34 protein-coding genes, 1 pseudogene and 1 riboswitch are annotated in these 47,470 nt (G+C 72.9%); of the genes and pseudogenes, 22 read left to right on the forward strand and 13 right to left on the reverse strand.

The genetic code is table 11. The features are described 5' to 3' along the window. Nucleotides 1–2,734, reverse strand: a pseudogene (locus Ari01nite_RS13065) (hypothetical protein); the annotation flags it as partial. Nucleotides 2,735–2,920: 186 nt separating this feature from the next. On the opposite strand from Ari01nite_RS13065, the gene Ari01nite_RS13070 reads away from it, so the two are divergent. Next, nucleotides 2,921–3,442 carry a hypothetical protein gene (locus Ari01nite_RS13070; protein WP_203781469.1) on the forward strand — a complete coding sequence of 174 codons (522 nt, stop codon included), beginning with the start codon at nt 2,921–2,923 and terminating at the stop codon, nt 3,440–3,442. Nucleotides 3,443–3,619: 177 nt separating this feature from the next. Further along, nucleotides 3,620–5,101 (forward strand): glutamate-cysteine ligase family protein, encoded by a 1,482-nt coding sequence (locus Ari01nite_RS13075; protein ID WP_203781470.1) that lies wholly within the window; start codon nt 3,620–3,622, stop codon nt 5,099–5,101. A 13-nt stretch (nt 5,102–5,114) separates the two neighbouring features. Here Ari01nite_RS13075 and Ari01nite_RS13080 read toward each other — a convergent pair whose 3' ends face one another. Beyond that, nucleotides 5,115–5,810, reverse strand: a complete 696-nt coding sequence (locus tag Ari01nite_RS13080; protein ID WP_203781471.1) for a response regulator — start codon at nt 5,808–5,810, stop codon at nt 5,115–5,117. After that, entirely contained in the window at nt 5,807–6,583 is a 777-nt protein-coding gene (locus Ari01nite_RS13085; protein WP_438872167.1) for a sensor histidine kinase, read from the reverse strand. Before Ari01nite_RS13085 ends, Ari01nite_RS13080 begins: the two co-directional genes overlap by 4 nt. Before the next feature lie 167 nt (nt 6,584–6,750). Here Ari01nite_RS13085 and Ari01nite_RS13090 point away from each other — a divergent pair, with 167 nt between their 5' ends. The 10 genes from Ari01nite_RS13090 to Ari01nite_RS13135 all read left to right on the forward strand — a co-directional run bounded on the left by Ari01nite_RS13090 (nt 6,751) and on the right by Ari01nite_RS13135 (nt 18,804). Continuing rightward, on the forward strand, nt 6,751–7,452 hold the full coding sequence (locus Ari01nite_RS13090) for an ABC transporter ATP-binding protein (protein WP_438872166.1): 702 nt from the start codon (nt 6,751–6,753) through the stop codon (nt 7,450–7,452). Beyond that, nucleotides 7,449–9,770 carry an ABC transporter permease gene (locus Ari01nite_RS13095; protein ID WP_239162714.1) on the forward strand — a complete coding sequence of 774 codons (2,322 nt, stop codon included), beginning with the start codon at nt 7,449–7,451 and terminating at the stop codon, nt 9,768–9,770. The genes Ari01nite_RS13090 and Ari01nite_RS13095 overlap by 4 nt, the downstream gene beginning before the upstream one ends. A 52-nt stretch (nt 9,771–9,822) precedes the next feature. Then, nucleotides 9,823–10,320, forward strand: coding sequence for a SigE family RNA polymerase sigma factor (locus Ari01nite_RS13100; RefSeq protein ID WP_203781473.1), 498 nt, complete (start codon nt 9,823–9,825; stop codon nt 10,318–10,320). Then, on the forward strand, nt 10,317–11,549 hold the full coding sequence (locus Ari01nite_RS13105) for a hypothetical protein (protein WP_203781474.1): 1,233 nt from the start codon (nt 10,317–10,319) through the stop codon (nt 11,547–11,549). The genes Ari01nite_RS13100 and Ari01nite_RS13105 overlap by 4 nt, the downstream gene beginning before the upstream one ends. A gap of 93 nt (nt 11,550–11,642) precedes the next feature. After that, nucleotides 11,643–12,002 (forward strand): VOC family protein, encoded by a 360-nt coding sequence (locus Ari01nite_RS13110; RefSeq protein ID WP_203781475.1) that lies wholly within the window; start codon nt 11,643–11,645, stop codon nt 12,000–12,002. A gap of 10 nt (nt 12,003–12,012) precedes the next feature. Beyond that, the gene (locus Ari01nite_RS13115) at nt 12,013–13,608 is read left to right on the forward strand and encodes a gluconokinase (protein WP_203781476.1); all 1,596 of its coding nucleotides are present in this window, start codon (nt 12,013–12,015) and stop codon (nt 13,606–13,608) included. Beyond that, nucleotides 13,600–13,772: riboswitch (cobalamin riboswitch) on the forward strand. (Overlaps the previous gene by 9 nt.) A 35-nt stretch (nt 13,773–13,807) precedes the next feature. Then, nucleotides 13,808–15,952 (forward strand): VWA domain-containing protein, encoded by a 2,145-nt coding sequence (locus Ari01nite_RS13120; protein WP_203781477.1) that lies wholly within the window; start codon nt 13,808–13,810, stop codon nt 15,950–15,952. Continuing rightward, entirely contained in the window at nt 15,952–16,539 is a 588-nt protein-coding gene (cobO, locus tag Ari01nite_RS13125) for a cob(I)yrinic acid a,c-diamide adenosyltransferase (RefSeq protein WP_203781478.1), read from the forward strand. Before Ari01nite_RS13120 ends, cobO begins: the two co-directional genes overlap by 1 nt. Continuing rightward, nucleotides 16,533–17,897, forward strand: coding sequence for a cobyrinic acid a,c-diamide synthase CobB (locus tag Ari01nite_RS13130; protein ID WP_203781479.1), 1,365 nt, complete (start codon nt 16,533–16,535; stop codon nt 17,895–17,897). Before cobO ends, Ari01nite_RS13130 begins: the two co-directional genes overlap by 7 nt. Nucleotides 17,898–18,294: 397 nt before the next feature. Next, a complete protein-coding gene (locus Ari01nite_RS13135) occupies nt 18,295–18,804 on the forward strand; it encodes a cobalamin biosynthesis protein (protein WP_203781480.1) in 510 nt (169 codons plus the stop codon). 134 nt (nt 18,805–18,938) lie between these two features. Here the strand turns inward: Ari01nite_RS13135 and Ari01nite_RS13140 are convergent, their stop codons facing one another. From Ari01nite_RS13140 to Ari01nite_RS13155, 4 genes are all read right to left on the reverse strand, one after another. Beyond that, a complete protein-coding gene (locus Ari01nite_RS13140) occupies nt 18,939–24,203 on the reverse strand; it encodes a diguanylate cyclase (protein WP_203781481.1) in 5,265 nt (1,754 codons plus the stop codon). A gap of 135 nt (nt 24,204–24,338) precedes the next feature. Next, nucleotides 24,339–24,848 carry an SRPBCC family protein gene (locus Ari01nite_RS13145; RefSeq protein ID WP_203781482.1) on the reverse strand — a complete coding sequence of 170 codons (510 nt, stop codon included), beginning with the start codon at nt 24,846–24,848 and terminating at the stop codon, nt 24,339–24,341. A 1-nt stretch (nt 24,849) separates the two neighbouring features. Then, the gene (locus tag Ari01nite_RS13150; RefSeq protein ID WP_203781483.1) at nt 24,850–25,155 is read right to left on the reverse strand and encodes an ArsR/SmtB family transcription factor; all 306 of its coding nucleotides are present in this window, start codon (nt 25,153–25,155) and stop codon (nt 24,850–24,852) included. A 110-nt stretch (nt 25,156–25,265) separates the two neighbouring features. Continuing rightward, a complete protein-coding gene (locus Ari01nite_RS13155) occupies nt 25,266–26,549 on the reverse strand; it encodes a citrate synthase (protein ID WP_203781484.1) in 1,284 nt (427 codons plus the stop codon). A gap of 164 nt (nt 26,550–26,713) precedes the next feature. Between Ari01nite_RS13155 and Ari01nite_RS13160 the strand changes: the two genes are divergently transcribed. The 7 genes from Ari01nite_RS13160 (at nt 26,714) to Ari01nite_RS13190 (ending at nt 34,658) form a co-directional block, all read left to right on the forward strand. Beyond that, nucleotides 26,714–27,574, forward strand: coding sequence for a universal stress protein (locus Ari01nite_RS13160; RefSeq protein WP_203781485.1), 861 nt, complete (start codon nt 26,714–26,716; stop codon nt 27,572–27,574). A gap of 32 nt (nt 27,575–27,606) precedes the next feature. Then, nucleotides 27,607–29,832, forward strand: coding sequence for a putative bifunctional diguanylate cyclase/phosphodiesterase (locus Ari01nite_RS13165; RefSeq protein ID WP_203781486.1), 2,226 nt, complete (start codon nt 27,607–27,609; stop codon nt 29,830–29,832). 188 nt (nt 29,833–30,020) lie between these two features. Next, the gene (locus Ari01nite_RS13170; RefSeq protein ID WP_203781487.1) at nt 30,021–30,803 is read left to right on the forward strand and encodes an exodeoxyribonuclease III; all 783 of its coding nucleotides are present in this window, start codon (nt 30,021–30,023) and stop codon (nt 30,801–30,803) included. Between the two features lie 89 nt (nt 30,804–30,892). Further along, on the forward strand, nt 30,893–32,590 hold the full coding sequence (locus Ari01nite_RS13175; protein WP_203781488.1) for a PP2C family protein-serine/threonine phosphatase: 1,698 nt from the start codon (nt 30,893–30,895) through the stop codon (nt 32,588–32,590). Then, nucleotides 32,587–33,624: a cobalamin B12-binding domain-containing protein gene (locus Ari01nite_RS13180; RefSeq protein ID WP_203781489.1), complete on the forward strand. Its 1,038-nt coding sequence runs from the start codon at nt 32,587–32,589 to the stop codon at nt 33,622–33,624. Before Ari01nite_RS13175 ends, Ari01nite_RS13180 begins: the two co-directional genes overlap by 4 nt. A gap of 272 nt (nt 33,625–33,896) precedes the next feature. After that, nucleotides 33,897–34,139 (forward strand): hypothetical protein, encoded by a 243-nt coding sequence (locus Ari01nite_RS13185; protein WP_203781490.1) that lies wholly within the window; start codon nt 33,897–33,899, stop codon nt 34,137–34,139. A 114-nt stretch (nt 34,140–34,253) separates the two neighbouring features. Continuing rightward, nucleotides 34,254–34,658 carry a hypothetical protein gene (locus Ari01nite_RS13190; RefSeq protein ID WP_239162715.1) on the forward strand — a complete coding sequence of 135 codons (405 nt, stop codon included), beginning with the start codon at nt 34,254–34,256 and terminating at the stop codon, nt 34,656–34,658. A 560-nt stretch (nt 34,659–35,218) separates the two neighbouring features. On the opposite strand, the gene Ari01nite_RS13195 is transcribed toward Ari01nite_RS13190, so the two are convergent. The 4 genes from Ari01nite_RS13195 to Ari01nite_RS13210 form a co-directional block, all read right to left on the reverse strand. Next, nucleotides 35,219–36,004 (reverse strand): LamG-like jellyroll fold domain-containing protein, encoded by a 786-nt coding sequence (locus Ari01nite_RS13195; protein ID WP_203781491.1) that lies wholly within the window; start codon nt 36,002–36,004, stop codon nt 35,219–35,221. Nucleotides 36,005–36,060: 56 nt separating this feature from the next. Beyond that, nucleotides 36,061–36,450, reverse strand: a complete 390-nt coding sequence (locus Ari01nite_RS13200; RefSeq protein WP_203781492.1) for a DUF6401 family natural product biosynthesis protein — start codon at nt 36,448–36,450, stop codon at nt 36,061–36,063. A 75-nt stretch (nt 36,451–36,525) separates the two neighbouring features. After that, a complete protein-coding gene (hrpA, locus tag Ari01nite_RS13205) occupies nt 36,526–40,440 on the reverse strand; it encodes an ATP-dependent RNA helicase HrpA (protein ID WP_203781493.1) in 3,915 nt (1,304 codons plus the stop codon). Between the two features lie 42 nt (nt 40,441–40,482). Continuing rightward, entirely contained in the window at nt 40,483–41,292 is an 810-nt protein-coding gene (locus Ari01nite_RS13210) for an aldo/keto reductase (protein WP_239162716.1), read from the reverse strand. 53 nt (nt 41,293–41,345) lie between these two features. Here Ari01nite_RS13210 and Ari01nite_RS13215 point away from each other — a divergent pair, with 53 nt between their 5' ends. Continuing rightward, nucleotides 41,346–41,735, forward strand: coding sequence for a response regulator (locus tag Ari01nite_RS13215; RefSeq protein ID WP_203781494.1), 390 nt, complete (start codon nt 41,346–41,348; stop codon nt 41,733–41,735). Here the strand turns inward: Ari01nite_RS13215 and Ari01nite_RS13220 are convergent. Together Ari01nite_RS13220 and gsmA are read right to left on the reverse strand one after the other, a co-directional pair. Further along, nucleotides 41,644–43,974, reverse strand: a complete 2,331-nt coding sequence (locus tag Ari01nite_RS13220) for an ATP-binding protein (protein WP_239162717.1) — start codon at nt 43,972–43,974, stop codon at nt 41,644–41,646. The two genes, Ari01nite_RS13215 and Ari01nite_RS13220, sit on opposite strands and share 92 nt — an antisense overlap. 58 nt (nt 43,975–44,032) lie before the next feature. Beyond that, nucleotides 44,033–45,166: a sporangiospore maturation cell wall hydrolase GsmA gene (gene gsmA, locus Ari01nite_RS13225; RefSeq protein WP_239162718.1), complete on the reverse strand. Its 1,134-nt coding sequence runs from the start codon at nt 45,164–45,166 to the stop codon at nt 44,033–44,035. 213 nt (nt 45,167–45,379) lie between these two features. Here gsmA and Ari01nite_RS13230 point away from each other — a divergent pair, with 213 nt between their 5' ends. Continuing rightward, nucleotides 45,380–46,333, forward strand: coding sequence for a phosphatase PAP2 family protein (locus tag Ari01nite_RS13230; protein ID WP_203781495.1), 954 nt, complete (start codon nt 45,380–45,382; stop codon nt 46,331–46,333). Between the two features lie 365 nt (nt 46,334–46,698). Beyond that, nucleotides 46,699–47,184, forward strand: a complete 486-nt coding sequence (locus tag Ari01nite_RS13235) for a YflT domain-containing protein (RefSeq protein WP_203781502.1) — start codon at nt 46,699–46,701, stop codon at nt 47,182–47,184. Nucleotides 47,185–47,470 lie beyond the last annotated feature (286 nt).

Below are 47,470 nucleotides of genomic sequence, written 5' to 3' on the forward strand. Positions count from 1 at the left end.
TCAGTCCGCTCGGCTGGCCCGGACCGGCTGGGGGCTGGCCGAGGCCGCTCGGCTGGCCGGGAGCGGCCGGGGTCTGGCCGAGGCCGCTCGGCATTCCCTGGCCTGCGGGCTGTTGGCCGAGGCCGCTCGGCATGCCGGCGCCGGCGGGTGGCCGGTCGAGGCCACTCGATGAGCCCGGGCCGGCCGGGGTCTGGCCCCAGTCGCTCGACGCGCCGCCCGGGCCCGCCGGAGTCTGACCCGAACCACTCGACGCGCCCGGAGCCGCCGAGGCCTGGCCCAGGCCGCTCGGCATCCCCTGACCGGTCGGCTGCTGGCCCAGACCGCTCGGCATGCCCGGGCCGGCGGGTGGCTGGGTCATGCCGCTGGGTGCGCCCGGGCCGGCCGGTGGCTGGCCGGGCGCGGGGAGCTGACCCGGGCCGGTCGGCGGCTGTCCTAGGCCGCTCGGCTTCGGGCCGGGGCCGGTCGAGGGCTGGCCGGGGGCGCCCGGTGCGGGCTGCTCGGTGGGCTGGTGCAGCTGGGGTGGGCGGGACGGGCCGCCGGGCATCGAGACGTTCAGGGGCGGCAGCGGGGAACCGCCGGCGACCGGCGGCTGGGCAGGCGTGGGGGGCGGGGTGGGGCGGGCTTCGGCGGCGGGGCCGGGCACCGCGGCGGGGGAACCGGTGGGCGGTACCGGAGACACCCCCGGGCCGGTGTGCGGCCGGGGCGGCGGCGGGCCGGGGCGCGCCGAGGGGCGGAAGTTGGGGGCGTCGAGCGGGCGGTTCTGCTGGCGGACCAGGGGGGCCGGCGGGATGGTCGGCAGCGGCTCGACTTCCGGCATGACCGCGCCCGGTGGGCGGGCCGGGCTCACCGGCGGCCGGGCCGGGCTGACCTGGGCGGCGGGCGGCGGTGGCGGCGAGGTCCAACCGCCGGGTGCCGTGGGGGCGGGGGCGACCGGCGGCTCGGGTGTGGCGAAACCATGGGGCGCGGGGCCGGCCGGCGGCTGAGGGGTGGCGAAACCATGCGGCTCCGGGCTCGCCGGCTGGGGTGCGGCGAAACCAGGGCCGCTCGGCGTCTGCGGCGCGGCGAAGCCGTGGGGCGCCGGGCCGCTCGACGGCTGGGGCTGGGCGAAGCCGTGGGGCGCCGGGCCGCTCGACGGCTGGGGCTGGGCGAAGCCGTGGGAGGCGGGGGCACTCGGCGGCTGGGGCTGGGCGAAGCCGTGGGAGGCGGGGCCGGCCGGCGGTGTGACGAGGCCGGGTGGCTCCGAGCCGGCCGGTTGGGGTGTGGCGGGGCCGTGGGAGGCGGGGCGGGCCGGCGGCTGGGGCGTGCCGAAGGCGCGGGCCTCGGGCGGCAGGGGGGCGTCGACGGGGCGGGTCAGCTGTTCCGGGGCGGGCGGCAGCGGGAAGGCGGCCGACGACTGGCCGAGCCCGCGGTGCGGTTCCGGCGTGAGGTTCGACGGGGCCGCGGTGCGGTCGAACAGCGGACCCGGCGCCGGTCCACCCACCTCCGGCCCGAACGACGGCCCGGACGACGGCCCGGACGACGGCCCGGACGACGGCCCGGACGACGGCCCGAACGACGGCCCTGCCGGCGCCTGGCCGAAGGCCGGACCCACCCGGTCCTGGCCGAAGGCCGGCAAGTCAGCGCCGGAGCCGATACCCGGCGCACCAGGCGCCCGTCCGAACGCCGGACCGTCCGGGTCCGGACCGAACCTCGGCGCACCAGGCTCCGGACCGGACCCCGGCGCACCCGCCATCTGGCCGAACTCCGGCGCACCCGCCACCCGGCCGAACTCCGGCGCACCCGCCACCCGGCCGAACTCCGGCGCACCCGCCACCTGGCCGAACTCCGGCGCACCCGGCGCCTGGCCGAACGACAGGCCGCTCCGCTCCAGGGATGGCCCACCCGGCTCCAGCCCGAACGACGGCCGCCCCGGCGCCTGCCCGAACGGCTGTTCCTCCGGCTGCGGCCCGAACGACAGCCCGCCCGGCTCCCCGTAGGACGCTCCGTCCGGCGCCGGTCCGAACGACAGCGCGTCCACCGGCTCCTCAACGGACGGTCGGCCCGGCGCCTGCCCGAACAGCAGCCGGTCCGGGGGCTGGCCGAACGAGGACCGGCCCGGGGGCTGGCCGAAGGGGGATTCGCCGGGCTCCGGGGCGAAGCTGGAGGCGGCCGCGGACCGGTCGAACAGCGAACCCGGCGCCTCGTCACCGAAGGACGAACCACCCGGCATCTGGCCGAACGACAGGGATCCGCCGAGTTCCCGACCGGACGGTGGGGTGTCGAAGGACAAGCCGGAGGGGGGCGCCTCCTGCCGGCGGGCGTGGGGTTCGAGGCCGGACGGATCCAGGCCGGCAGCCCTCAGCGGGGGGCGGTCGTAGAGCGGCTCGTCGAACGACACCTCGACGTTAGCGGTGCCGAAAGCGGTGCCGGCCGACGGACCGTTCCAGGACGGCTGCGAGTCGCGCGGTGGCTCAACGGTGGGTGCCGCGCCGAAGGGGAAGGCCAGCGGTGACGCGTACCCGGTCGGAATGCCCTGCCGTGCGGCCGTGACCAGACCCGAAGCCTCGGCCAGGCCGGCGGCCGCAACCACCTCGGCGGCCGCCAGCCCGGCCGCGCAGGGCAGATGCTCGGAGCAGACCGGGCAGATGGTCATCCCGTCGCGGGGGCCGCCGCCGCCGGCGTGCGCCTCGAGCATCTCCCGGGCGGTACGCGCGAGGATGCTGTCCGGGTTCACGAAGGCCTCTGTCGGTGCCACTGCTGTTCCCCCATCCCGGGCGCCACGGTTCCGAGTCAAGTTCACCTTCCCGCGTGGCGATTCGCGCGGTTTTTCGGCATTTCTGGTGCTGAAAGAGGAAGGTGAGGCGGAGCGCGCGAAATTCACTCACGGTACGCAAAGTGTTGCTCTCCGTACGATAGGAAGACATCCAGGAGGTGATCCCCCATGGACGACGTCGAGCTGTACCGCGAGCAGATCCTCCGGCATGTCAGCCCCGTCATCACCGGCCGTTTCGCCGGCTTCCAGACCTCGTACACCCGAGAGGTGAAGGTCGGGCAGCCGCTGTTGGTCGTCGTCTTCCTCACCGCCGGCATCGCGCAGCTGCTCGCCTCGCTGATCCGGATGAACCCGGCCCGCCGCAAGTTCAAGGAGCTCAAGAAGGGGCCGGAATTCCTGGTGACCCCGCTGCGGGTCCGGGACGACCTGGGGCAGACGTACGAGGTGGAGATGCACGGCCACCTGCCGCAGTCCGCCCTGCACCGGGGTGACCTGGTGCAACTGACCACGCGTCCGCAGAAGGACGTACGCCTGCCGGTCCGCCTCATCCAGGTGGTCAACCTGACCACCATGCAGCCGCTCACCCCGCGCATTCCCACCATGTGGTCGCACCTCGGACCGGCTCTGCTGCTGCAGGCCGTGCTGGGGCTGGCCGTGTTTCTGGTGATCGCGGCCGTGTGGCTGGGCTGAATCGGTCAGAGCCCCTCTCCCCCGGCGGCGTGGCCGGGCACGTTAGGTAACCGGCCGGGCCGCATAACCGGCGGCTCGGCGGGGTACCGGCACGCTCATTCACCGGCTGCCGAGCGACGCCTGGCGCAGACCCCACCGGTGTGCGACGTTGGAGTCTCTCGAGAGAGGTGGTGTGCCGTGGGCGAGGAAGTCGAGCAGACCAACTTCAGCCGAGAGGATCGGGCGAAGTACCGGCACAAGATCCGCCGCAGCCTGGACGTGTTCGCCGCGATGCTGCGCGAGTCACGTTTCGAGTTCGAGCGGCCGCTGACCGGCATGGAGATCGAGCTCAATCTCATCGACGAGAACGCCGATCCCGCGATGCGCAACGCCGAGGTGCTGGGCGCCATCGCCGACCCCGACTTCCAGACCGAACTGGGCCAGTTCAACATCGAGATCAACGTGCCGCCGCGGCGGCTGGCCGGCGACGAGAACGCCGACCTGGAACGGACCCTGCGGGCCAGTCTCAACAACGCCGAGAAGCACGCCCGCGAGGTGGGCGCGCACACCGTGATGATCGGCATCCTGCCGACGCTGAAGCGCGAGCACATGACCCTCGACGCGCTGTCCGCCAACCCGCGCTACAAGCTGCTCAACGAGCAGATCTTCGCGGCCCGCGGCGAGGACCTGGACATCCGGATCGACGGCGTGGACCGGCTCGCGGTCACCACCGACACCATCGCGCCCGAGTCGGCGTGCACCAGCACCCAGTTCCACCTGCAGGTCAGTCCGGCGCAGTTCGCCGCGTACTGGAATGCCGCCCAGGTGATCGCCGGCGTGCAGATCGCCCTGGGCGCCAACTCGCCGCTGCTGTTCGGCCGGGAACTCTGGCGCGAGACCCGGATCCCGCTCTTCGAGCAGGCCACCGACACCCGGTCCGAGGAGATCAGGGCGCAGGGCGTACGCCCGCGGGTGTGGTTCGGGGAACGCTGGATCACCAGCGTGTTCGACCTGTTCGAGGAGAATGTGCGGTACTTCCCCGCGCTGCTGCCGATCTGCGACGAGACCGAACCGGCCGAGGTGCTGGAGCGCGGCGAGGTGCCCGAGCTCAGCGAACTGCGGCTGCACAACGGCACCGTCTACCGCTGGAACCGGCCGATCTACGCGGTGGTGCGTGGGCGCCCGCACCTGCGGGTGGAAAACCGGGTGCTGCCGGCCGGGCCCACCGTCGTCGACACGCTGGCCAACGCGGCGTTCTATTACGGGCTGATCCGTACGCTCGCCGAGGCCGAGCGCCCCCTGTGGACGCAGATGAGCTTCAGCGCGGCGGAGGAGAATTTCCACGCCTGCGCCCGGCACGGCATCGACGCCAGCGTGTTCTGGCCCGGGCTCGGCTACATCCAGGTCACCGAGCTGGTGCTGCGCCGGCTGCTGCCGCTGGCACACCAGGGCCTGGACCGCTGGGGCGTCTCGGCCGGTGAGCGCGACCGGCTGCTCGGCATCATCGAGCAGCGCTGCCTGACCCACCGCAACGGCGCCGCCTGGCAGGTACACACCTTGCATGCGCTGGAGGCCGACGGTAGCGACCGGCGGGAGGCACTGCACGAGATGCTCCGGCGCTACCTCCCCCTGATGCACGAGAACCGCCCCGTCCACACCTGGGAGTACCCACCGGCGTAAGCACCGGACCGGGCTACGAGGCGTCCCGGTCGCCCGGCGCCACCAGGCCGGTCTCGTACGCCACCACCACGGCCTGCGCGCGGTCGCGCAGCGACAGCTTCGCGAAGATGCGGGCCACGTGGGTCTTCACCGTGGTCTCGCTGAGCACCAGCGCCGCGGCCAGCTCCGCATTGGACAGTCCGTGCCCGAGCAGGGTGAGCACCTCCCGCTCGCGCGGCGTGAGCACGGCCAGCTCGCGGTGCACAGCCGGGTCGGCGGGCATCCGGTCACCGGCGGCGAAACGCTCGACCAGCCGCCGGGTGATCGACGGGGCCAGCAGGGCGTCGCCGGTGCCGACCAGGCGGACCGCGTTCGCCAGATGCTCGGGGGTGACGTCCTTGAGCAGGAAGCCGCTGGCGCCGGCCGCCAGCGCGGCATAGACGTACTTGTCCAGGTCGAACGTGGTCAGCATGAGCACCCGGCAGGAGGGGTCGGCGGCCAGGATGCGCCGGGCCGCCTCGAGGCCGTCCAGCACCGGCATGCGCACGTCCAGCAGGGCCACGTCCGGGCGCAGCTCGCGGCATTTCGCGACGGCTTCGGCGCCGTCCGCGGCCTCGCCGGCCACGTCGATGCCGCGGGCGGTCAGGATGAGCCGGAAGCCGGTACGCACCAGCGCCTGATCGTCCGCGATGAGCACCCGCGGCGCCCGCTCCTCGGTCCCGGGTGTCACGAGCCCTCCAGCGGGATGCGGGCCCGCACCCGGTAGCCGCCGCCCAGCCGGCGCCGGGCGTCCAGCGTGCCGCCGTAGACCGCCACCCGCTCGCGCAGGCCGGCCAGTCCGCGGCCGGCACCCGGGGACGGCGACGGCGGCGGCGCGCCGGTGAGGACGCTCGGGCCGGTGGTCAGCACCTCCACGCGCAGGGCGCGCTCCGCGTACCTGATCATGATCTCGGCCTTGCCTCCGGAGCCGTGTTTGAGCGCGTTGGTCAGGGCCTCCTGCACGATCCGGTAGGCCGTGACGTCGATGCCGCCGGGCAGCGGGCGCGGCTCCCCCGAGAGGCGCACCTCGGTGGGCAGGCCGGCGAACGCGATCCGGTCGACCAACTCGCCGAGACGGTCCAGGCCGGGTTGTGGCGCCAGCGGGTCGTCCGCATCGTCGGAGCCGTCCGCGGCCGGGGCCAGCACGCCGAGCAGGTGCCGCAACTCGGTCATCGCGTCCCGGCCGGCCGTCTCGATGGCCGCCAGCGCGGTGCCGGCCTCGTCCGGGCGGCTGGCCAGCACCTCGCGGGCCGCGCTCGCCTGCACCACCATGAGGCTGACGTTGTGGCTGACGATGTCGTGCAGCTCGCGGGCGATCCGGGCGCGTTCCACCGCGACCGCGCGGCGGGCCGCGGTGGCGCGTTCGCGTTCCAGCAGCCAGCCGCGGTCGCCGAGCGCGTCGCGGTGCCGGCGCCGGGTGCGGGCCAGCTCGACGGCCAGGACGGCGGCGGCCAGGCCGGCCACCGCCAGCGCAACGAGCAGCCAACCGGTCACCCACCCACCTAACCAGGCCGGCCCGGCGTGGCGCGTCATCCCCGGGCCGCACGGCCTACATCCGGGGGATGACCCGGGCCGCCGAATACCCCGCCGGACCGACGCCCGGCGGACGCCGCGGGCCTAGCGTCGTCGCCATGACCATGGAAAGTTCCGACGTCGTCGTGCGGCTCGATGAGGTCCGCAAGGAGTACGGCGAGACCACCGCACTGGACGGCATCACCCTCGAGATCCGGGCCGGCGAGGCGGTCGCCGTGATGGGCCCGTCCGGCTGCGGCAAGTCCACGCTGCTCAACATGGTGGCGGGGCTGGACCGGCCGAGCAGCGGCACGGTCACCGTGCACGGGCAGGAGCTCGGGCGGCTCAACGAGACCGGGCTGGCGCTCTACCGGCGGCACCGGGTCGGGATGATCTTCCAGTTCTTCAACCTGCTCGACGACCTGTGCGCGCTGGACAACGTGGCGCTGGCCGCTCAGCTCACCGGCACGCCGGCCGCGGCGGCCCGGCGCCGGGCGATGGAACTGCTCGACGAACTGGGCATCGCCGACCGGCGCAACGCCTTTCCGGCGGTGCTCAGCGGCGGCGAGCGGCAGCGGGTGGCGGTGGCCCGGGCGCTGATGAACCGGCCCGCGCTGCTGCTCGCCGACGAGCCGACCGGTGCGCTCGACAGCCACGCCGGCGAGCAGGTGATGGATCTGCTGATCGATCTCAACCAGATCGGGCAGACGCTGCTGCTGGTCACCCACGACGAGCGGCTCGCGACTCGCTGCGCGAGCCGGCTCGTGACTTTCGCCGACGGCCGCATCGCCGGGGAGCGGGCTTTGGAGCGTACGGCGTGAGGGCGGTGTGGCGGGTCGCCCAGCGCGCGGTGCGGCGGCGCCGCCTGCAGACCTTCGTGATCGGCCTGGTGGTGCTCTTCTCCACGGCGTCCATCGTCGTCGCCCTGGCGCTGCTGGCCGCGCTGTCCGCGCCGTTCGACCGGGCCTTCGCGGCCACCCGCGGCGCGCACGTGGTCGCCTCGTTCGACCTCGGCCGGGTGAGCCTCGACCAGCTGGCCGGCGCCGGTGGCACGGCCGGCCCGTACGCCACCACGACCGTTGACCTGCCGGAGAGCGTGCTGGCACCGGGCGTGCGGCCGGGGCCGATCACGGTCGCCGGCCGGGACGACCCGGGCGGCCCGGCCGACGAGCTGGACCTGTGGTGGGGCCGCTGGCCGACCGGGGACGGCGAGATCGTCCTCAACGCGATGCCGCCCGCGAACCCGGACTTCGAACCGGCGATCGGCGGCACGATCTCGCACGGCGGCCGCTCGCTGACCATCGTCGGGCTCGCGTACAGCGTCAGCCACAGCGCCGGCGGCTGGGTGACGACCGCGCAGATGGCGGCGTTCGAACCGACCGGCGCCCAGGTGCTCTACCGCTGGACCGGCGACGTGTCCACCCAGGCCGCGCTCGACTCCCGGGTCGCCGCGGCCACCGCCGGGCTGCCGGCCGGCGCGCTCGCCGACGCCCAGTCATACCTGGTGCTGCGCACCACCGCGGCCTCCGGTCCCGGCCGGTATCTGCCGTTCCTGGCCATCTTCGGGGTGCTCGGCCTGGCCGTCGCGGTGCTGATCGTGACCAATGTGGTCAGTGGCGCCGTGGTCTCCGGCTTCCGGCACATCGGGGTGCTCAAGTCGCTCGGCTTCACGCCCCGCCAGGTGGTCGCGGTCTATCTGCTGATGGCCGGGCTGCCGGCGCTGGCCGGGGTGCTGCCCGGGGTCGCGGTCGGCTATCCGCTGGCCGAGGCGATGCTGGACGACGCGTTCTCCGGCGCCGGCCTGGGCCGGGTCACGGTGGCGCTGTGGCCGGTGCTGGTCGCGCTGTTCGGCATGCTCGCGGTGGTGCTGCTGGCCGCCCTGGTGCCGGCCCTGCGGTCGCACCGGATCCCGGCGGCCGAGGCGATCAGCGCGGGCAGCGCGCCCCGGGCCGGGCGGGCCCTGCACACCCAGCGGCGGCTGGCCGGCACCCGGCTCCCCCGCTCGGTCAGCCTCGGCCTGGGCCTGCCGTTCAGCCGGCCCGGCCGCACCGCGCTGACCGCGGCCGCGGTGGTGCTGGGGGTGACCACGGTGACGTTCGCGGCCGGGGTGGCCGCCTCGCTGGGCCGCTTCGCCGACGCCCGGGACAACTCCGAGTCGGTGCAGGTCGAGGTCCTGCCCGGGCTGGAGAAGTTCGGCGAGCCGAAGCCGCAGGGCAATCCGGCGGCCACCCGGCAGATGCTGACCTCGCTGACCGGCACCACCGGGGTCACGGCGGTCACCGACGTGACCGTTCCGGTGGCCGGCAGCACCGCGCCGGTACGCCTCCAGGTCTTCGACGGCGACTACTCGGCGCTGGGCTACCAGGACCAGCTGGTGCGCGGCCACTGGCTGGCCGGCCCCGGCGACACGGTGGTGACCTCGGCGTTCCTGCGCGGCCGCGGCGCCGACCTGGGCGACACGGTGACCCTGCAGCGCGACGGCCGCCGGGCCGAGCTGACCATTGTCGGCGAGGTGATGGGCGACGACCCGGACGAGGCGTACGCGGAGTGGGCGGCGGTGCAGCCACTGACGCCCGGCGCGCCGTTCGGTGGCGACCTGGTGCGCTACCTGGTCCGCCTGGCCCCGGCCACCGACGTCGAGGCCTACCTGGCGGCGGTGCGGCAGGCCGACCCCGGCCTGATGCCGGTGGACAACAGCCGCGGCGCCAACGAGTTCATCGTGACCGTGGTCAGCATCTCGGTGGTGCTGACCGTGATGCTGAGCATCGTGGCGGCGCTGGGCGTGTTCCAGACGGTCGTGCTCAACACCCACGAACGCCGCCGCGACCTGGGCATGCTCAAGTCGATCGGGATGACCCCGCGCCAGGTGACCGCGATGATGGTGACCTCGATGGCGATGCTGGGTGCGCTCGGCGGGCTGCTGGGCATCGCGGTGGGCATGGTCGCCCACAAGGTCAGCGTCCCGCTGGTGGCCGCGGCCGCCGGCACCGACATCCCGGCCAGCATGATGACCGTGTGGCAGTGGCCGGTGCTGCTGCCGCTGCTCGGGTCGGGCCTGGCCATCGCCGTGCTGGGTGCCCTGTTGCCGGCCCGCTCGGCGGGCCGTCTACCGGTGGCCGCGGCTCTCCGGAGCGAATGATGCAACCCTCCCGCGGGTGCCGGTGTCTGGAAGGGTGACCGCGGGAGGGGCGATGGAGAGAACCGGCTTCGACGAGTTCGTGCGTGCGCGCTCGGTCGGGCTGTTACGGATCGCCTACCTGCTGACCGGCGACCGCGATGCCGCCGAGGACCTGCTCCAGGAGGTGCTGGAGCAGATGTACGTGAAGTGGCGGCGGATCCACGGTGCGCCCGAGGCGTACGCCCGGCGGGCCCTGGTCAACCGGGCCACCAACCGGTGGCGGCGGCGCGGGCGCAAACCGGAGACCGGGCTGGACGGCTACGACGTCAGCGCCCCGGACCACAGCGACGGCGTCGTGGTGCGGGACACCGTGCTGGCGGCGCTGCGGTCGCTGCCGCCCCGGCAGCGGGCCGCCGTCGTCCTGCGCTACCTCGACGACCTGCCGGTGCACGAGGTGGCGGCGGCGCTGAACTGCACGGCCGGAACGGTCAAGAGCAACGCGGCCCGGGGGCTGGAGCGCCTGCGTGCGGTGCTCGGGCCGGTCCTGGTGCCGGACGGAGGGGAACGATGACCGAGACACAGATCCGCGAGGTGCTGGACCGGGCGACCGGCGACCTGAGCGTCCGTCCCGACCTGCTCGACCGGGTGCGGGCCGGCGGCCGGCGGCGGGTGATCCGGCGGCGCGCGGTGCTGGCCGGCGGGCTGGCCGTGCTCGCGGCGGGTGCGGCGGTGCCGCTGAGCGCTCGGGGGCGCAGTGGCAACGACCTGGAGACCGCCGGTGATCTGGCCGGCGATCCGCAGTTCCGGGCCCGGGTTCGCGCCGCGTGGGCGACCGCGATGCTGGGTTTCGCGACCGAGGGCGAGCCGCTGATCCGCTGGGCCGGCCGCACTCCGGCCGGCCCGGTCGCGGTGGTGCAGCAGGCGTCGCCGGTGGCCGGGGGCACCCTCTGGGCGGAGGGCTTCGTGCACGCCGGCCGCGGGCTGGGCCCGGTGCACCTGTCGCGGTGGCGCGAGGGATCCCCGATGGCGGTGCTGCTCGGGCCCCGGCGGGACGTGCTGGTGGTGTGGGACGCGGGCAACACGGTCTCGCTGTCCGCCGGCCACACCGTGGACGCGGCCGGCAAGGTGCGGCGCGACTGGGAACGGATCGGGCCGGTCCACGGCGGCGTGCTGGTCCGGACCGTCGCGCCGCAGGCCGGTGACGTGCGGCTCGGGTTGCGCGAGGACGGCAACTGGGACGAGTCGGTGCCGCTGGCCAACTATGAGGAGGTGGTGCCGGCGAGCCAGGAGAACCGGACGCCGACCCGGGTCGAGCGCTGGCTGCCCGGCCGCGACCGGGCCTGGCCGGCGGATCTGACCCAGGCCGAACTGGACACCTGGGATCTGTCGTTCCGCCCCGACTACAACGACAACCTGGGCTTCCATCCGTTCACCGGCCACTTCCGGTGGATCGTCCGGGGCGCCGCACCGGACGGCCGCCGCCTGGTGGTGCAGATCCTCGAACTCGGCGACCGGCGCCGGGTGTTCTGGATGATCGGCACGCCGGACCGGCCGCACTACGCGGGCGAGCTGGACGACCGGTATGCGACCGGCCTGCCCCGGCAGACCACGCTGGTGCACATCCGGCTGCCGGAGCAGATCGGCGTCCTGGTGTCGGCGCCGGCCGCGACGTTGCGCTACCGGGCCGGCGCCGGGCCGTGGCTGCCGGTGAACGGTGACACCGCGCTGCTGCCGGCCGCGGCCAGCCGGGTCGAGGTGACTCCCCGCGGCGGAAATCCGGTGCCGGTCGCACTAGTTTGAAGGCATGACCGCCTGCACCGAGCGGCACCCAGCCGCACCATCGGACGGCGCCGCAGGCGAGGGCCAGAAGGGCATGCCCAAGGAGGACACAGCATGACCGTACGCGGCTTGCGCCGGATCATCGTCTCGGTGGCCGAGCTCGATCCGGCGCTGCATCTCTACCGCGACGCCCTCGGGTTCGTCGAGCAGTACCGGGCCGGCGACGTCGTCATGCTCCAGGTGCCGGACGGCGACCTGCAACTGCTGCTGCACCAGCGGCCGCCCACCCCCGGCATGGCCGGCGTGGCCGCGGCGCTGCTGGTCGACGACGTGGACGCGATGACCGCCGCGGCCGAGCGGGCCGGCGCGATCATCGCGGCGCCGCCGGCCGACCAGCCCTGGGGCGAGCGCCAGTCGGTGCTCACCGATCCGGACGGTCATGTGCTGTGCCTGGTGTCGCCGGCAAACGGGTAAGGGACTGCGCATGGACGTCGTGATCGGCATCGACACCGGGACCACCGCCACCAAGGGCCTCGCCGCCGGGCCGGACGGCGAGGTACGCGCCCTCGTCTCGGTCCACTACCCGCTCTCCGTGCCCGCGTCCGGGCGCGCCGAGCTCGACCCCGCCCGGCTGCGCGACGCCGCGTGCAAGGCGCTCACCGACGTGGCGGCCGAGTGCCGCGAGCGGGGCGACCGGGTGGTGGCGGTGAGCCTGAGCGCGTTCCTGCACGCGGTGGTCCCGCTGGACGCCGCCGGCCGGCCGCTCGGCCCGGTCGTGACCTGGGCCGACAGCCGGGCCGCGGGGCAGTGCGAGCGCATCCTCGACACCGGCCGGGCCCACGACCTGCAGGCCCGCACCGGCACCCCGGTGCACCCGATGTCGCCGCTCACCAAGCTGGCCTGGTGGCGCGACGAAGACCCGGTCACGCTGCGCGACACCCCGCGCTGGGGCGGCGTCAAGGAGCTGATCCTCGGCGCGCTGGCCGACGAGGGGTTCCTGGTCGACCTGTCGATCGCGTCCGGCACCGGCCTCTACGACATCCACCGGCGCCGCTGGGACCCCGAGGCCCTGGAGATCGCCGGGGTACGCCCCGAGCAACTGGCCGAGGTGGTGCCGACCACCACCAGGCTGCGCCTCAACCCGGCCCTCGGCCTGCCCGCCGAAACTCCCCTGATCATCGGCGCCGCCGACGGCCCGCTCGCCAACCTGGGCGTCGGCGCCACCCCGGCCGGGGTGGCCGCGGTCTCGCTCGGCACCAGCGGCGCGCTGCGCACAGTGGTCGACCGGCCCACCGTGGACGCGGCCGGCCGGCTGTTCTGCTACGCGCTCACCGAGGACCGCTGGGTGATCGGCGGCGCGGTCAACAACGCCGGCTCGGTGGTGCGCTGGGCCGGCGAGACGTTCGCCGCCGGCTTCGAGCGACCCGGCGCCGAGGGCGAGGACGCCGACGAACGCGACGCCGCGCTGCTCACCGAGGCCCAGAACGCGCCGCCCGGCAGCGACGGCCTGCTCTGCCTGCCGTACCTGCTCGGCGAGCGGGCGCCCTGGTGGCGGCCCGGCCTGCGCGGGGCGTACCTGGGGCTCCGCCGCGAGCACGGCCGCGCGCACCTGGTGCGGGCCGCGGTCGAGGGGGTCTGCCAGCAACTCGCCCTGGTGCGCGACTCGTTCGACGCCGAGGGCTGCCCGGTCACCGAGGTCCGGGCGACCGGCGGCGCGGCCGCGTCCGAGCTGTGGGTGTCGGTGCTGGCCGCCGCGCTCGATCTGCCGGTCTCGGTGGCCGACACCCCCGAGGGCACCGCGCTGGGCGCCTGCCTGCTGGCCCGGCACGCCCTGGGTGAACTGCCCGACCTGGAGCGGGCCGCCGCGCTGGTGCCGACCGGCAAGCCGACCCGGCCCGACCCGGCGGCGGCCGAGTTGTACGCCCGGCTGCGTCCACTGGTCGAGAAGTCGGCGCTCGCCATGCGGGACACGGTGACCGAACTGGACCGGCTGGCCCCGCCCCCGCTGCCCACGACCGAGAAGGCGATCCCCGTCACCCGGGGACGCGTTGACGACGCACCGGAGGGTGCGAAAGCATGACCGGCGAGCGGTAGCGGAGGAACCCGGTGCGAGTCCGGGACGGTCCCGCCACTGTGACCGGGTAGCGACCCGCTGAGTTTCGCCACGGCCGGCAACGGCGGGAAGGCGGGCGGGCAGCGTCGATCCGGGAGTCAGGAGACTCCGGCCGCTCGCGTTGCTCATTCGCGCGGGCGTGGACACCCGGGCAGAAGGGACCTCCGTGACGCCGTACCCGTTCTCCGCCGTGGTCGGGCTCGCCGACCTGCGCCTGGCGCTGCTGCTCACCGCCGTCTCCCCCGCCGTCGGCGGGGTACTGGTGCGGGGCGAGAAAGGCACCGCGAAAAGCACGGTGGTGCGTGCGCTGGCAGGCTTGCTTCCGGCCATTTCGGTGGTACGCGGCTGCCGCTTCGCCTGCGACCCGGCCGCGCCGGACCAGGCCTGCCCCGACGGTCCGCACGCCACCGACAGTCCCTTCGCGCGACGCCCGGCGGGCCTGGTGGAGTTGCCGGTCGGCGCCACCGAGGACCGGGTGGTCGGCACCCTCGACATCCAGCGGGCCCTGGCCGACGGCGTGAAGGCGTACGAGCCCGGGCTGCTGGCCGCGGCGCACCGCGGGGTGCTGTACGTCGACGAGGTCAACCTGCTGCCCGACCACCTGGTGGACCTGCTGCTCGACGCGGCGGCGATGGGCCGGGCCCACGTCGAGCGGGACGGCGTGTCGGTCAAGCACGCGGCCCGGTTCCTGCTGGTCGGCACCATGAACCCGGAGGAGGGCGAGCCGCGGCCCCAGCTCGTCGACCGGTTCGGCCTGGTGGTGAACGTGACGGCACCGCGAGAGGCGCGGGAGCGGGCCGAGGTGGTGCGGCGGCGGCTGGCTTACGAGGCCGATCCGGACGGTTTCGCGGCCCGCTTCGCCGACGCGGAACGCTCGCTGGCCGCCCGGATAGTGGCGGCCCAGGAGTTGCTGCCGCGGGTGGTATTGCCCGACACGGAGCTGGACCGGATCGCCCGGGTCTGTCTCGCCTACGGGGTGGACGGGATGCGGGCGGACATCGTGGTGGCCCGGTGTGCGGTGGCGCTCGCGGCCTGGCACGGGCGGGCCGCTGTCACGGCCGTTGAGGTGCGGGATGCGGCACGGCTGGCGCTGCCCCACCGGCGCCGCAAGGATCCCCTCGATCCACCGGGGACGGACGAGGAGCGGCTTGAGCAGGCGCTGGCCGGGGCGGGCGCCGACGAGGACCCACCGGACGGGAACGGCGGGGGTGGCAGCGGGCCGGACGATCCCGACGGCGGTGGGGACGGCCCGGACCGGAGCGGCGGCGATCCGGCCGGTAACGGCCTCGCCGAGGAGAGCGGGCGGGATGCCGGGGACGGCCCCGACAACGGCCGGCGCCCGGGCGGCGGGCCGCACCGGGGCGGCGATCTGGGCAGCGGCCGGCTCCGGGGGCACGGGCTCGACCCGGGGAGCGGTCCTGACGACGACCTCTCCCCCGGCCGGGCCGCGGCCGGCGCGGGCGGGCGACCAGACGCGGGGCAGCCGGGTTCGCGGTATGCCGAGCCACCGACACCGGCCGGAACCGGCGGCACCGGGGGTGACCCGGCAGTCGGCGTGGCCGTGTCACCGGGTCGGGCATTCCGGACGCGTACCCTCAAAATCTCCACTCGTGGAACCGGCGGTCATAGCGGACGCCGATCTCCCAGCCTGGCCCGCCGTGGGCGGGTGACCGGATCGCGGGTGCCGCGCGGGAAGCTCGCGGGCGCGCCGCATCTGCCCGCCACCCTGCGCGCGGCGCTGCACCGCGGAGGCCGGCAGGTGCAGGCGCGTGACCTGCGGGAGGCCGTGCATGTGGGGCGGGAGGCCAATTTGGTGCTGTTCGTGGTGGACGCGTCCGGGTCGATGGCCGCGCGGCGCCGGATGACCGTGGTCAAGACCGCGGTGTTGTCGCTGCTGCGGGACGCCTACCAGCGGCGGGATCGGATTGGGATGATCACTTTTCGGGGGCACGAGGCCACGCAGGTGCTGCCGCCCACGTCGAGTCACGAGGTGGGAGTGTTGCGGCTGGCCTCGCTGCGCACCGGTGGGCGGACGCCACTCGCGGCCGGACTTCGGGCCGCGGCCGCGACGATCGCCACCGAACGACGGCGGGACCCGCGCCGTCGGCCGCTGCTCGTGGTGGTCACGGACGGGCGGGCCACCAGTGGTCCGGACCCGGTGTCGGTCGCGCCCGCACTGGCCGGCGTCGCGACCGTGGTGGTCGACTGCGAGTCGGGGCCGGTGCGGCTGGGGCTGGCGGGGCGGCTGGCGACCGCGCTGGACGCCGACCTGATGCCGCTCGACCAGCTCGAGGCCGGGCGGGCCGCCTGATGCCGCAGGGAAAGGTCACCACGGTTCCGGACGACGGGCTCACCACCCGGCAGCGGCGGCGGCAGGCGGTGCTGGCCGTGCACACCGGGCACGGGAAGGGCAAGTCGACGGCCGCGTTCGGGATGGCCTTGCGGGCGTGGAGCGCGGGTTGGTCGATCGGGGTGTTCCAGTTCGTGAAGTCGGAGAAGTGGCGGGTCGGCGAGGAGGCCGCCATGAAGGCACTCGGCGAGCGGGTGACCTGGCACAAGATGGGCGAGGGCTGGTCCTGGATCAAGCGGGCGGGCACCGAACGGGACCACGCGCGGGAGGCGGCCGAGGGCTGGGCGCAGATCAAGCGGGACCTGGCGGCCGAGACGTACCGGTTCTATGTGCTCGACGAGTTCACGTACCCGATGAAGTGGGGCTGGGTCGACGTGGATGAGGTGGTGGCGACGCTGGCGGCCCGGCCCGGCAACCAGCATGTCGTGATCACCGGGCGGGACGCGGCGCCGGCCCTGATCGAGGCCGCCGACCTGGTCACCGAGATGACCAAGGTGAAGCATCCGATGGACGCCGGCCGCAAGGGACAGCAGGGCATCGAGTGGTGAGCATCCCCCGGGTCGTGATCGGCGCGCCGGCGTCCGGCCACGGCAAGACCACGGTGGCGACCGGCCTGCTGGCGGCGTTCGCGCGGCGGGGCGTGCCGGTGGCGCCGTTCAAGATCGGGCCGGACTACATCGATCCCGGCTACCACGCGCTGGCGGCCGGCCGCCCCGGCCGCAACCTCGACCCGGTGCTGGTCGGCCCCTCGCTGATCGGCCCGCTGTTCACGCACGGTGCGGCCGGAGCCTCACTGGCGGTGATCGAAGGCGTCATGGGCCTGTACGACGGGCGAACCGGCGCCGGCGACCTGGGCTCGACCGCGCACGTGGCCGCACTGCTGGACGCCCCGGTGATCCTGGTCGTCGACGCCGCCGCGCAGGGCCGCTCGATCGCCGCGCTGGTGCACGGCTTCCGCAGCTTCGGCTCGGTGCGCCTGGCCGGCGTGATCCTCAACCGGGTCGGCTCACCGCGGCACGAGGCGATCCTGCGCGAGGCGTGCGAGGAGGTGGGCACGCCCGTGCTGGGCGCGCTGCGGCGGGCCGACGCGGTGGCCGCACCGTCCCGGCATCTGGGCCTGGTGCCGGCCGCGGAGCGCCGAGCCGAGGCGCGGGAGTCGGTGGACGCCCTGGCCGCGCTGGTGTCCGCGTCGGTCGACCTGGCCGAGGTGGAGGCCATCGCGCGGTCGGCGCCGCCGCTGGATTCCGCGCCCTGGGACCCGTCGGCCGGCGTCCCGCCGCCCACCCGAACCCGCCCGGTGGTCGCGGTGGTCGGTGGTCCGGCATTCACGTTCTCGTACGCCGAGACGACCGAACTCCTGTCCGCGGCCGGCGCTTCGGTCGTCACGGTCGACCCCTTGCGCGACGAAAAGCTGCCGCCGTCGACGAGCGCCCTGGTTGTCGGAGGCGGCTTCCCCGAGGTCTACGCCGCCGAGTTGTCGGCCAACGAGCCGCTCCGCCAATCGGTGGCCGCCCTGGCCGCCGCGGGCGCACCGATAGTGGCCGAATGCGCGGGCCTGCTCTGGCTGTGCCGAACCCTGGACGGCGCCCCGATGTGCGGCGTCCTCGACGCGGACGCGGCGATGACCCCGACGCTCACACTGGGCTATCGGGATGCGGTGGCGTTGAGTGACAGCCCACTGGCCGCCGCCGGCACCCGGGTGACCGGCCACGAGTTCCACCGAACGGTGGTGCATCCCCGGTCCGGGCTGCTGCTGTCACCGGCGGCCGGCGCGGCGTGGCAGTGGCGCGGCGATGATCCGGAGGGGTTCGCGGTGGGCGGGGTGCATGCGTCCTATTTGCACCTGCATTGGGCGGGCGCGCCGGGCTTGGCTAATCGGTTGGTCACCGCAGCGGCAGGCCATTGAGCCGGCTGCGAGCGTTGCTTGTCCCTGAACCGGCCGCCGAGTGCTGCTTCCCCGCTGTCGTGGCGGCAAGAGTTGGCCGAAGCTCTCACGATCCGGCGTCTCCACCGGAACGCTCAAAACCTCGCCGGGTGCCAGGAGACCGGGAAGCGGAAGCCACTCGACCGAGGGCTTGACGGCGAGGCATCACCGGTCCACGCAAAGACTCGTCCGCCGACGCCGTTCCGACAACATCGCAACCCACACACGCCTCCGCCCCGATCATGCGGAAATGGCGTTGTCAGCGGACAGCAATTCCACATGATCGGGACGGATTGGCGGCCGGACGTAAGCCGCGGGTGCAATTCACCGAGGCGGCGGTCCCGGCGCGCACTCCGGCCGGTCTTGGGGAATTAGCGTCGTGGATGAGCAGGAATTTCACGAGGTCGTGAGCAGCATGGACGGTGCCCATCGCCCCGAAGATGCCGTCGGGTATCGCGACCAAATTGAGACCGAGATTGGCACTCGGAATCGCTGGTCCTCGGTGGAGCCTCGGTGGGAATGCGCTATGGGATTGGGCGCACGGCGAGGCACGCCGATGCGAGACATTTGCACGGCGGCCGACGCGGCACTGGCGGCGGCGCGGCTGTTGTGTGAAGACATTCGGGTGCTGGCGACACTCGATCGGCGAGCGGCCGAGGATGGCGTGCGTCTGGCGGCGCGGGTCTGCGGCTGGGAGTTGCGCGGATACACGGTGGCCGAGTTGGCGGGTCAAGCCGTGCCGCATCCGAGCGGACGGGTTGCCGAGTCGATCGGCACCGCAAGCGTGGCCGAAGCGGCGGCGTTACTGGCGGCCGGGCCGGGCGCCGCGCTGCTGCTGCCGAAGTCGATCCACTCCGGCGTGACGGTAGCGATCGCCGGCCTGCCGTGATGGTGGCAATCGCCGGCCCGCCGTCACCGTCCCGCTCAGCGGCGGGTGCGCCGTCGCCGGGCCGACCGCGCCCGTCGACCGTCTCCTCGATTGCGGCGCTGGCGGGAGCCAGCGTGAGCAGACCTGGCGGGCTGTCAGCCCGGTCTGACCAGGTTGCGGCCGTCCTGTTTGGCCCGGTACAGGGCTTCGTCCGCGCGGCCCAGCAGTGCTGCCAGGTCGTCGTCGGGCTTCAGTTCGGCTACGCCGATGCTCACCGTCACCGACACTTCGCCGGTGGGGGTGGGGACTATGAGGTCGGCTATGGTTCGGCGCATGCGTTCGGCGATCTCCAGGGGGTTGCCCTCCATTTCGCTCATTACCAGGGCAAACTCCTCGCCGCCGTAGCGGCACAGGACGTCGGGCTCGCGGACAACGGATCGGAGGGCGCCGGCTACGGCACGGATCACCTCGTCGCCGGTGGCGTGGCCGTAGGCGTCGTTGATGTCCTTGAAGTGGTCGATGTCCACCATCATGCCGGCCAGCGCGCGGTGGTTGCGGCGGGCTGTGGTCAGCTGGTTTCCGGCCAGGTCGTTGAAGTGGCGGCGGTTGTAGACGCCGGTCAGGGCGTCGGTGGTGGCCAGCTGTTGCACCTGGGCGAAGAGCCGCGCGTTGTCGTAGGCGGTGGCGGCCTGGCCGGTCAGGGCGGCGGCGATGTCCAGCTCGGCGGCGCCGAACTCGGTTGCGCCGGCCACCAGCACGCCGCCCACGCCGTCCATCGTGTTGAGGGGGGCGGTCAGCCAGCCGCGCACGTCGCCCAGCAGCGCCGCAACCGCCGCGGGGGCGTCGACGGCGGTGCCGCTGCGCGGCCCGGGCGCGGAGAACAGGGCGGCATAGAGATCGGCGGCCGATGCGGCATCCCAAGCGGCACCCGGGACGGCGACCGAGGAAGCATCCGGCACCGCACCCGACGAACCACCCGGGACCGTGACTGAAGAAGTGTCCGGAGCGCTGACCCGGGCGGACTCCTCGTCGCCGGCTACGGTGAAGGTTGTGCCGTCTCGTTGGATTACGAAGACTCGGTCGGCGGCTACTGAGCGGGACACTATGGCCCGTAGCAGGGTCAGGACCTGGTCGGGGTCTCGGGTGGCGGTGAAATCGATCATTGCGCCGCGCAGGGTTTCGGCTGTGTCGCGCTGTTGGCGGGCGGCGTGGACGGCTACCTCCAGCTGGGCTGCCCGGGCCGTTTCCAAAGATACTGCTACCTGGCTGGTCACGGCGGTCAGCACGTCTACGTCCTGGTCGGTGAAGACGCCCTTGGCCACCCGGCTGTCCAAGTAGACGACGCCCAGCAGACGGCCGTCCACCTCCAGTGGGGCGATCATGATGCTGCGCAGGCCGTGGGTCACCGCGCTCGCCGAACCCAGGGCCGCGCCCTCCTCGCCGCCGGTTACCACGATCGGGCGGCGTTCGGCGCTCACCCGGTCCACCAGGCTGGCCGAGTAGCCGGTCAGCTCGGTCAGGTCGCCGTCGGCGGTTCGGCCCACGCTCAGGCGCAGGCGGCCGTCCTCGCCGGTCAGGAAAAGCACCGCCCGCTCGGCGGCGAAGATGCGCAGCGTCTCGTCCAGGGCCAGGCGGGCCAGGCGCTGCGGGTCCAGGACGTTCGCGGCGGCCGCATTGACCTGCTGCAAGGCGGCCAACCGGCGGCGGTAGCGGTCGGCGTCGGCGGACGGGTGTTGGCGGTAGCTCTCGCTGCGGCTGCCGGGGCCGGCGGCCACGACGCGGTTGCCCCACTCGGCGCGGATCCAGCGGGCCCGCCTCGCCCAGCCGTGCCGGTCCGCCAGCAGCAGCGCGAAGTCGGCCTGTTGCAGCGCCAGTTCCTCCCGTCCCGCGGCACGCAGCGCGCGGGCACGCACCCGGGCCGCCTCGTGGTGCACCAGGGGTGCGTCCAAGGTCACCAGGTACCGCTCGGCCCGGGCCAGCCGGGCCAGGGCGCGGTCGGCACGGCCGTCGATCTCCTCCAGGTCCGTGGTGGCGATGAGGTGGTACGCGCGCAGCAGCGGATCATTTGCCGCCTTGCCGAGCCTGTGCACCGCGGCGGTGGCGGCGGCCAGCAACTCGGTGCGGCGCTCGCCCCCGGCCCGGCGTACCAGCGTGAGCCGGCCGAGCGCCTCATACACGAAAATCATCCGTTGGGTGCTGAACAGCGGGGCCACCGCGATGCCCAGCCGGTCGAAGGTGGCCATGGTTTCGTCGATGGCGGTGCTCAGCTCGTCCTGCTCGACGGCGACCTGCACCGCGGCGTTCAGGTGGTGCACCCAGTAGCCGAGGTCCGCGCCACGCGCGTCCAGGTCGGGCGGGATGACCGGCGCCTCGGGCATCTGGCCGAGCAGGCTGCGGGCCATCGCGTCGGCCATGTCGTAGCCGGTGAACGCCTCGGCCGTGGAGCTGGACAGCCGGGCCCGGCCACGGTCGTGCCACTCCAGCGCCTCCCGGGCGTAGCCGCGGGACAGCAGGTCGTGCGAGCGCACGAGCGCCATGTTGGTGTAGTAGTCCAGCTCGAGCCACTGCCGCTGGGCCTCGATGAGCTCGGCCATCTCGGCCCACGAGGAGGCGCCGCCCGCCGCCCTGGCGAACTTGTGCATCCAGGCCAGCGTTGCGGACAGCTTCGGATCGTGCAGTTCGGCGGCGAGCGCGGCGCTGCGGCGGAAGATCCGGTCACGCCGGCCGTGCAGTCGCATGAAACCGGCCAGCAGGCTGGTGCCGTTGTAGGCAAGCGCGTACTCGGGGCCGGCGCCGAGGCGGTGCGCCACCATCGCCGGGCGCAGCGTGAAGGCCGGGGACAGGTGCGGCTGCAGGCCCATCGCGGCCGCGCCCGTGCCGGCATGACAGAGCTCCAGCTCCAGACGCAGCCGCTCGGCCGCCTCGCCGGTGAGCGGGTGGCGGCGTACCCGGCGGGTGCCGGTGAGCAGCCACTGCCCGATCAACCGGGCGGTCAGCAGGCCGAACGCGACGGGATGCCGGGGCATGGGGCGGCCCAGTTCGGCCAGGCCGCGGTAGACGTACTCGAGGGACCGCTCCAGCTCCCAGCGGAACCGGGAAGCGGTGGCCAGGCACAGCAGCAGGGCCGCCCGGCGCATCGGGTCGGTCTCCCGGTCCAGCGCCGGTGCCAGCCGCTCGTAGGCGGCCTCGGCCTGGCCGGTGGCGAGGTACGCGCTGGCCAGCGCCTCGTCGAAGCTGGTGTCCAGCACGGTGCCGCCGGCCTCGGCCACGGTCCCGGCGACCTCCAGGAACGCGATGGCCGCGCTCGGCGCGAACTCGGCCAGCGCGAGCTGCCCGGCGGCCCAGCCGGTGGCCACCACCCGGTCCGGGGTGCGCTCCCGCTCGCCCTGCGCGTAGTGGCCGGCCAGCGCGTACACGGCGGCCGGGTCGGTGCCGGCCCGCGCGTCCAGCAGCTCGGCGATCCGCTGGTGCAGGCGGCGCCGGCCGGGCGGGTCGACCGCGGACAGCAGCGACTCGCGGATCCGGTCGTGCACGAAGGCGTAGCCGTCCGGGCCGGCCGTCAGCACGCCGTGCTGGCAGCCCTCGGCCAGCGCCTGCTCCGGTTCCCGGCCGTGGGTCTCGGCGAGCAGCGTGGGGTCGAACCGGGAACCGATCGCGGCGGCCAGCGTGAGGATCTCGACGACCTGCTCGCCGAGGCCGCCGATCCGGGCCAGCACCAGCTCGAACACGTCGGTGGGCAGCTCGATCGACTGGAGGCGGCCGGCGTCGAGCTGCCAGGTGCCCCAGGACGGGCGCAGCGCGCCGCCGTCGACCAGCGCGTGCAGGTACTGGAGGGTGGTGAACGGGTTGCCCCGGCCGCGGGCGGCCAGTTCGGCCATCACGTCGTCGCCCACGGCCGATCCGGCCAGGTAGCCGGCGACCAGGTCGGCGACGCTCTCGTCGGTCAGCCGCCGCACCGGCACCCGCAGGTCGAGCCGGTCACCGAGGGCGCCGGCGAACCGGGCCACCTCCTGCGGGTCGTCGTCGCGCGCGGTCGCCAGCACCAGCAGCGGGGCGTTCGCGAAGTCCTCGGCCAGCCGGCGCAGCACGGTGAGGCTGGTCGCGTCCAGCCACTGCACGTCGTCGAGGACCAGCACCAGCCCGCCGTGGCGGGTGGCGAGCGCGGCCAGGAACGCGGCCACCGCCGAGGCGAACTGCTCGTGCCGCTCGTCGGCCGCCAGCGTGGGTGCGTCCAGCAGTAGCGCCAGCGCCGGGGACAGCGGGCGCAGCAGCCCGGCGCCGACGCCGGCCGCCTCGCGCAGCACCTCGATGGCGGCGGTGCGGTAGGCCGAGGCCAGGCCGGTTACGGTGCGGAGGTAGCCGTCGACCGCGGTGCGCAGCGGGGCCAGCGGGAGCGGCGAGTCACCGTCGCACTTGCCGGACAGGACCAGGGCACCCTGGTCGCGCGCGGTGTCGGCGAGGTGGGCGGCCAGGCTGCTCTTGCCGCTGCCGGCCGAGCCGTACAGCAGAACCGCGCCGCCGTCGCCGGAGAGGGCGCGCTTCCAGCGGTCGTGCAGGACGGCGCGTTCCTGGTCACGGCCGACCAGCGGGGAGGTGAGGTCGGGCTCGGCGGGTTGGCCGTTGAGGGTTGCGGACAGCTGCTGGGCGGAGCGCGGCCGATCGTCCGGGTCCTTGGCGAGCAACCGTCCGATCAACGCGGCCAGGGCCGGCGACAGATCCGGGCGCCGTACGCGGGGGTCCGGCGCCGGCGCGGTGGCGTGCAGGGCCAGCAGTTGCCCGACGTCCTCGGCCTGGAACGGGAGTTCGCCGGTCGCGCACTGGTAGAGGACGACGCCGAGCGCGTACAGGTCGGCTCGGCCGTCCACGGGCCGGGCCAGCATGCCGGTCTGCTCGGGTGCCGAGTAGTCGAACGTGCCGATCACGGCCTCGTCCGGGGTGCCGCCGAACCGGGTGGCGGCCAGCCCGAAGTCGATCAGTCGCGCCCGTCCCGAACCGGTGATGATGATGTTGGCGGGCTTGATGTCGCGGTGCACCACTCCGGCGCGATGGGCGGCGGCCAGCGCCTCGGCGACGTCCCCGGCCAGCCTGGTCAGTTCGGGCTCGGCCAGCGGGCCGGTGGTCAGGCGTTGCGCCAGGGGCTGACCATCAACAAATTCCATGACCAGGTACGGGCGGCCGTCCGCGGAACCGACGTCGAAAACCCGGGGCACTCCCGGATGGTTGACCCGGGCCAGCAGTGCCGCCTCCCGCCGGAAGCTGATCGCCGCGGTCTCGTTGTCCCGGCTCAGGCCGCGGAGCATCTTGAGCGCGTAGTCCGTGCCGCCGCGCCGGATCTGATAGACCTCGCTGTCGGCGCCGCGCCCGAGTTCGGCCAGCACCTCGATGTCCGGCCCGAGACCCGGTTTCCGCACTGCTCCCACGTGGTGCTGTTCGACCGGTCCGGCCCGTTCTTGAACTCAACGGTGGTCAGACCACCGGCCCGGCGGCCCGCGACGGCCGTGAGTGACGGCTGGCCGGCCGCCTCGGCGGGGCGGCCGGTCCCTGGTGGTCGACGGTTATGACGCGTACCTCTGCAGTTCGTTCTGGTATTTGACCTTGAGCTCGTCGAAGCCGTGGAGCTTGGCGTCCTGGCCGCGGATCACACCGACCGGCGTGCCGTCGAGGAGATGCTGCAGGACGTCGGCGCAGATGTGCCAGCCGGCGGCGACCATGGCCTCCATGCCCGGCGTGGTGAGCGTGTGGCGCAGGGTGAGGCGGGTGCCGGTGCCGGACGGTTCGAGCTCCCAGCGCAGGAGGTCGCCGCCCCAGGTGTATTCGAGCAGGCTGGGCGGTTCGGCGCGCCGGACGGTGGCGGGGAGGTCCTCGCGGATGTCGCCGTCGATCATGGTGAGGGTGGTGTCGCCCGTTTTGCTGAGATCGTCGGCCGGCTGGAACGGGGACCACTGGTCGAGTTCGGCCGGGTCGGTGAGGGCGGTCCAGACGGTTTCGGGCGGTTGGCGTAGTTCGCGGATGAAGATCAGGGTCCAGTTGCCGTCGTCGGCGGGCACGAGTGCTACGTCTGCCATCTCACTGCTCCTTGGCGTCCAGGTGGTGCTCGAGGGCGGCCAGATGCCTGGTCCACATCTGCCGGTAGGGGGCGAGCCAGGCGTCCAGCTCCCGGAACGGGCCGGGCTGGAGGCGGTAGATCCGCTGCTGGGCGCGCACGTCGGCGGTCACGACCCCGGCGTCGCGGAGCACCCGGAGGTGCTTGGAGATCGCCGGCTGACTCATCCCGAGGGCCGCCACCAGGTCGGTCACGCTGCTCTCGCGGACGCGGAGCGCGTCCACGATGCGCCGGCGGGTGGGCTCGGCGATAGCGGTCAGCGCGTCCATGGCGGTTAGCATGCCTCACCAGTTATATGAGTGTCAAGGCATACTCGATGGCGCGCCGGAAAAGCGAAAGCCCCGCCGCAAGAATCGGCAGGGCTTTCGAGAAACGAATATCAGCGCTTGTCGATCGGGACGAACTCGCGCTCCGGGAAACCGGTGTAGAGCTGGCGCGGGCGGCCGATCTTGTTGGCCGGGTCGACCATCATCTCGGACCACTGGGCGATCCAGCCGGGGAGGCGGCCGAGAGCGAACAGGACCGTGAACATCTTGGTCGGGAAACCCATGGCCTTGTAGATCAGACCGGTGTAGAAGTCCACGTTCGGGTAGAGCTTGCGGGAGACGAAGTAGTCGTCGTTGAGAGCGATCTCCTCGAGCTTGAACGCGATTTCCAGCAGCGGGTCGGGCTTGTCGAGAGTCGCCAGCATCTCCTGGGCGGCCTTCTTGACGATGGCGGCGCGCGGGTCGTAATTTTTGTAGACCCGGTGGCCGAAGCCCATGAGCTTGACGCCTTTTTCCTTGTTTTTCACCCGGGTGACGAAGGAATTGACGTCGCCGCCGTCCTTGCGGATCTGCTCCAGCATCTCCAGGACCGCCGCGTTGGCACCGCCGTGCAGCGGCCCGGACAGGGCGTTCACGCCGGCCGCGACCGAGGCGTACAGGTTGGCCTGGGCCGAACCCACCAGCCGGACGGTCGAGGTGGAGCAGTTCTGCTCGTGGTCGGCGTGCAGGATGAACAGCATGTCGAGGATCTTGGCGATCTTCGGGTCCACGGCGTACTGCACGGTGGGCAGGCCGAAGATCAGGCGCAGGAAGTTCTCGACGTAGTCGAGGGAGTTGTCGGGGTACGGCAGCGGGTGGCCGATGCTCTTCTTGTACGCGTACGCGGCGATCGTCGGAAGCTTCGCCATCAGGCGAATCCCGGAGATTTCGACCTGCTCCGCGTCCAGCGGGTCGAGCGCGTCCTGGTAGAAGGTCGACAGCGCGGTGACGGCGGACGACAGCACGGCCATCGGGTGCGCGTCACGCGGGAAGCCGGAGAAGAAGGTGCGCATCTCCTCCTGCAGGAGGGTGTGCACGCGGATCTTGTCGGCGAAGTCCTTGAGCTGGGTGGGCGTCGGCAGGGCGTCGTGCATCAACAGGTACGACACCTCGAGGAACGACGACTTCTCCGCCAATTGCTCGATGGGGAAGCCGCGGTACCGCAGGATGCCGGCATCGCCGTCGATGTACGTGATCGCCGAGGTGGTCGACGCGGTGTTCACGAAACCCTGGTCGAGGGTGACGTAACCGGTCTCCTTGAGGAGCGCGCTGACGTCGATGCCGCCGGGCCCCTCGACGGCGTCACGCACCGGCATAGACAGCTGTCCACCCGGGTGGTCGAGCTTGACATCCGTCATGTATTTCCCTCACTTCACCGGCAGATGTCCACAAGAATTTTGAGTTCACCGTAAACCCTCAACCTGAATGGGTCATCAGGTGGCCACCCGCTGAGGGATTGATCACGAAGAGTGGCGTTCTTGCATAGATAATGTTGGGCAGACGACAACCGGAGGTAGCAACGATGCCCAACCCGAGTACGTCGCCCGTCGTGGTCGGCGTGACCGGAACGTCCGCCAGTCTGGCCGCCGTGCGGCTGGCCGCGCGGGAGGCCGTCTCGCGCGGCCGTCAACTCCGAGTCGTACACGCTTTCACCTGGCTCGGTTCGGGGCCGGCGGCTGCCGGTCAGGACGGCGACAGTGCGCGCCGGGTCGCCGCCCGGGTGGTCGAGGAGGCGATCGCCACCGCCCAGCGTTCCACACCCGGGGTGCGGGTGACCGGTCAACTCGTGGATGGCTCGCCGGATCGGGTGCTGCTCAAGCTCAGCCGCACCGCCGAACTGCTGGTGGTCGGCGACGACGACCTGGCCACCACGCCCTATCTGCCGCCCACCTCGGTGCTGGTGCAGACGGTGGCCCGGTCGTGGTGCCCGGTGCTGGTGGCCCGCGGCCCGCGCCCGCCGTCCGGCCCGGTGCTGGCGGCGGTCGACGGCTCGAAGTCCTCGCTGCTCACGCTGCGCCACGCCGCGGCCGAGGGGCGCCGGCGCCGGGTGCCGGTCGAGGTGGTGCACGTGGTGTCCGACCCGGGCGGGCGGATCGAGGAGAGCGGCCGCCGGCTGCTCGACGACCTGGTGGCGGGGGTGCCCGACCTGGGCCGGTCCCGCACCCGGGTGCTGTTCGGCGCGCCGGGTCAGGCCCTGGTGCACGCGTCCGGCCGGGCCCGGGTGATCGTGCTGGGGCCGCGCGGCGCGCACGACGCGGGGCTGCTCGGGTCGGTGGCCCGGGAGGTGCTGCACCACGGCGCCTGCCCGACCATCTTCGTGCACGGCCGGGCGGTTCCCGGGCAGCGCACGCCGCCGAAAGTTTCGTCGATGGCGAAACGCTAATACCTCGCCGGTAGCCGCCGATCCGACGGTTGATGACCGAAAAGTGGCGGCTGCTGGCGTTCGCCGGCCTGGCGGCGACGGCCGTATATCTCCTCGACCTCTCCCCCGGGGTCAACAGCGCCTGCGCACTCGCGATCGGCGCCGGCACCGTGTGGGCCTGTTTCGCCGGGCCGCGCCGGCTCAACGCCGAACCCCGGTCGGCCTGGCGGCTGATCGGCCTCGGCGCCCTGGCCTTCCTGATCGGCCTGCTCATCCGGCCGGTGGTCACGGACGCCGGCCTGCCGCTGCTGGCCGACGCCTTCACCGTGCCCGGCTACGTCCTGCTCTGTCTCTTCCTCGGCAAGCTCCTGCAGGCCCGGAACAGCCTGCAGCGACACGCCGTGATCGACGGCCTGATCGTCTGCCTGGCCGGCGGGCTGGCCGCCACGCTGCTGCTGGCCGCGCCGGCCGCCGAGATCACCGGGCGCTCGCCGGTGGTGTCCGCGCTGGCCGGGCTGTATCCGCTGTTCGACGTGGTGGTCCTGCTGCTGGTGGTGAACCTCAGCTTCACCGCGCAGGTGTGGCCGGTCAGCCTGTGGACCCTGTTGTCCTCGATGACGCTGATCCTCACCGGCGATCTCGCGTACGCGATCATCGGGGTTTCCGGCAAGCTCTACTCCACGCCGCTGATGGACGCGCCGTTCCTGATCGCGTTCACGCTGATGGGGGTGACCGCGCTGCACCCGTCCGCGGTCCGCCTGGGCCGCGCCTCCCGGCAGCCGGTGCAGGCCTGGTCCTGGCCCCGGATGCTGCTGCTCGTGCCGGCCCTGATCACGCCGTTCGCGCTGCTGGTGGCGATCGGTACCGACCCGGGCCGGCGGCTCACCATCGGCCTGGTCGGCGGCCTGATCGTGGCGCTCCTGCTGGCCCGCGCGGTCTCGGCGGTGCACGCACAGGTCAGCGCCCAGTTGCAGGCCGAGCATCAGGCCACCCACGACCCGCTGACCGGCCTGCCGAACCGGCGCATGATCGGCGGGGAGATCACCCGGCTGATCCGCCGCCTGCCGCCCGGCGACACCCGCAGCGTCTGGGTGTTCCTGCTCGACCTGGACGGCTTCAAGTACGTCAACGACTCATGGGGGCACGACACCGGCGACCGGGTGGTGATCGACGTCGGCACCCGGCTGCGGGCCGCCGTGCCGGAGGGGGTGCCGGTGGCCGCGCTGGGCGGCGACGAATTCCTGCTCGCGTACGTGGGCTCCGAGGTCGACGCGATGCGCCAGATGGAGCGGGTGAGCCGGTGCTTCGACGACCCGTTCGTGGTCCGCGACGTCGAGCTGCAGATCACCGCGTCGGCCGGGATCGCGCAGGCCGGCCCGGGCGGCGACGCCGAGGAGCTGATGCGCGACGCCGACACCGCGATGTACCAGGCCAAGAGTGAGGGGCCGGGGCACACCAGGGTCTTCGACAAATCCATGCATGACCGGGTACGCGAGCGCATCGAGCTGGAGATGGCGCTGCGTCAGGCGCTCACCGGCGACCAGCTGTGGGTCGCGTACCAGCCTCTGGTATTGCTCGAGACCGGGCTGCCGATCGGCGCCGAGGCGCTGGTCCGCTGGTCGCACCCGGAGCGCGGCAACATCTCGCCGGCCGTGTTCGTGCCGATCGCCGAGGACGCCGGCCTGATCGTCAAGCTGGGTGACCGGGTGCGCCAGGAGGCACTGCGCCAGCTCGCCAGGTGGCGCGCCGACGGGACCGTGTCCGACGACTTCTACCTGTCCATCAACGTGTCCGCCAAGCAGCTCGCCGACCCGGACTTCCCGCTCGTGGTCTCGGGCGAGCTGGCCCGGTTCGGGGTACCGGCCCGGGCCGTGGCGCTGGAGATGACCGAGTCGGTGATGGTCGACGGTTCCGGCACGGCCGCCGCCCGGGTCCTGTACGAACTGCGCGAACTGGGCTTCAAGTTGCTCATCGACGACTTCGGCACGGGCTTCTCGGGCCTCGGCTACCTGCGCCGCTTCCCGGTCACCGGCGTCAAGATCGACCGCTCGTTCGTGACCGGCCTGGGCGTCGACAACGAGGCCGACGAGATCGTCCGGGCGATCGTGGCGATGAGCCAGGCACTGGGACTCAGCGTGATCGCCGAGGGCGTGGAGACCCGGGTGCAGCGGGACGCGCTGGCCTCCGTCGGGGTGTCCAACGGACAGGGCTGGTTGTGGGGCCCCGCGGTACCGCCGGCCGAGTTCGCCGAACACTGGCGGGTTACCACGGTCCGCTGATCCGGACATTTCCCGCCTGGCGCCTCAGGGACAACTCGGGCATCATTCCCTTCCTGGAGTTACCGGGGTTGATGGGAGGTCGGTGTGTCCGCGCTGGTCGGCGTCCTGCTCGTGCTGACCGTCGGCCTCACCGTCGCGCTGCTCGCCGCCGTTCGCCGTCCCTGACCCGGCCGCCCTAGGCTGGCGGGATGCGCTTCGCCACCTGGAACGTGAACTCGGTCAAGGCCCGTCTGCCGCGCCTGCTGGAGTGGCTCGACGCGACCAAACCCGACGTGCTGTGCCTGCAGGAGACCAAGGTCGCCGAGGGCGCCTTCCCCGCCGCCGAGGTGGCCGAACTCGGCTACGAGACCGCCGCGTACGGCCTGAGCAGGTGGAACGGCGTGGCCCTGCTGAGCCGGGCCGGCCTCGGGGAGGTGCGGCACGGCTTTCCCGGCGAACCGGGTTTTCCCGACCCCGAGGCGCGAGCGGTCAGCGCCGTCTGCGGCAAGATCAAATTCATGTCCGTGTACGTGCCGAACGGCCGCACTCCGGACGACCCGCACTACACGTACAAGCTCCAATGGCTGGCCGCGCTGCGCGAAGCGCTGGTGGCCGACGTGGCGGCCGGCCCGCTGGTGGTGGCCGGCGACTTCAACGTGGCACCGACCGACGACGACGTCTGGGACCCGCGGGTGTTCATCGGCTCGACCCACGTCACCCCGCCGGAGCGCGACGCCATTGCTGCGCTGCGTGACCTCGGGCTCCGCGATGTGATCGGCCGGCCGATGAAGGGCGACCGATCGTTCACCTATTGGGATTACCGCGCCGGGATGTTTCACCAGAACAAAGGCATGCGGATCGACCTCGTGCTGGCGAGTGCCGAGGTCGCCGATCGGGTGACGGATGCGGTGGTGGACCGCGAGGCGCGCAAGGGCAAAGGGCCCTCCGATCACGCTCCGATCGTGGTCGACATCGATGAATTGCCGGGATGATCACCCGGCCGTTCCGAGCCGGGAGCAGGGATACGAACTAGTCTGAGGCTTACGGATCAATCGGCGGGGAGTGCGACGGGAGGATTTTCATGACTCGGCAATCGCCGGCGGTGGCCGGCGAGGTGCAGGTCGCGGGGCCGGCTCCGGCCCTGCTGCGGGCGGCGCTCGACGCCGCCGACCAAGCCGTGCTCCTCTGCGACACCGCCGACACGATCCTGCTGGTGAACGCCGCGGCCCGCACGCTCGTGCCGGGCCTGGTCGCGGGCGGTGCGGCCGGGGCCGGTCCGCTGGCCGGGCTGGCCGGCGCGGTGGCCGACGGCGCCGACAGCTTCACCGACGAGTGCGCCGGCCGGCACCTGATCGGCCAGCGCCGCCCGCTCGGCGACGAGCACTACGGCTGGTATCTGCACGACCGCACCGAGGAGGTGGTCCGGGCCGCGGCGCTGGCCGCCGAGCGGTCCCGCAGCGCGTTCCTGGCCGAGGCCGGCCGCCGCCTGGCCGCGACCCTGCACCAGGGCCGCTGCCTGCGGATCACCGCCGAGTTGGCGGCCACGCACCTGGCCGACGCGGCGCTCGTGATCCTGCCCTCCCGCAAGCGCAAGAACGCCTGGTTGCGCCTGATCGGCGGCGGCATGGTCGAGGAGGGCACGCTACCCGAGCACCTGATCGCCGACGTGCCCGGACTGGCCGAGGCGCTGGCCGGCTTCCCGCCGATCCCGAGCCGCTGGATCGACCCCGGGCAGGCGCCCGAGTGGCTGCTGCCGGCCGGCTTCGGCCCGATCGGTGCGCTGCTGGTCACCCCGCTGCCCGGCAACGCCGAACCGGCCGGCGCGCTGGTGCTGGCCCGGCGCGGGACGGACGCCACGTTCAGCCCCGAGGACGAGATGCCGGCCCGCGTCTTCGCGGCCCGGGCCGGAGCCGCGCTGTCCGCCGCCGCGCTCTACCGCGACCAGGTCGACACCACCGCGGTGCTCCAGGCCGACCTGCTGCCGCCCGAGCTGCTCCAGCCGGACGGCATCGAGCTGGCCGGGTCCTACCAGGCGGCCCGCGATGCGCTGCGCATCGGCGGCGACTTCTACGACGTCTTCGGCCCGACCGAGTCCAGCCCGGACACGGTGATCGCGCTCGGCGACGTGTGCGGCACCGGCCCCGAGGCGGCCGTGCTCACCGGCAAGGTGCGCCAGACCCTGCGCGCGCTGCGCCTGGTCGACGCCGCGCCGGCCGACATGCTGCGGGTGCTCAACCAGGCGCTGCTGCACGGCGCGCCGGCCCGGCAGCACCGGTTCGTGACCCTGGTGGTCGGCTCGGTGCGCCGCTCCGACCACGGCCGGGTCCGGCTCACCCTGGCCACCGGCGGTCACCCGCCGCCGCTGGTGCTGCGCACCGACGGCGCCGTCGAGGAGGTGCCGGCCACCGGCACGCTGATCGGCGCGGTGGCGCACACCGAGGTCCGCCCGGCGGACGTCGAACTGGCCGCCGGCGAGCTGTGCCTGCTCTACAGCGACGGACTCACCGAGGCGCGCGGCGGTCCGGCCGGCGACGAGCAGTGGGGTGAGGCGCGGCTGCACGCGGCGCTGTCCACCTGCCAGGGCGTGCCGGCGTCGGCCACCGTCGAGCGGCTGCGCCAGCTGGTGTCCGACTGGGTGCGCGGCGGCGTCCGCGACGACATCGCCATGCTCGCCATCCGCGCGCCGGCCCGCACCCAGCTCAGCCTGCGCGGCGGCGGTGCCCGCAACACCTCGCCGTTCGCCATCGACGCCCGGCGGCGGGTCCGGCAGCGGGTATGACCAACACGATCACCGCTTCCGCCGTCTCCTCGGTCGACGAGAGCTTCCTCGCGGCCGTGGGCGACGGCGACGAATACGCCGCCGTCGAGATCGTGCACGGTCTGCTGGACGCCGGCACGCCCGCGCAGCGCGTCATGGTCGACCTGATCGGCCGCACCCAGCTGCGGGTCGGCGAGCTGTGGGCGGCCAACGAGTGGTCGGTGGCCCGCGAGCACGCGGCCACGGCCACCAGCGAGCGCGCCCTGGCGGCGGTGGCGGCCCGCACCACGGTCCGCCCGCACCGCGGCCGCATCACGGTGGCCTGCGTGGACGGCGAGTGGCACGCGCTGCCGGTGCGCATCCTGGCCGAGATGCTCCGGATGGACGGCTGGCGCGTCGACTTCCTGGGCGCGAGCGTCCCCGGCCCGCACCTGGTCACCCACCTGCACCAGACCGGCCCCGACGCGGTGGCCCTGAGCTGCATGATCGCCACCCGCCTCCCGCGCGCGCACGCCGCCGTCACGGCCTGCCGCTCGGCCGGCGTGCCGGTGATCGCGGGCGGCCGGGGTTTCGGTCCCGGCGGCCGCTACGCCCAGCACATCGGCGCCGACGCCTGGGCCGCGAACGCCGAGGAGGCGGTGTCCCGGTTGGCCCGCAACTGGCCGCCACCGTCCCGCGATCCGCAGCTGACCGCTTTCCTGGGCGACGAGGAATACACGTACGTGGTCCGCAGTCGCCCGTCGCTGATCACCACGTCGATGGACCGCCTGGCCTCGGCCTACCCCGCCGTCCGCGACTACGACGAGCGCCAGCGGGAGGCCACCGCCGAGGACATGGGCCACGTGGTCGACTTCCTGTCCGCGTCCCTCTACGTCAGCGAGACCCAGATCTTCACGGACTTCGTGGACTGGACCGCGGCGGTCCTGCTGGCGCGGAAGGTCCCGGCCGTAGCCTTCCGGGCCGGCCTTGACCTGGTACGCGACCAGCTGACCGACTTCCACACGGCCCGCGCCATCCTGGACGCCGGCATCGCCCGCCTTTCCAACCCCCGATGACCTGCGGAATTAAATCGGTTGTGGGCCCTCGTGGCGCGAGCTAGCGTATTCGCATGATCTCCTGATGCTCCCCGGCCGCCCTGTGCTGGCGGCAGCGATCGCGTTCCGGCTCCGGGCGCTCCGGCGGTTGTCCGCCGTGGAGATGCCATTCGTGCCGACGCCCGGAGCGATCTCTACCTGAATTCCCACTTTTTCACGGCTCAGCCCTGCCCTGCCCGGGTCGCGGCGCGCCGGCGAACAGCCGCGCGCCGCGATCGGCAAAGGAGGTACGCATGAACGCGCCCCGCTTCTCCGTCCACGTCGATCAGGACGATCTCGCCAAGCAGAACCTGGCCGCCGGCCTGCCCCGCCAGTCCGTCACCGGCACCACGGGCGCTCTGCCCGGCAAGGCCGCCGGCGCCGCACACCACGGCGCACAGGACGGCCGCCAGGCCGCCCGCGACCGGTCCGAACGCGACCACGCCCGCGGCGGCCGGACCAGCAAGGGCCGCTCCTACGCCTTCCGGCGCAGCTGAGCCGGCCATGATCGGGCGGCGGCCGGCTCGAACCCGGCCGCCGCCCGGCGTTCCTGGCCCGCCCGGCGATTCCGGCCGCCACCAGCTAAGATCGACGCTTCTGGATGTCATCGGGTGAAAGGACGGCCGGTCGAAGTCATGTCGCTGCTGCTGGATCTCGCCAACATCATCGGCGGCCTGCTCCTGGCCACGCCCCTGCTGCGCCGCCTGCCACGCGTCGGCGCCGGCATCGGCCAGGTCGCCGACCGGGTGGCGCCGTGGGGCTGGATCATCGGCATCGTCGCGCTCGTGGCCGGCGGCTTCTACCTGATCGTGCACATCTTCTCGGGCCCGCACCCGTTCCATTTCGAGATCGTCGGCATAGCCGTCGGCGTCCTGCTGGCCTGGGAACGCCTGACCACCCGGCGCCCGATAACCACCAGCCGCCACGGCGAACCGACCGGGGCCGTCATGGTGATCGCCATCTTCGGCATGATCGCGGTCCTGGTAGGACTCCAGGGCCTGGTCACCCCCGGCTGACCCGCCCGCCCCGACCCGCCGGGCCCCGATCTTGTCGATTCCCGCAAGCCCCCCAAACACGAACCCGACAAGGTCGACACCTCCGAACTCGACCTTGTCGACTTGGTGGGCCCCCAGAACCCGAAACTCCACAACATCGCGAACTCTGAGCCCGACTGCCGGGCCGCCGCTCCGTCGGGCCGAGGTGCGGGGATGTGGTTCCCGCTTTCGCGTCTACAGATGTCGCTTTAGTCGCGCTTAAGCTGATAAATCGTCGATGATGCCACCAATGCTGGGCGAACCGACGCAGGGCAAACCGAAGCAGGGCAAACCGACGCGGGACGAACACAGCGCGAGGGGAACTCAGCCCGAGGGGCAAACCAGTGCAGAGGCGAACCAGCACGGGGGCAACCCAGCACGGGGGCAACCCGGCGGGGGGCAAACCAGCGCCGAGCAAACCTGCGGACTCCGCGGGCAGCCGGTGGCACCGCCACGCGTGGTCGGCTGGTACGCCCGCCCCGGTGATGGCGGAAGGGCCCAGCGCAACAAAACGCGCCAGGCCCCGCCGGTAGAGTGTGCGGTCAGCCGAGTTCGGCGTAAACGTCGTCCAGATTGCCGTGGTACATGTCGCTGCGGGTGTTGAAGTTCGGGCCGCCCAGGCGCAAGGGCATGGTGTTGTCGACGGTCAGGTTGGCCGGGATTGTGGTCTGGCCGCGCTGGATACCGTCCACAAAGATGGACAGGGACGTGCCGGCGCGCTGGCAGAAGAGCTTGTGCCAGGCACCGTCGGCCACCGAGGCCGCGGAGCGGGCGATGTAAACGGTCGCCGCGCCGGTGCCGGCCAGGACGCACTGGGCGCGGCCGTTGGTGGCGCCGATCTGCAGTTTCCACTGGCTTCCGGTGCCGGCGACGCCCTTCTGCATCACGTTGGCGGGGCCGCGCAACTGGGCGCGGGTCAGCTGCACCCGGGCCGACCAGCGGAACAGGCGGGTTCCGGGGTTCAGGTCGGCGTGGTTCGCGGCCTCGAGCAGGCCCCGCGGGCAGGTGGTGGCGCCGGCCGCGCAGGCCGGCGGGAACATCGCGAAACGGCCGCCGGGCGAGCCTTCGAAACGGACCGCGCCCTGGTCGGCGCCGCGGAGGGCGAGAGTCTGGTTGCGACCCGAGGTGTCGGCCACCTTGCCCGCGACCGGGCCGGCGTTGAAGTCCCACCGGGCCACCAGCCGCGGAACCCCGGGAGCGGCAACGGGAGCAACTGCAGGACGGGCGGAGATGCCGGTCGGGCCGGTTGGCGGGTCGTCCGCCAGGGCGGGCGTGGCCGGAATGAGCATCCCGGCCACCGCCGCCAGAGTGATTGCGAACTTCTTCATACCTGGAGAGAGCACGCAATGACCGTTTTGTTACTGGAAACGGGCGAAACAGCTGATCAGAGCAGGCGCCATTCGTCGGCGATCATGCAGACCGCGACCAGGCGGAGCAGGTGCCAGTCGGCGGCCATCCAGTCGGCGCAGCGGGTGGGAGCCTGGCCGGCGGCGGGGACGTCGCGGCCCATCCGGCGGGCCGAGAAGACGACCGATTTCACGTACGAGGCCAGGTTCTTGGCGGACAGCTCGAGCGAAGCACCCTCCAGCGCGTCCCGGACCGCAGCGGCGTGCTGGTCGAGCAGGGCGAGCAGGCCGGGGTCAGCGAACGCGGCGGCGAGACCGTCGACGCCGACCCGCGCCATCATCTCGTCCAGGAGCTCGGTCGCCGGGTCCAGGATCTGGGCGTCCGCGGCGGCAGAAATCGGGGCGAAGGCGAGGAATTCGTTCGTCATGGCCAGAACGCTAGGGCCTGGTCGGCGGGTCCGACAGGGGGGTAACCGAACGGCACCCGAGCGCCTACGGTGCCGCTACGCGGGGAGCTGGTCCATCGCCTTATAGATGCGTTTGTCCGATATCGGATAGGCGGTTCCGAGGGTCTGCGCGAAGAAGTTGATCCGCAGTTCCTCGATCATCCAGCGGATCTCGCGCAGGCCCTCCTCGGCGCCACCGGACAGCTCCGCCTTGAGCTCGCGGTACTCCGACTCGATCTCGTGCAGCTGCGCGGTCAGCTGCCGGTCGCGGGCCAGGTTGGCGCCCAGCCGATCCAGCCGGTGGACGATGCCGCGCAGGTAGCGGGGCAGGTGGTGCAGCTGTTTCCAGCCGGTCTCGGTCACGAACCCGGGGTGCACCAGGCCCTTGAGCTGCTGCCGGATGTCGGCCAGCGCGGGCACCAGCTGCGGGTCCCGCAGCGAACGGATCCGCTGGTCGACGTCGTACGCGGTGGCCAGCACCGCCTGCACCTGGGTGGCCACGTTCGCCACCGCGTCGACCAGATCCTGGCGGACGGTGTCGCGCAGCGAGGCGAACTCGACCGACGACCAGACCGGGCCGCCCGCGTCCGCCACCAGCTTGTCCACCGCGGCGCCGGCGCAGTCGTCCAGCAGGTCCGCGATCGAGCGGTACGGGTTGGCCCGGGACAGCTCGAGCTTGGCCCGGTTGTCCAGCCGCCCCTGCAGATAGCGGGCGGCCGGCGGCAGCGTCAGCAACAGCAGCTTCCGGGTGCCGGCCCGCATCGCCGTACGCTGCTCCGCCTCGGTCTCGAAGACCCGGACCGCGACCGAATCGCCCTCGTCGGCCAGTCCCGGATAGACCGTGACCTGATAGCCGCCGCGGACCTGGGCCACCCGGCGCGGCAGCCGGCCGAAGTCGTTCGTCGTGAGGCCCCGGCGCTCGAGGTCGCCGGCGGCGGCCGAGATGGTCGCCTGCACCTTGGGCGCCAGCGCGCGCCGCAGCACCTCGAGGTCGCGCCCCTCCCCCACCACGGTGTCCTGCTCGTCGATCACCCGGAAGTTCATCCGCAGGTGATCGGGCACCTGGTCGGGCCGCCAGGCGTCGCGCGGCACCACCGTCCCGGTCAGCCGCCGCAGCTCCGCACCCACCGCGTCGGGCAGCGGACCGCGCCGCGCCGGCACCCGGTCGAGCGCCGCCTCGGCCCAGTCCGGCACCGGCACGAAGTTGGTGCGCAGCGCCTTGGGCAGCCCCCGGATCAGCGCGATCACCACGTCCTTGCGGAAACCGGGCACCGACCAGCCGAAATCCTCCGGGTCGAGCTTGTTGAGCAGGCTGACCGGCACCCGCACGGTCACCCCGTCGGCCGCCGAGTTGGGCTCGAACTCGTACGTGAGCGGCAGTTTGACCCCACCGGCCAGCCAGGCGTCCGGGAAAGCGTTCGGGTCGACCGCGTCGCGACCGGCGTTGACGAGTTGCTCGCGGGTGAACGTGAGCAGGTCGGGATCGGTCCGGCGGGCCTTCTTCCACCAGGCGTCGAAATGGCGCGCGGACACCACCTCGGCCGGGATACGCGCGTCGTAGAGCGCGTACACCGTCTCGTCGTCGACCGCGATGTCCCGGCGCCGGGCCCGATTTTCGATTTCCTCGATGCGCGCCAAAAGGTCGCTGTTAAGAGAGAAGAACTTGTGGTGCGTTTCCCAGTCGCCCTCGACCAGCGCGTGCCGGATGAACAGTTCACGGCACAGCACCGGGTCGACCTTGGAATAGAGCACCTTGCGCCGCGGCACGATCGGCAGCCCGTACAGCGTCACCCGCTCGAACGCCAGCACGGCGCCCTGCTTCTTTTCCCAGTGCGGCTCGGTGAAACTGCTTTTCACCAGGTGCGGCGCGAGCTTTTCGGCCCACTCGGGCTCGATCCGCGCGTTCACCCGCCCCCACAGCCGGCTGGTCTCCACCAGCTCGGCCGACATCACCCAGCGGGGCTGTTTCTTAAAGAGCGCCGAGCCCGGGAAAATGGCGAACTTGGCCCCGCGGGCACCGAGGTATTCGCGCTTGTCGGCCTCCTTGAGGCCAATGTGGCTGAGCAACCCGGCGAGGAGTGCGGTGTGGACGTTCTGTCCCGCCGCGACTTCCTCACGGTCCTCAGTCAAAGACAAGGCGAGCGTACGCGCGACCTGCCGCAACTGTGCGTAGATGTCCTGCCATTCGCGAACCCGGAGATAGTTGAGGAACTCGGCCCGGCACAGTTTGCGGAACTGGTTGCCGGACAGCTCCTGTTGCTTCTCGCGCAGATAGCGCCACAGGTTGAGATAGCTGAAGAAGTCCGATTCCTTGTCGGTGAACCGGGCGTGTTTCTCGTCCGCCTGCTGCTGCTTGTCGGTGGGTCGTTCGCGCGGATCCTGGATGGACAGCGCCGCGGTGATCACCATCACCTCGGCGACACAGTCCTGCTTGTCCGCCTCGATCACCATGCGGGCCAGCCGCGGGTCGACCGGCAGCTGCGCGAGTTGCCGGCCGAGCGGGGTGAGTTTCCGCTCGTCCAGAGCGCCCAGTTCCTCCAGGAGCTTGACGCCGTCGGTGATGTTGCGCCGGTCCGGCGGGTCGATGAACGGGAACTTCGCCAGGTCGCCGAGGCCCAGGTTGGTCATCTGGAGGATGACGCTGGCCAGGTTGGTGCGCAGGATCTCGGGCTCGGTGAACTCGGGCCGGGTCTCGAAGTCCTCCTCGGCGTACAGCCGGATGCAGATGCCGTCGGCGACCCGGCCGCAGCGTCCCTTGCGCTGGTTGGCGCTGGCCTGCGAGACCGGCTCGATGGGCAGCCGCTGCACCTTGAGCCGGTTGGAGTAGCGGCTGATCCGGGCGGTGCCGGGGTCGATCACGTAGCGGATGCCGGGGACGGTCAGCGACGTCTCGGCGACGTTGGTGGCCAGCACGACCCGGCGGCCGGAATGTCGTTCGAAGACCTTGTGCTGCTCGGCCGCGGACAGCCGGCCGTACAGCGGCACCACCTCGGTGTTGCGCAGGTTGCGCTTGCCGAGCGCGTCGGCGGTGTCCCGGATCTCGCGCTCGCCGGAAAGGAAGACCAGGATGTCGCCGTCGCCCTCGCGGCCCAGTTCGTCGACGGCGGCCGCGATGCCGTCGACCTGGTCCATCGGTTCCTCGGTGTCGTCCTCGGTGGTCTCCACCAGCGGCCGGTAGCGCACCTCGACCGGATAGGTGCGGCCGGAGACCTCGATGACCGGGGCCGGCTTGCCGGAGGCGTCGGCGAAGTGCTCGGCGAACCGGGCCGTCTCGATGGTGGCGGACGTGATGATCAGCTTGAGGTCGGGGCGGCGCGGCAGGAGTTCGCGCAGGTAGCCCAGGATGAAGTCGATGTTGAGGCTGCGCTCGTGCGCCTCGTCGATGATCAGCGTGTCGTACCGGCGCAGCATCCGATCGTTCTGGATCTCGGCGAGCAGGATGCCGTCGGTCATCACCTTGACCATGGTGTCGTCGCTCACCTGGTCGGTGAACCGCACCTTGTAGCCCACCGTGGACCCGAGCGGCCGGTCGAGTTCCTCGGCGATCCGCTCGGCCACCGTGCGGGCCGCGATCCGGCGCGGCTGGGTGTGCCCGATCTGGCCGCGCACGCCCCGGCCCAGCTCCAGGCAGATCTTGGGCAGCTGGGTGGTCTTGCCGGACCCGGTTTCGCCGGCCACCACCACGACCTGGTGGTCGCGGATGGCGGCGGCGATGTCGTCCTTGCGCTGGCTGACCGGCAACGATTCCGGGTACGCGACCGGCGGCACCGCGGCGAGCCGGGCGTCCAGCCGCTGCCGGGCCTGGTCGGCCTCGGCCGCGATCTCGGCCAGCACCGTGGCGCGGGACGCCTCGTCACGGATCTTGCGGGTGCCCTCCAGCCGGCGCTGGAGACGCCACTCGTCGCGCGGGAGCAGGTCGGCGAGGCGGCTGCGCAGCTCGGCCACGGCCGGTGGGGCGGGTGTTGTGGACATCGCGGTGCAAGGATAGGCGGAACCGGGCGCGATCGCCGGTGATTAACGCCGCCCCCGCCCCGGACCGTCGCCCAGCCCGTCGATGGCGGTCATCTCCGCGTCGGTCAGCAAGAAACCGTCCAGGTCGGCGTTCCGGCTGATCCGCTCGGGCGTCTGGGACTTGGGAATGACCACGATCTCGTGCTGCACGTGCCATCGCAGCACCACCCGGGCCGGGTCGACCCCGTGCGCGTCGGCGATCCGGGTCAGCACCGGGTCGTGCAGGTTGGTGGTCTTGAACGGGCTGTAGCCCTCCAGCACGATGCCGCGTTCCCGGTGCACGGCCACCACGCCCGCATCCCACAGGGCCGGGCCGAACCGGATCTGGTTGAGCGCGGGCTTCTCCCCGGTGGCGGCGATCAACTCGTCGAGCTCGGCGGCGTCGTAGTTGCTCACGCCGACCGACCGGGCCAGGCCGGCCTCGCGTACCGCCAAAAATTGACGCCAGACCGCGACCGAGCGACCCCGCGTGGGTGGCCAGTGGATCAGCCACAGGTCCACCGCGTCCACACCCAGGTCGCGCACGCTGGCCTCGATGGTGGCCCGCTCGTGGCCGGCCCGGTCCGGCGGCAGCTTGGTGGTGATGAACACCTCGTCGCGGGGCACGCCGGAGTCGCGCAGGGCCCGGCCCACCTCGGCCTCGTTGCCGTACATCGTGGCCGTGTCCAGGTGCCGGTAGCCGGCCTCCAGCGCGTCGCGGACCGCCTGGTAGGCCGCGTCGCCGCGCAGCTGCCAGGTGCCGAACCCGAGCAGCGGAATCGATACTCCGGTGCCGTCGCCGGCCGCGGGCAGGGTCAGAGCGGGAATGGTCACGCCACCTATCCTGCCCGCCCGTGTCCGCGACCGCCCACCGGCGTTGAGTGGGCGTGATTGTTGTCGCCGAAGACCACGAGGACATCCGGTACGTGCTGACCCGGTCGCTGGAGCGGGCCGGCCACCAGGTCGTCGCCGCCGCGGACGGCGCGGCGGCGCTGGCGGCCGTCCGCGAACACGTGCCGGACCTGGTGATCACGGACGTCGACATGCCGCACATGACCGGCCTCGACCTGTGCCGGGCGATCCGGTCGGATCAGGAGCTGCAGCACATCCCGGTGGTGCTGGCGAGCGGCTCGATGCTGCCCGGCGACTCGCGGGCCACGGAGGCCGGCGCGTCCGCGCTGCTGCTCAAGCCGTTCGTCCCGGGCCAGTTGGTGGAGCTGGTGTCGAACCTGCTGACGGCCTGGCCGGCGGCTGGTCGTCCGCCGGCAGCGGGCTGATCCCGGGCATCTGCAGCTCCTCCATGGCGGCCCGCTCGGCCAGGGCGCGCTCCAGGCGGGTCCGGGCGTCGTCGTCCGGCTCGTCGTTCGCAGTCATCTCGGTCTCCTTGTTCTGGGGCACGGTGCGGCTCACGGGCAGGGTGAAGTGGAAGCGGGTGCCGCCGCCGGGGTTGTCGGCCACGCCGATCTCCCCGCCGTGCCGCTCCACGATGCGCTGGCAGATGGCCAGGCCCAGGCCGGTGCCGGCGTAGCCCGACTCGGCGTGGGCCCGGTGGAACTGCTCGAAGATGGCCGGCTTGTCGGAGTCCGGGATGCCGATGCCGCGGTCCGCCACATCGATCCGGACCCAGCCCGGTACGTCGGCGGCCGCGGTCACCTCGACCCGGGCTATGCCGCCCGGGCGCACGTACTTGATCGCGTTGCCCACCAGGTTTTCCAGCACGTGCCGCAGCATGGCCGGGTCGGCGTGCACCGCGGGCAGCGGGCCGACGCGCACCTCGGGGCGCTCCGCCGGCGGCAGGTGCGCGGTGCGGTCGTGCAGCACGTCGGCGACCAGGGTGGCCAGGTCGACCGTGCGGGTGCGCAGCGGGGCGTCGCGGGCGGTCGCGTACGCGAGCAGGGTGTCGATCATCGCGGCCATCCGGTCCACGGCGTGCGAGATCCGGTCCACCGACGGGCCGGCCGCCGCGGGCCGATCCTCGGCCAGCGCCTCCTCGATCACCTCGCAGTGCCCGCGGACCACGGTCAGTGGCGCCTTGAGGTCGTGCGCCACCACCCCGGCGAAAACGGCCAGGTCGTTCTCGTAGCGGCGCAGGTCGGTGATGTCGTGGAAGACCGCGACCGCGCCGCGCTGGCCGGCACTCGGGTCGAGCGGCCGGCCGTCCACGCTGAGCAGGATGCCCTCCGGCCGGGCCCGGTTGCGCACCAGCATCTCCACCCCGTCCGAGGACTCGCCGCGCAGGGCCCGCATCAGCGGCAGCTCGTCGAGCGGGAACGGGGTCTGCCCGTCCGCGCGGAACAGCCCGTAGTGCTGCTGCCACCCCTCCGGCCCCCCGGCTTCGTCGCCGACTCCGAGCAGCTGCTTGGCGGCCGGGTTGTGCAGCAGGAACTCGCCGTTCTCGTCGACCACGCCGACCCCGTCGCCGATGCTCGTCATGACCGCGCCGAGCAGGCCGGCCTGCCGGCGGCTCTCCGCCTCGGCCGCCTCCAGGTCGGCGGTGGCCTCGCGGACCCGGCGCAGGGCCCGGATCCGGCCGGTGGCCAGCACGTAGAGCAGACCGGCCACCATCAGCGTGATGACGATGCCGTGGATCAGCACGGTGGCGGGCAGGCGGCTGCCGGCGCCGGGCAGGCGGGCCGACGCGGCCCGGGTCACCAGCAGCCATTGCCGGTCGGCCACGTCGAGCAGCCGGCTGCGGGCCAGGTCCGGCTTTCCGGCGACGTCGTACGCGGCCACCACCGGCCGGTCGCCGCGGTCGGTGGGCGCGAGCAGCTCGGCGTCGAGCTGACCCTGGCTGACCGTGGCCAGCACCCCGCTGAGGAAGTCGCCGCCACGCATGCCGAGCACGATCCAGCCACGGAACTGCGGGTCGTTGTCGCGCGGCCAGATAGGCGCCGCGAACACGAACGACCGCTGCTGCTGCGAAGCCGGCAGGTTGCGGTCCCGCAACAGGACGTAGGTGTCCGAGACGGCCACCCGGCTCATCCGCCGGGCCTCGACCATGGCGGCCGCGGGCTCCGGCGCCGCGGCCAGGTCCAGGCCGTCCGGGGAGCCGATGGTACGCAGCGGCCGGCCGAAAATCGTGAAGTAGTGCTCACCGGCGGTCGGCGCCGGGCGCAGTACCAGCCCACCCGAGCCGGCGGCCCGCCACCGGCGCTGGGTGGCCCCGATCCCCGCGGTGCTGCTCGGCACCACGAAGGAGACGCTGGCCGCACCGATCAACCGGGCCGAGACCAGTGGCGCGGTGGCCGCGTCGAAGTCGTCCCAGGTGATGGTGTCGTCGGTGGCCAGGCCGGTGGCGGTGGCCTCGACCAGGGAGCGGTACCGCTCGGTCTCGGCCAGCACCGCGGCCCGGGCCATCTCCGTGCGCTGGTCCATGACCCGGTCCGCGTTCTCCCGCTGAGTGGTGCGGAGATCGGCGACGACGAGCAGCGTGGCAGTGATGCCCACGACGAGCGCGACCGCCGGGAACAGCAGCCCGGCGGGCAGTCCGCGGCTCGTTGTCCCCCGTGGCCTCACGTCTGCCTCATGCTCGCCTCACCAAAGCGAGCATAATACGCAAAACGCCCCTACCGACCTACTTCCAGCTGTCGTACTGGTAGAGCTTGTAGGAGGCCATCAGCGTGGTGACCTTGGTGTAGTAGTTCGGGTCGGTCGCGTACCCCGCCTTCCAGACCGCCCAGATGAACTTGTTCGCGTTCCTGGTGTGCGCGAAGGCCGGCTTGTAGCGGCTGTTCACCCGCAGGAAGCTGCCGTGGTCACGGAACGAGTGCGCCATCGAGGCGTAGGTGCGGAAGCTGGCCGAGGTGGTGAAGCACGCGCCGGCCTTGGTGCACTCCTGGGTGCGGTACACGTGGCAGCCGTTGGCCAGTTTGCCGTAGCTGGTGCCCTGGCACTTGATGCCGAAGTAGTTCTTGTCGGTCACCGACAGGCTGCTGCGGCCCCAGCCGGACTCGAGGATCGCCTGCGCCAGGGTCACCGACGCCGGCACGCCGTACTCCCGCCAGCCGCGCTGCGCGCCCGGCACCGCGGCCTTGATGAACTCGGCCGGCGTGATCGACGGGGTGGTGACCGGCGGGTTCACCGGGGTGCCCGGGCAGATGTGCAGGGTGGGCGTGACCACGTACGCGTGTGAGATGTAGCTGCCGTCGCTGAGCCGGTTCCACTGGGTGGTCGAGCGGACCGTGCCCTTGACCATCGTGCCCACCACGCCGCAGACGCCCTGCACCTTGGCGCCGTTCACGACGGTCCGCTTGACCGGCGCCGAGGTGGTCGGCGCGGTCCGGATGTTCACGGCGCCGTCGGTCGACTTCACCGTGCCGACCTTGTAGGTGACCGTGGCGGCCGGCTTCGGCTTCGCCTTCACGGCCTCGCCCTTCGGGGCGGTGGTCGCGCAGCGCGCGATGGTCCTGCCCGAGGAGAGGTACGCGTGGGTGACGTAGCCGCCGGTGCTCAACCGGACCCACAGGTTGGTGGTACGCACGGAGCCGCGCACCGACTGCCCGGTCACCCCGCACACGACCGTGACCCGCTGCTTGTTGCGCAGCGTGCCGACCACCTTCGCGGCGAGCGACGGCGCGGACCGCACCTTGAGCGTGCTGCGCACCTCGACGGTGGCCGGCACCGCGGCTGCCTGGGCCGCGGCGGGAGCCACCACCAGCCCGGACGCGACGGCGAGCGCCAGCATCGGTCCGGCCAGCTTGAACCTCATGAGAAGAGTCCCCTTCGTAGCGGTCGGTCCGTACGAAGGTGGCGATCGGGCGTTGCGGGGCGAGAGCGCACGGGGTTGCGGATGAGTTGCCGAGGTCACCGGGCGGGACGGAAGTGGCGGGTGATACTTGGGGGGCGCTTGAAACCGCGCCCAGTTGGGAAATCGGCTACCGCACCAGTCATCCCCGCCGCTCCCGCAGGAGGACCCCCACCGATGACGGCCCTGGCGTCCCGACCCAAGACGTCCACCCCGCCGCCCACCCGCGGCGGCGCCGGCTACGCGCTGGCCCCGCTGGCCGTCGTGCTCCTGGCCGCCGTCGCGGCCGCCGCCACGTACTACGGCTTCGTCCTGACCACGCTCGGCCAGTCGGTGGACACGGCCTCGATGCGTGGCGGCGACGTCGACCATCCCCGGGTGGTCGAGATCCTGAGCCGTACGCTGAACGGCACCACCCTGGCCAGCCTGGTGCTGGTGTGCCTGGCCGCGGCCACGGTCGGCGTGCTCCGCAAACGCCTCGACCTGGCGATCGGCGCGGGCCTGCTGGTGCTGGGCGCCAACGCCAGCGTGCAGTTGCTGAAGATGCGCCTGGACCGCCCCGACCTCGACGACTTCCCGGCGCCGAACTCGTTCCCCAGCGGCCACACCGCGGCCGCCGCGTCGGTCGCGTTCGCGCTGATCCTGGTGCTGCCGCACGCCGTACGCGGGATGGTCGCCCTGATCGGCGCCGGCTACGTCACGGTGATCGCGATCGCCACGGTCTGGGCCGAGTGGCACCGCCCCAGCGACACGGTCGCGGCCCTGCTGATCGTCCTGGCCTGGTCGGCGCTGGCCGCCTTCGTGATCCGCGTGGTCCGCCTGCGGCTGCCCGGCGAGCCCGAACGCCCCGGCCGCGGCAGCTCGCTGCTGCTCCTGATCGGCGCCGGCATCACCGGCGCCGCCGCGCTGCTCGGCCTGGCCGCCGTGGCCGCCTCCGAGGGCGTCACCCCCGACCTGGTCTCGGGCCGCTTCGCGTTCCTGACCGGCGCCGCGGCGATCGCGGCCACGGTGGCCGTCACGTTCCTGCTCTGGGCCCGCCTGGCCGGCGGCGACCGGCCGGCGTCACCCCCCGACAAGACCCAACCCGCGGCGGACCAGCCGGCCCGCCCGCCCAAGGGAGGCACCAAGTGACCACCACACCGCCCGAACGCCCGCCCACCAATAACTCGCCCGCGTCCGCGGCCTCCCCGGCCCCTTCGCACCCGTCCGCCCTGGACGCCACCGAGCCGGCCATGCCCGCAGCTTCGTCCTCCGACACCACGGCCCCGCTCCCCACCGCGTCTGCCGACACCACCACCCCGCTCCCCGCCGCGTCATCCGCGTCATCCGCGTCATCCGACACCACGGTTCCGGTCCCGGCGTCGCCCGCCGCCTCTCCCCCGCCCTCGCCGACGGGTGCGCCGGTGTCGGGTAACCCGGTGTCGCCGGCCGGCCGCTTCGATGCCGCCGGCGCCGGCCCTGGCAAGCCGGTCGGTCCGGCCGGCTCGGTGCCGCGCATGCCGGCCGAAACTCCGCCCGGCCAGGTGGTGCCGTCGGTCGTGGTCGGCACCTATCCCGACTACGCGATGGCCCAGCAGGCGGTGGACCACCTGTCCGACGAGAAGTTCCCGGTCCAGCGAACCGCGATCATCGGCACCGACCTCCGCCTGGTGGAAAACGTGCTGGGCCGCCTGACCACCGGCCGGGCAGCCCTGGCCGGCGCGGCCAGCGGCGCCTGGTTCGGCCTGTTCGTAGGCTTGCTGTTCGGCCTGTTCAGCGACTCCAACTGGCTGGCCGTCCTGCTGGTCTGCCTGGTGATCGGCGCCGTCTGGGGAGCCATCTTCGGCGCCATCGCCCACGCCGCCACCGGCGGCCGCCGCGACTTCGCCTCCCGCAGCACCATCCAGGCCGGCCAGTACGCGGTGGTGACCGACCCGGAGGTAGCCGACCAGGCCCGCCACCTGCTGATCCAGCTCAACTGGCGAGCCTCCGGCGCCCAATGACCGACCACCCCGGCTCGTCCAGGCCTTCTGCCGCAAATGTCCCCCGCGGACGCGCGTCCGTGACGCGATGTTGTTCTGCTGTTCGGCAATGACCGCCATTGGGGTGGTCAAAGCGTCAAGGTCACCGTGGCGGTGGCGACGCCAGCTTTGAGCGGACAGCGGACCGCGACGCGAAACTTGCCGTAGACGGACCTTGGCGCCCGCTCCACCGCGGGGCGGTGGTGCGGGCGCCAAGGTTGAGACGGCCTGCGGTCGGGCGGGGCCTAGAAGGGAGCGTTCAGCTCGG

This window comes from Paractinoplanes rishiriensis (assembly GCF_016862375.1).
GTDB lineage: Bacteria > Actinomycetota > Actinomycetes > Mycobacteriales > Micromonosporaceae > Actinoplanes > Actinoplanes rishiriensis.

Bases quoted from the DNA above. Each gene is read 5' to 3' on its own strand.
- Ari01nite_RS13185 (WP_203781490.1), top strand. From the start codon at position 33,897: ATGAACGCGCCCCGCTTCTCCGTCCACGTCGATCAGGACGATCTCGCC.
- Ari01nite_RS13150 (WP_203781483.1), bottom strand. From the start codon at position 25,155: ATGGACGCGCTGACCGCTATCGCCGAGCCCACCCGCCGGCGCATCGTG.
- Ari01nite_RS13170 (WP_203781487.1), top strand. From the start codon at position 30,021: ATGCGCTTCGCCACCTGGAACGTGAACTCGGTCAAGGCCCGTCTGCCG.
- cobO (WP_203781478.1), top strand. From the start codon at position 15,952: ATGCCGCAGGGAAAGGTCACCACGGTTCCGGACGACGGGCTCACCACC.
- hrpA (WP_203781493.1), bottom strand. From the start codon at position 40,440: ATGTCCACAACACCCGCCCCACCGGCCGTGGCCGAGCTGCGCAGCCGC.
- Ari01nite_RS13090 (WP_438872166.1), top strand. From the start codon at position 6,751: ATGACCATGGAAAGTTCCGACGTCGTCGTGCGGCTCGATGAGGTCCGC.
- Ari01nite_RS13180 (WP_203781489.1), top strand. From the start codon at position 32,587: ATGACCAACACGATCACCGCTTCCGCCGTCTCCTCGGTCGACGAGAGC.
- Ari01nite_RS13165 (WP_203781486.1), top strand. From the start codon at position 27,607: ATGACCGAAAAGTGGCGGCTGCTGGCGTTCGCCGGCCTGGCGGCGACG.
- Ari01nite_RS13100 (WP_203781473.1), top strand. From the start codon at position 9,823: ATGGAGAGAACCGGCTTCGACGAGTTCGTGCGTGCGCGCTCGGTCGGG.
- Ari01nite_RS13145 (WP_203781482.1), bottom strand. From the start codon at position 24,848: ATGGCAGACGTAGCACTCGTGCCCGCCGACGACGGCAACTGGACCCTG.
- Ari01nite_RS13175 (WP_203781488.1), top strand. From the start codon at position 30,893: ATGACTCGGCAATCGCCGGCGGTGGCCGGCGAGGTGCAGGTCGCGGGG.
- Ari01nite_RS13160 (WP_203781485.1), top strand. From the start codon at position 26,714: ATGCCCAACCCGAGTACGTCGCCCGTCGTGGTCGGCGTGACCGGAACG.
- gsmA (WP_239162718.1), bottom strand. From the start codon at position 45,166: ATGAGGTTCAAGCTGGCCGGACCGATGCTGGCGCTCGCCGTCGCGTCC.
- Ari01nite_RS13110 (WP_203781475.1), top strand. From the start codon at position 11,643: ATGACCGTACGCGGCTTGCGCCGGATCATCGTCTCGGTGGCCGAGCTC.
- Ari01nite_RS13155 (WP_203781484.1), bottom strand. From the start codon at position 26,549: ATGACGGATGTCAAGCTCGACCACCCGGGTGGACAGCTGTCTATGCCG.
- Ari01nite_RS13070 (WP_203781469.1), top strand. From the start codon at position 2,921: ATGGACGACGTCGAGCTGTACCGCGAGCAGATCCTCCGGCATGTCAGC.
- Ari01nite_RS13235 (WP_203781502.1), top strand. From the start codon at position 46,699: ATGCCGGCCGAAACTCCGCCCGGCCAGGTGGTGCCGTCGGTCGTGGTC.
- Ari01nite_RS13230 (WP_203781495.1), top strand. From the start codon at position 45,380: ATGACGGCCCTGGCGTCCCGACCCAAGACGTCCACCCCGCCGCCCACC.
- Ari01nite_RS13115 (WP_203781476.1), top strand. From the start codon at position 12,013: ATGGACGTCGTGATCGGCATCGACACCGGGACCACCGCCACCAAGGGC.
- Ari01nite_RS13105 (WP_203781474.1), top strand. From the start codon at position 10,317: ATGACCGAGACACAGATCCGCGAGGTGCTGGACCGGGCGACCGGCGAC.
- Ari01nite_RS13195 (WP_203781491.1), bottom strand. From the start codon at position 36,004: ATGAAGAAGTTCGCAATCACTCTGGCGGCGGTGGCCGGGATGCTCATT.
- Ari01nite_RS13200 (WP_203781492.1), bottom strand. From the start codon at position 36,450: ATGACGAACGAATTCCTCGCCTTCGCCCCGATTTCTGCCGCCGCGGAC.